We start from the raw sequence: 56,755 nt of genomic DNA, 5'->3' as shown, positions 1-56,755 counted from the left end.
TCCAATCGGCGGAGACAGGTTCAGGACGCTCGCGATATATATCAGAGCCCAACCAGACCAAAGCGCCCTCTCCCACGGGATCAAGGGTAATCAACATCTGAATCCGGTAGCCCCACTCCGACATGATTTTTGTCAAATGCGCACCGTTCCATCCCCCGAGGCTATGACCCACAACATAGACAGGGCAAGTTTTGTACGGGACAAGGCTTAAAACATGCCTCTGAATATCCTTTTTCCCTCTGACCTCGTTGTACCCCAGCCACTCCGATCTATATTTCCCCTCTTTCGCTAGTTTTTCGGTTCGTTTATCAAAGCGCTGTTGAGCCCCTTGGATATTTCTATATGGTCCAGAAAAATAGTAACGCTCCTTATCCCCAGCACCTCCCACAAAAAATACAACCGCCTTGGTACTCTCCACCGGAACAGCCTTCACACTGACGTCCTTCTTGTCCGTCAGCGTATGTTCCTTGTGCAGCTTGTAATTGTTGCCTTTCGCGCACGTAACCGTTTCCGCACACATGCCTCATTCCTCCAGAAACAGTTTGATGGATTCCGGAAGATGCGAACTGATGGTGTGGGTGAAACCGCCAGCATCGGACACGCCGTGCTCCATCCGACCGTCCGCACGCTGGATCATGTACGGATGATTCGGCATCGGCTCACCGGTGGTGTCGTTCACCAGCTGCAATTTGTCGGTGAAGTGCACCGGCATTGGCAGCAGCCCGCTGAAGGGTGCGTTCGTCACGGTATCGCCGATGATGACCGTGCCGGATCCACCAATGACCACATTCCCGTGACCACCGGTGCTGTCCAGGGTGGCGGCGTTCAGACCATTGATGAAAACCGTCGAGGAAACGCCACCGGTAATCGGGCTGCCGCACGCCGACTTGTCCGTCATACGCGCAGCGGGCAGCCCGTCGAAATTCACGTTCGGCGAACCACTGACAATCGGGTTGGTGCCATGTCCCGGTAATGGGCAGGCTGTCGGGTCGGTCACTCGGGCAGCGGGTTTTCCGCTCATGAAAAAGCCCCTTGCAGTATCGCGTCATCATCCGTGGGGCGCGCAGCATGAACAAAGTCGCGACGCTGATCAAATCTGCACGCAAAAAAAAGGCGCCTGAAAAGGCGCCTGTTTTTTATGGCCGGTGACCGATTGCGTTACCGCGACGGCGGCACCCGGATATCCCCCGCCCGGCACTGGGTTTTCACGCCCTTGCCGCACGCACCGAACTGCAGGTCCTTGCCCATGCACACCCGCACTTCCGAGAGTTCCGGGCCGTTGCAGATCACGGCGATGCCGTCTGCCGGGATGCCCGGATTGCTCTTGCGGAACAGGTCGGCGATTTCCTGCGCTTCGAAGTAATAAGAGTTGCTGAACGGTTGCAACTCTTGCGGGATTGTCACCGCCGCCACGGCTTTGTCGGCTTCGTCGAAATAGCCCATTGCCCCCAGGCCACTGCAGGTGCCGTGCTTGCTCCATTCGTGATCGAGGAGTTTTTTCGTCGGGAACAATGTCATGCCCTTGGCTGTTTCAGCGGCCGAAAGCGTGGTCAGCGGCGGGCAGGACTCCGGCCAGCCGCCCTTGGCGTATTGCGGCCACAGGCCATGCAGGACAAAACCGTAGCCCTTGCCGGTACATTGCGGGTCGTCCTTGTGGGTGAGGCAGAACGTCGGCGACCAGGACAGCGTCAGCAGGTAGTAATCGAACACCCCCGCCACCGACTCCGTTGGTGCCTTGCTGGCATGTGACTGACGCGCCGAACTCAGGCCGATGCTACCGACCGTCAGCGCAATCAGCGCCATAATTGTAAAAAGCTTTTTCATGTTCCCGTTCCTTGGGACGCGTGCGTCCGTGGTTTCTGTGGTCTGACCGTCAAATGGTCAGGGGCTGATTGAGTCATGCCAGTGTTGCAAGCGCATGACGCAAGGCAAAGCTGTACTACGTTGAAAGGTCTACGATTAATAAGCAGACACCAAAAACAGGGATCCCGAAATGAGTAAAGCAGACGAACTCGCCGCGAAGCTCAAGCAAACCCGGCACACTCACGCGGACGACATCACCTGCACCGAACTGGAAATCGATTGCTGGCCGGCGGTGGTCTACGACCTGTATCACCGCATCGAAAGCTGGTTGCAACCGGTCACCGAGGTGGGACTGAAGATTCGGCGAAATCCTACCCATGTTTGCGAAAGTTCACCGGACGGCGAGTCCCACGACTACGCCATCGACCAATTGATCATCGAGGCCAACCATCACAGCCTGACGTTCGATCCTATCGCGCGATTCACCGAAGACGGTGCCGGCCGCGTGCAGATCAACCTGCCGGGAAGGGAAACATCGCTGCTGCGCACCGTCGACGAACACGGCGAAAGTCACTGGTGGTTGCAGACCATCGAGACCGGTCAACAACTGGATGCGATTGCGCTGACAGAAAACAATCTGTTGTCGGTGGTTCAGGAAGGTCTCGGGTTGTAGGACTTTGTCGTCGCCCCGCAACTGAACCTGACGCAACTGTAATCCGCGCCTCAGCCAACTGAAAGCTGCCGCTGGTTAGCCTCCCCGTCATTGGTCAAACGGGGACTTCCAGCGCATGTTTTCCAACACCTCAAGACGCACCTTCGTCAAAGGCCTGGCCGCCGGCGGTCTGCTCGGTGGCCTCGGCCTGTGGCGCACGCCGGTGTGGGCACTCAACAGTCCCGGTCAACTCAACGAACTGAACGGCACCGACTTCGAACTGTTCATCGGCGAAACCCCGGTCAACTTCACCGGCAAGCCACGTACAGCAATGACCATCAACGGCGGCGTCCCCGGCCCGCTGCTGCGCTGGCGCGAAGGCGACACCGTGACGCTGCGGGTGCGTAACCGGCTCAAAGCCGACACCTCGATCCACTGGCACGGGATTCTGCTGCCGGCCAATATGGACGGCGTACCGGGCCTGAGTTTTCACGGCATCGAACCGGGTGGCGTGTACGTCTACCAATTCAAGGTTCGCCAGCACGGCACCTACTGGTATCACAGCCATTCCGGCTTGCAGGAACAGGCCGGCGTCTACGGGCCGCTGGTGATCGAGGCCCGGGAGCCGGAGCCGTTCCAGTACGACCGCGAGCACGTGGTGATGCTCAGCGACTGGACCGACGAAGACCCGGCCAGCCTGATGAAAACCCTGAAAAAGCAGTCCGACTACTACAACTACCACAAGCGCACCGTCGGCGATTTCATCCATGACGTCGGCGAAAAAGGCTGGGGCGCCACTGTTGCCGATCGCACGATGTGGGCGCAGATGAAGATGAATCCCACCGACATCGCCGATGTCAGCGGCGCCACGTACACCTTCCTGATGAATGGCCACGCTCCGGATAACAACTGGACCGGCCTGTTTCGCCCCGGCGAAAAGCTGCGCCTGCGGCTGATCAACGGCTCGGCCATGACTTACTTCGACGTGCGTATTCCCGGCTTGAAAATGACCGTGGTCGCCGCCGACGGCCTGCACGTCAAACCGGTCACCGTCGACGAGCTGCGCATCGCCGTGGCGGAAACCTATGACGTGATCGTCGAACCCGCCGCCGACGCCTACACCCTGTTCGCCCAGGCCATGGACCGCACTGGTTACGCCCGCGGCACCCTTGCCACCCGCGCCGGTTTGTCGGCCCCGGTGCCGGCGCTGGACCCGCGCCCGCTGGTGACCATGGACGACATGGGCATGGGCGGCATGGGCTCTGGTGGAATGAATCATGGCTCGATGGACATGAGCGCCATGGACCACGCCAGCATGAACATGGGCCCGATGCAGTCGCACCCCGACAGCGAAAAGGACAATCCATTGGTGGACATGCAAGCCATGACCACCGCCCCGAAACTCGACGATCCTGGCCTCGGCCTGCGCAACAACGGCCGCCGCGTGCTGACCTACGCCGACCTGCGCAGCACCTTCGAAGACCCCGACGGCCGCGACCCGGGCCGCACCATCGAGCTACACCTCACCGGCCACATGGAGAAATTCGTCTGGTCGTTCAACGGCATCAAATTCTCCGACGCCGAGGCCCTGCGTTTGAAATACGGCGAGCGCATCCGGCTGGTGCTGGTCAACGACACGATGATGACCCACCCCATTCACCTGCATGGCATGTGGAGCGATCTGGAAGACGAAAACGGCGACTTCCAGGTGCGCAAACACACCATCGACATGCCGCCCGGCACCCGCCGCAGCTACCGCGTGACCGCCGATGCGCTGGGTCGTTGGGCCTATCACTGCCATCTCCTGTACCACATGGAAATGGGCATGTTCCGCGAAGTGCGGGTGGAAGAATGAGGACACCGACCATGACTCGATTTGCCGTGTTTTCGTTGTCACTTATGTCGCTGTCTTCGGTGTTCGCCGCCAGCGACATGCAGGGCATGGACCACAGCCAGATGGGCGATCTGCAAAGCATGGACGACGGAATGATGCAGCCCGCCGCACCGACCGAAAGCCGCACACCGATCCCCGCGCTGACCGACGCCGACCGCACCGCCGTGTTCACCAGTCACGGTGGCCACCAGGTGCACGACAGCGTCATCAACACTTACTTCCTCGCCGACAAACTCGAATGGCAGAACGGCGAAGACGCCAGCACCCTGGCCTGGGATGTGTCCGGCTGGATCGGCGGCGACATTGATCGCCTGTGGCTGCGCTCCGAAGGCGAACGCAGCAACGGCAAGACCGAAGACGCGGAGATCCAGGCGCTCTGGGGCCACGCGATTTCGCCATGGTGGGACGTGGTCAGCGGCGTGCGCCAGGACTTCAAGCCCGGCGCCCCGCAAACCTGGGCCGCGTTCGGTCTGCAAGGCATGGCGCTGTACAACTTCGAAGCCGAAGCCACGGCGTTCCTCGGCGAAAACGGCCAGAGCGCGGTGCGGCTGGAGGGTGATTACGACATCCTGCTCACCAACCGGCTGATCCTGCAGCCCACCGCCGAACTCAACGTCTACGGCAAAAACGATCCGCAACGCGGGATCGGCTCGGGCCTCTCGAACACCGAAGCCGGATTGCGCTTGCGCTATGAAATCCGCCGCGAGTTTGCGCCGTACATCGGCGTGACCTGGAACCGCACCTACGGCAACACCGCCGATTACGCACGGGAAGAAGGCGAGGATCGCAGCGAAGCGCGACTCGTCCTCGGCGTGCGGCTGTGGTTCTGAATCCCTTCAAAAAACAACACAGAGGTCTTGCATGCGTACATTGAAAATCTCCCTGGTCCTCACCAGCGGTTTGCTCCTGAGCACCCTGGCCCAAGCCCACCCGAAATTGCTGTCGTCGACTCCGGCCGAAGGCGCGGACGGCGCGCCACCGGAGAAAATCGAACTGCGCTTTTCGGAGAACCTGATGACCCAGTTCTCCGGCGCCAAACTGGTGATGACCGAAATGCCCGGCATGGCCCACTCGCCGATGCCGATGAAGGCCAAAGTCAGCGCCGGCAGCGATCCGAAAACCATGTTCGTCACCCCGCTCTCGCCTTTGCCGGCTGGCACCTACAAGGTCGAATGGCGCGCGGTGTCATCGGACACTCATCCGATTACCGGCAACGTCACGTTCAAAGTGAAGTGACCGATGGCCGACCTGATCAACATCCTGCTGCGGATGGCGTTGTACGTGGATTTGCTGCTGTTGTTCGGGGTGGCGTTGTTCGGGTTGTACAACGTTGGCGCAACGCTGCGGTTTCGGCCGATGCTGCGCGGGATGGCGCTGTTCGGGGCATTACTGTCGGTAGCCGGTCTGGTACTGATGACCCTCGCCATGAGTGGCGAAACGGAAATCGCGGCGCTGTGGCCACACCTGCAGATGATGCTGTTTGAAACCGATGTCGGGCTGGCGTGGGCGGTGCGGATGATTGCGCTGGCCGTCGTGATGATCTGGCCGGGATTGTGGCTGGCGTCGATGGCCGGCGCACTCGCCCTCGCCTCTCTGGCCTGGAGCGGGCACGGCGCGATGGATGGCGCCTGGCACCTGCTCAGCGACATCCTGCACCTGCTCGCGGCGGGTGCGTGGATGGGCGCCATGTTGGCGCTGGTCTTGATGTCGCGGCTCGACGCTCTGTTCAGCGAAGCGCGTATTCGTTCGCTGGCCGATGCCGTCAAACGTTTCGAAAGCGTGGGCGCGGCGATTGTGATCATCCTTTCAGTGACCGGCGTGGCGAACTACCTGTTCATCGTCGGCCCGAAGTTGGGCGATGTCTTGCTCGGCACCTACGGGATACTGCTGGCAATCAAGGTTGTGCTGTTCGCCGGCATGCTGGTTTTAGCGGCGTTGAACCGCTTTCACCTAGGCCCGTTGCTGGAGCAATCGTTGTGCGACGGCCAGCATCAAGTGGCAGCCAATGCGCTACGACGCAGTGTTGCAGTGGAGCTCGGGATTGCGCTGTTGATCGTGGCGCTGGTGGCGTGGCTGGGAACGCTCGGGCCGGACGCTGGATGACACCCGGCAAACCCTTTCACTACACTGGCCCGCACTCCCACTGCACAGGCCCGATCACAATGACCATTCGAAAAAACACGATGATCTTCTGCGGTTTGCTGGCGCTGGCCTGTACCGTTCAGGCACAAGAATCAGCCTCGCACCTGGACACCATCCAGCAACAAGGCCAGTTGCGCGTCTGCACCACAGGCGACTACAAACCCTACACCTTTAAACGCGCAGACGGCGGTTTCGAAGGCATCGACATCGCCATGGCCCAGTCCCTGGCCGACAGCCTCGGCGTGAAGATCGAGTGGGTGCAGACCACCTGGAAAACCCTGATGCCCGACATGCAGGCCGGCAAATGCGACATCGGCATGGGCGGCATTTCGGTGACGCTGGAGCGGCAGAAAAAGGCCTACTTCAGCAACACCCTCGACGTCGACGGCAAGATCCCGCTGGTGCGTTGCGCCGATCAGTCCAAGTACCAGACCCTTGAGCAGATCAATCAGCCAAACGTGCGCCTGGTCGAACCCGCCGGAGGCACCAACGAGGCCTTTGTCCACGCCTTCCTGCCCCGGGCGCAATTGGCTCTGCACGACAATGTGACGATCTTCGAGCAACTGCTCGACAACAAGGCCGATGTGATGATCACCGACGCTTCCGAAGCGCGGTATCAACAGAAGCAGAAACCCGCTCTGTGCGCCGTCAACCCGGACCGATTCATGCAGTACGGGGAAAAAGCCTACCTCCTGCCACGCGATGACATGAGCTGGAAATTCTATGTCGATCAGTGGCTGCACCTGAGTAAGGCCACCGGAAAATATCAGAGCATCATCGGTAAATGGTTGGTGACACCACAGGCGCAGTGATTAAGGGACTTCTGCGTAGTGCTTCGGTTCGACAATTCAACACTCGGGTGAAAAGTTCAAAAAAAATAAACTTTTTTGTAAGCATAGCGACATATCTGGCGATATGATGGCGGCCCATGTACGAATCTTCCTACAAGATGCGGTACATGGAGACGTAGGAGCATCATTAAATCGTAGCCGCGGTGACGGCATGGAGAAGGTTTTTCGTGGAACTGAAGCACTTCGCACTTCCCAGTCTCGTTTTCATCGGTGTCTGGTTAGCCGCCCTGTTGCTGGCCGAGGTATGGAGACTGTTCTGGAACTGGATTGATGACCATGAGCATCCGATCCAACGCAATCCAGTCATGACTTGGGTGATCAATACATTTTTTCATGAAAATGCCGATGGTCTCGACGTCTGGATTCAGGTTGTACTGATCGCGTTCTGGCCTCTTTACCTGGCCGGCTCACTGGTCTACTTCCTCAGCCTGCAAATCAGAGAACTACGCCGCCGCTACAAACTGAGAAACGGCAAAGCCGTGGACGCCTGAAGCGCCAAAGTCCGTAAAGCAAACTGTAAAGTCCATATAGGCAAGTGATCCTGCAATGAGCACCCCCGAAAAGCACTGCGAGTCTCTTGAACCCCTGAACGTAACACTGTTCGGCCCTGCCCTGGCCGCACTGGCCAAGTACCGCAATGCGGCGCGCGTTTATGGCGGTACCACCGGCGCTCCACAGACGCTCGAGCAGGCCGCACGCCGCAAGGCGTACGACGAGGCTGCTCACGAAATTGCCGGTTACGTTGAAGCACTGGCCGCACTCGCAAACTTCGAATCGACCAAGACACCCCGCGCTTATAAGTGATTCGCCGCGAATCCATGCCGCGTGTCTGCTCCTGAAACAGGTTTACACTTGTTTCACTCTCAAAACGCCCGATGCATCGCATCGGGCGTTTTGCATTTCAAGAACAGGTGCGGATCAGGGAACCCGGCAGTACTGCAATGAACCCTTGCAGTGTTTCGTCCACCTCACTGCCCGGCGCGGCTGTCATACCGCCCTCGCCTACGACGCCAGCTATCACCCCACACCCGAACTCGCCAAAGAAATACGTGTTCACCAGCATCGGCGGGATCGCATCGTACTCTTCCTACGGCGACATCGACCTGTACGGCAAGGAACAGTTTTTCGGGCCGGTGGTGGAAAAATGGCGTTTTTTTCAAACAGTAACTGTACGCGACAGGCAAAACGAACAAGGCCGCCCGCGATGGGCGCCCTTTTCTATTCAATCGTCATGCAACATGCCGGAGCTGTACTGGTTGAGACTGGCACCGATACCGGTGCCGCCGAACTTCAGCGTATTGGCGTTGACGCGCCCTTCGGGCGACTGGCAGTCCGAAGAAAAACAACTGGTGGTGGTCAACCCACCGGAGCCCGAACAGGCACTCAATACCGAGACAGCTGCAGCGATCAACAGCACTTTGACGACATTGGCACTCATGGCACGGCTCCCCAGGGATGAAACGATCTTATCGCTGCATCCTAGGCGCCCCCGCGCGCCGACAACATGAAACTTTCGCCATCGACAGCGCGGGTTCAGGCAGAGCGGTGGTTTCTCTCTGCGCTTACGACTTCGGCTCGACGTGATCCAGCGCCTGATTCACCGCAAGCCCCGCGACCATCACCACTTGCGCGATGCCCAGCGCCGTTTTGCGGTGAGCGGGTTCCAGGATCGCGGCGAAGTTGCTGAGCATTTCACTGGCGGAATCGAGGGACTCGCTGGCGTTGGCCAGGAGGGATTCGCTGGTGTAGGCAGGGTTGGCCAGGAACATGGGGTCGTGTTCGGTGTGACTGCCCATGATGCGTTGTTGCGGGGTGAGGTAATGGTCGAGGGCGCGTTCGGCGGCTTCGTTCAGGGTTCTAGAATCGGGGAATTTGTAGGGGGAAACTGGATCGGTTTCTGGTGGGTTTGGGGTTGGTTTGATCATGGATGAAACTCCTAACACTCTTAGTGAAGGCTTCACCCTTTCGCTACCAAACGAAGGGTGGCGGCCATGAACAGGTTGGTAGACCGGGTGTTAGGAGCCGGCGCGCCCGAAGACGCCCTGTACATGACCACCATAAACCCCGATCGAAAGCACAACCGGAGACGGTGACGCTGTACATCTAACACGCGGGCTACCAAACCCGATCACTGGTTTTCAGTGACCCGAGAACGATAAAAGCCACGGTCTAGACGCACAAGCCGGCGGATTCTGTCTTAGGTGTAGGGGGTGGCGCAAGGTTGTGTAGGGCTTGGATGACCTCAATAGGATTCACGTAAACGATCTAGCCTTTATGTTTAAAACTAGCTCACGGAGTCGTCACTAGCCATGCACTATGGCTAGCACGGCGCCTTGATTGGACCAATGACGGACTGGACTTGTTTTTCACGAAGCACCAGAAAATAAAGAATGGGGACTGATTTATTTATCAGTGCCCCTTTTCAGGCTCCAAACCCCGTCAGCACAGCATTCAGGTCCTCCCCAAGCCCCTCTTCCCCATTCCTGATAAACTCCCCCACCTCCCAGCCACACCGATTCCGTACCCCCAATGTCCCCAATCACCGCCACACCCGCCCCACTCTCCCGCCGTTTCTCCGTCGCGCCGATGATGGATTGGACTGACCGTCACTGCCGGTACTTCCTACGCCTGCTGTCGAAAAACGCCCTGCTCTACACCGAAATGGTCACCACCGGCGCTCTGCTGAACGGCGATCACGAACGTTTCCTCCGTCACAACGAAGCCGAGCACCCGCTGGCTTTGCAGTTGGGCGGCAGCGTCCCGCTGGACCTGGCCGCTTGCGCGCGCATGGCGCAGGAGCACGGTTACGACGAGGTGAACCTGAACGTTGGCTGCCCGAGTGATCGGGTGCAGAACAACATGATTGGTGCGTGCCTGATGGGGCATCCGCAGTTGGTGGCGGATTGTGTGAAGGCGATGCGTGATGCGGTGTCGATTCCGGTGACGGTGAAGCACCGGATCGGGATCAATGGGCGGGACAGTTATGAGGAGCTGTGCGATTTCGTCGGCACGGTGCGGGATGCCGGGTGCACGAGTTTTACGGTGCATGCGCGGATTGCGATTCTGGAGGGGTTGTCGCCGAAGGAGAACCGGGACATTCCGCCCCTGCGTTATGACGTGGCGGCGCGGTTGAAGGCGGATTTTCCGGAGCTGGAGATCGTTCTGAACGGCGGGATCAAGACGATGGAGGCCTGCCATGAGCATTTGCAGACCTTTGACGGCGTGATGCTGGGCCGTGAGGCTTATCACAATCCGTATCTGCTGGCCGAGGTGGATCAGCAGTTGTTCGGTAGTTCGGCGCCGGTGATCACCCGGGCCGAGGCGTTGGCGCAACTACGGCCTTATATTGCCGAGCATCTGGCGACTGGCGGGGCGATGCATCACATCACCCGTCATGTGCTGGGCCTGGGCACCGGTTTCCCGGGGGCGCGCAAGTTTCGGCAGTTGTTGTCGGTGGATATTCACAAGGCCAAGGATCCGTTGGCGTTGCTGGATCAGGCGGCGGAGTTGCTGGCGGGTCGTTGATCGATGCGTTGATTGTGCGGGCAACGAATGAGCGTTGCCCGGTGTTTTGTTGTACTGACAGGATGTCTTTTGGTTATGCCCGCGTTCAGCCGCGTTTTATTCAAGCGTTTCACCCTCCTCGCTTTACTCTCGACTCTCTATGCAAGCGCCCATGCATCCTGTGATTTTTTGAAGGGGTGCGGTGAGGGGGGAGATGGCCCTTTTCAATCTACCCAGATGTCTGGTTTTCTGGTTTTCACGACGACAATGGTCACGGTCGACGGGATGTCGGACATTTCCGGACTGAAAAAACGTGTGTATTCGGTAGAGGAAATAGAAGCGGCACGTTATTTCCTCGCCAGCGACGGCATGCTGAAGGCTGCGTATTTCACGTCAGTCTTGCAGCGTTTTCGTCGGGAATCACCTGATACAGAGTTAAGCGACCTCGCCGTCGCCGCGCTGATCAGCAGTCAGTGATCAGGCCGCCGCTTCCGTCCAGTTCACCCAGCCAAACACCCACGTCGCCAGGATCAGCAAACCAAACGCGATCCGGTACCAGGCAAACGCGGCGTAGCTGTGGTTCGCAATGAACTTCAGCAAGCCCCGTACGGCGATCATGGCGAACACGAATGCGGTGACGAAGCCCAGGGCGAAGACCGGCAGGTCGCCTGCCTGGAACAGGTCGCGGTATTTGTAGCCGGAGTACACAGCAGCGCCGACCATGGTCGGCATCGCCAGGAAGAACGAGAACTCCGTGGCCGCTTTGCGCGACAGGCCGAACAGCAGGCCGCCGATGATGGTCGAGCCGGAGCGGGATGTGCCGGGAATCATCGCCAGGCACTGTACGCAACCGATCTTCAGCGCGTCGGACCACGCCATGTCGTCGACGTGCTCGACACTCACCACATGATTTCGTTTTTCGGCCCACAACATCACGATACCGCCCACCACCAACGCGACAGCAACGGTGATCGGGTTAAACAGATAATGGTGAATGGCGTCGGCGAATAACACGCCTAGAACTACGGCCGGGAAGAACGCGATCAGCAGATTAAGGGTGAAACGTTGAGCATTGCGCTGGGTCGGCAGACCTTTGACGATTTCAAAGATCTTCGGACGAAACTCCCAGACCACGGCAAGAATGGCGCCCAGTTGAATAATGATGTTGAACGCCATGGCGCGTTCGCCGCCGAAGTCGAGCAAGTCGGCAACGATAATCTGGTGGCCCGTACTGGAGATGGGCAAGAACTCGGTGAGACCTTCTACCGCACCTAAAACCAACACCTTGAACAAGGTCAGTAAATCCATTAATCCTCCGTCAGAACGCTCTTGAAGAGCGCCCGGTCAACTGCACTCAGGCATTGAGTATCTGAAATAAAACAATTGGCAGATCAATGCCCATTGCCCGATTCGGTGACGGAGAATAGGTCTTATCAAAAGACACACTCAAGCCATGTTAATAATCGTCTGTCTGTGAACTTGTTCACTTAGTGGCAAAAATAACCTTGCGCCCCTAAAATGTGACCCACCTCACACTCCCCCGATTCTGGCGACAAACCATACTGGCCATAGGACATAAAAATCGGTCGCCATAATTACAAAATAATGGCACCATTGCACATCGCCACCATCTAACGACGTTCGTTTCGTTAGTTCAGCAGCCCGAGAAAATCAACTAAAAGCTTGAAAAGCTTAATTATTGTTAAAAAACTCGGGAGCCACGTCTAAAAATCGCGCGAATGTTACCAATTGTCAGTCACAGATGAGAACCGGTGCTTTAACATCCCGATGTCCGCACTTTTTCGAGTCAAGGCATGATGCTTACAGGGAACTTAGCGACTAGTAGCTCGCACCAGACAAACCACGCGCCAGGTGTTCTTGCCCTGGCGCGTACCCGTGCTGTGGCCGAACACTTCAGAACGCTAATCGCCCAGCATGTGCAGACCGGTCTGACACTGGAAGCCGACTCTTTCACTAGTTCATATCAGCCAAACGAATATCACGGCACCTATCGCGCCATTTTCATCGTGATCGATACTCCGCAAGCACTGGAAGACAATCTGGCGCTGGTGGAGAACCTGCGCACCGAGAACTTGAAGCCGATCATTTGTGCGGTGATTACCGGTCGCGGCGCCCATAACAAGATCAAATACCATCTTGCCGGGGCAGACTTCTGTATCAAGCTCAATACCCTTGCCGATGAGGGTGGCGAGTTGCTGAGTGAGTTCTTCAGCAGTGAAGAATGGCTGCGTGACATTGATCTGATACTGGACCCGACCCGTATCTGCCTCTCCGACACCAGCAAGAAACTGGACATTTCCTTTGCCGAGATGAAGATCCTGGAAGCGTTCTCGCAAACCAGCAATCACATTCTCAGCCATGACGAAATTGCCGGCATCATGGGGCTCAACACGCATTTCTACGACCCTCGCGCACTGGAAAAATCCATCAGCCGCTTGCGTGGGAAAATCAAGGACGTGTACGGTACGAACGCCATACAGAGCATTCGCGGGTATGGCTACCGTCTGATGAGGGGGTTGATCTCGACCGCCTGAGTCAGGGAAATCACCATTTGCAGCATACGAGGGAACGTCTGATGCAACGCTACAACACTCCACGGTCTCACCGTTTTATTTGCAATATCCATCCAATAAAAAGCTGTCAATTGAATGAGCGCTGCAACACTTAAACATAACAATAAATCATTACTCTAAAAGCAGACCCAGTGGAACTTGTCGCGGGCCATAATTGGGCCCAGACCCTGCCTGTCGATTATTTCCGAGCGCGTTATAACTCGTCTGCCGATTACCTTTTAGCCAAATTTGGTGCGTTATTCAGGAGAGAGACATGGAAACCAGTACAACCCTCCCAAGAAAATATTTTGTTGTCGTGACCAACAACTCTGCGTCGCAACGTGAACTCGAGAGCATTCTCTCCAGTGAGCGTTTCAATTCGTTCGGTACGTCTCAGGCACAAATGTTTGTTGAAGGTGTTGCTTCGCCCTCTTCCACTCCCACGCTCATGGAGTTCACTTACCCACGCGGCACAAGGAAAAGCGTCGCTCGCAGTATTGAACATGATACACAGCGCATCTTGGCCACCCTCGAATCCGAGTGGCTGGCGGCACAATCGGTGAACTCGTTCCAGAACACGCCGGCAATAGAAGACACCGGCTCCATTGAAAGCAATGTTCCCTGCACAGAGGCCTGGCATCTGGACAATGACCAGGGCGCACTCGTCAAGGAAGGTGTCGAGATCAGCCTCACCGGCCTCGAAACCGCATTGGTCAGCAAGATGCTGCACCACGAAGAGCGTGTTGTCAGTCGCGACGATCTGATTCTCAGCATCGGTCGGGAACCGGAACAATATCGCGGTCTGGAGATGTGCCTGAGCCGTCTTCAAGACAAATTCAAAAGTGCCAGTAACGGCGAACGACTGTTTCGCGCTGTCCGCAATCGCGGTTATTGCCTGATCCAGGAAGTTGTTGCATAAGCGCAGCCTCCCCATCAACGAACAGAAGCAAGTGCAATTACAAAAATAAAAAAGCACTTTGCTTGGTTTAACCCTCCTTTGTCAGTAATGCCTCCCTCCTCACCCTTCCTACGATAGCAAACAGAACATCGATTGTTCACCCCTCAGCCATTGACCTTTTTTAACGTTTGATATTATTCAATTTAATTGGTTGGCACTTTGCCATCTTGTTAGAACTCGTCAGACAGCTTCTTCCCCAATAACTTAGTCTATTGATTGACGACAGTTCGGCCTACCGATGTTGTTACCTCAGAACATGGGCACCTAAAACAAAAACAACTCTGCTTAACAACTCGGATTTCAACTGTCGAAACCTGAATGGAAGTCTTTTGGGGATATCGCATATGGATCTCACTCTACGTATCAACCGAAACACGGGCCTCAAGGGACTTACCTTCTGGGGCCAATGGGCACTGGCACAGTGCTTTATTGTTTCACTGTTATTTATATTGGCTGAGCAGCACACGGGAACGGTCGAGTTCTATTACCGGATGTGCACCATGCTGGCCGTGCTGGCTTCGGTTCCGGCCTACACGTTCAGTGGCGCCTACCGAAAGCGCGACAACTACCTGACCGGCCTCGGACGGCTGCTGATGGGCTGGTCGATGACCATGGCCGGGCTGACGTTCATCGCGTTCATCTGCAAGGCCGATGAGCTGTTTTCGCGCCAGGTGATCCTTGACTGGGCGGTGTACGGCTTCCTCGGTCAGGCGCTGCTGTATGCGCCGCTGCACGCGTTTTCGAAGTACTACCAGCGTTCACGCAAAAGCGAGCACAAGACCCTGATCGTCGGCACCGGCGAACTGGCTCTGGGCCTGGCGAAGAAACTCAGCGAACACGAAAACCTGCCGCTGGTAGGCCTGGTCAGCAACGGCACCCTGCCCGCTCTGGATGCCGATGCTCCACGGGTCGTCGGCGATCAGGAAAATTTGCTGGAGCTGATCAAACGCCACGATATCCGCCGTCTCTACATCACGCTGTCGCTGTCCGAAGCGGCGAAGATCGAAGCGATGTATGTCGATCTGCTGGATGCCAACGTCGATGTGGTCTGGGTGCCGGACCTGAACAGCCTGACGCTGCTCAATCACTCGGTAAAAGTCGTGGACGGCCTGCCGGCGATTTACCTCAATGAAAGCCCGCTGACCAGCCGCCCGACCGCTGCCCTGAGCAAGAGCCTGATGGAGAAAAGTGTCGCGCTGCTGGCGATCATCCTGTTGAGCCCGGTGTTGCTGCTGATCTCGCTGGCAGTGAAACTCAGCTCGCCGGGCCCGGTTTTCTTCAAGCAGGATCGCCATGGCTGGAACGGCAAGGTGATTCAGGTCTGGAAGTTCCGCTCGATGCGCGTGCACGATGACCGCGACGTCAAACAGGCCAGCCGCAACGATTCGCGCATCACAGCCGTCGGGCGCTTTATCCGCCGCACTTCGCTGGATGAACTGCCGCAATTGTTCAACGTGTTGCAGGGGCACATGGCACTGGTCGGCCCGCGTCCGCACGCCGTGGCGCACAACAACTACTACTCAGGCAAGATCCTCGCCTACATGGCCCGTCACCGAATCAAACCGGGCATCACTGGCCTGGCGCAGATCAGCGGCTGCCGTGGCGAGACCGATACCCTCGACAAGATGGAAAAGCGTGTCGAGATCGACCTCAAGTACATCAACAACTGGTCGCTGTGGCTGGATCTGAAGATCCTGGTGAAGACGCCGTTTACCCTGTTGTCGAAGGATATTTACTGAGACGCAGCGCTTCGAAAGGCAACACCGCAAGGGGACGAAAGTCCCCTTTTTTGTGGGCGGGATTTGGGGGTTGGCGGGAGGCTCGCACCTGCATTGGGTCAGTTGCAGTGAGGTCGGCTGAACTGACGTCATCGCCGGCAAGCCAGCGATAGCGCCGGCTCATTCAGCACTGGGCTTGAGCTCGCCGTTCCCTCGCTTCCTCAGCAGGAGTGAAGACTCAAGAAAGACATCCACCACAAACCAGAACGGGAGCCCAAGGGCTCCCGTTCTGGCTTCCCGGTCTCCCGGACTTACTCGGTAATCTTCCCGAAGTTGCGATAGAACATGTCGTCCTCACGGCTATCGGTCATCGAGTGCAGCTGGAAGCTGCGGCTGAGCCTCGCGCCACCGTCACGGGTCAGCGGCGCCCAGACCAGGTTGGCTCGGCGCATGGTCGACATGCTCATCATCTCGTCGAACGGGATCGACAGATAGATGCCCTTGTCGAAGCTACCTTCGCCATATTCCGTACTGCCCGCCGTGGTGATGGTCGCCCAGGCACCGAAGCGCACACCGTTTGAAAACTCCCGGGAAATATCCAGCGTGCCGCCAAAGTCGCCCGCCAGATAACGCCCGACGCTGACCGCCGCCAGTGTTTCGTAGGGTAGATCCGTGTAACCGGTGATATGGCCGGTCAGTACCGAATAATCACGCAGGCCGAAACCCTGATCGAATTCACGCTGACGCACGTAGTTCAGATCCGCACCGATCGCCCAGCGCTCGCCGGTCGGACGGAACAGCACCTCGCCCCCGACCCCGGCAAACATCGACTCCAGATAACCGCCGTAGACCATGCCATACAGATCCTTGTCCAGTTGCTCGGCGTGGCTGACCTGAAATAACGGCATGGTGGTGTCGGACGTGGTCAGGTACTGACGCAAGTCCGTACGCACACGCGGCAAGCCGCTGGGTGCGTCGTATTTGAACTTGTCGAAGTTGTTCGTCAGGTTCTGGCTGAGCATGCCGCTCCACCAGGTGTTGCGGTTGAAGCGGAATTCGGCGTCGAGGTCGGCACTGAATTGATAGAGCAAGCCATCCGGGCCGCCGACGTTCTGCTTGAAGCCCAAACCGGCGCCATAACTGAAGTGCTGCAGCGGTTGGGTGTAGAGCGTCTTCTCGTTGTGCGGCATCGCTGGGTTGACCTCGGTGGTGCGGTGCAACGTTTGCAGCGGTTCCTCGTTGTTGATCACTTCGCGGAAGGTCTGGCGCGGCACGCTGGTTTCTTCCAGCGGCAGGTCGTAGCGCTTGTTCACCAGAGTGAACCAATCGATGTCATCGTTGACGCTGTTGTCCAGCACCCGGCTCGCACGCCCCACCGCTTTCGAGGAATGGAAGTAGCGCTGCTGCTCGCCGTACACGATCAACTCGGAATCACGCTGGGCGATGCGCTCGACCCGGTAGCCCGCATTCTGTTGCAGGCGCTGCGATACGTTGGCCCAGTCAACCTGATCCATCGATGTAGTCGGAGCCTTCGCCGGCAGCGGCTCCGGCGGTGGATCGAAGGTCTTGGCCGGGGCCTTGCGGCTGACGAAGTTGGTGTGAAAGGTGACGCCGAACATCGCGGTGTTGCCCCGCTCCCACGCGGCGCTCACGTCGAGGGAGTCCGTCACCTTGAACACCGCGCCAAGGTTGATCGGCGAGTCCTGCTTGATCACATTGTCCTTGGGTTCGTGTTTGTAATCGTTGCCTTCGTATTCGAGTTTCAGGCTCAGGCGATCCCAAGGGGTCTGGTAACTCACACCGCCGAAGAACGACGGCTGGCCGCGAAAGTACGAACCGGCGTTGACGTCACCGGTGCCTTCCAGGGCCGGGCGAGTCTTGAAGCGATCATCGAGATAGCCGAACGGGTTGTCGATGTCGCCGCGATTACCGATGTAGCCCCAGGCGATGCCGGCGCTGAAATCCAGGTTGTCGAAGCGCTTGTTGGCCACCAGAAATTCACTGGCGAACAAACCCGTACCGCCGACGTCTCGAAAGCCCAGAGCGACGTCGGGTGCCCAGTGGGTTTCCTCCCAGAGCCGGACTTTGACGTCGACCGCCTTGTCCTTATAGCTCTGGTTGCCGCTCATTGACTCCGGGCCGTACGGGCGGTTGGTGATGGCGGTGTAGCGAAACGAACCTTCGAGCCAGTCCAGCGGCTGCAACGAAACGCTGTAGCGGCTGTAGGGCTCGGTGCGGTTGGCGTTGACGCTCAACTCGCCGGCCGGGGACATGCGCGCGGTGGGCGTCTGCAACAGACCGGTGCCACCGAAATCGCCCTGGGTAATTCGCGGCTCGGCATGGGCCAGGCCGCACGGCAATAACAACACAGCTGCAAAACGCAAATTCAACGAACCACCTCAGCCAACTGCGTGGCAATAAATTCGGCCAACTGCTGATTCAGTTCAGGGATAGGCGGATCAAGATCATCGTTTTTCAAGGGCACCAGAATCTTGCTGCCGGCGACAGGGAACTGCCCGCTCTCGCGATTCCAGTGGGCAATGCCGACGCGCCGCGAGACGCCGTTGGGCTGAATCAACCACAGGTAATCGGCGTCGGCATCGTCCTCCAGCAACACACAACTGCTGAGGTATTCACGGGCCTCGAGCAACGGCTGATAAGGCAGCCGGCAGGTCCCGGCGACGGCGCCCAGAACTTCCACTTCATCGACTCGCTGCGGGTAGATCAGGCGATCGCCATCGTCGAGACGAATGTTGCGGGCGAAGCCGACTTCCAGCGCCACCGGGTCCAGGTCCGCGATCTGGCGCCCGGTGACCGGCATCTGCCGCACGTCCTCGGCCATGCGCACCGCGAGGGCTTTGCGGCTCGGTCGATCGAACAGATCGGCCATGCGCTGTAACACGTCCAGGTCGAACAGCACGCCAACCTTGAGTCGGGTCTGCTCTTCCAGCAATGACTGACGCAGCAGCACACCGGCCAGCCAGTAACCCTCGGCATTGGGCACAGCCTCGCTGATCACATCGGTCAATCGGCCGCCCGGCGGCAACGCCACCGGCCCGGGGTTGGCGACATCGCCGGTGACCGTGACCGCGGCCTGACTTGCGCCGGCGAGCAACATCACAACCGCCGACAGAACCCTCAAGCGCTTCATGGCAGATGCCTGCGATCAGGTGTCAGTTGCACGATCTTCACTCGCAGTTGCGAGGTCAGTTGCTGCTCGCTCTGCACAATGAAACCGTCTACCGGATCGACCCAATAACGATTGGTTGCCCGCAGGCCGATGGCCGGAACGTCGATACGCTCATCGACACGCAGCACGGCGTATTCCTTGTTCAGAATCTTCAGGGTTTCCGTGGATTTGCGGGTGAAGCGGCTGTTGACGATCAGCCCGACTTCCTGGCCCTTGTAGAGGTCGATCCAGCGCTGGCTGGTCTGGCCATCCGCAACGTGTTGCAGGCCGCGCTTGAACGGCGAGGCATCGGACAGCCGCGTGCCGTCCAGGTCGCCCTCCGCGCCCAGGCCGATGCTGCGCACCGCAAGACCGTCACGCAGCAGCAGAACCTGCTTGCCGGACGCCACCCAGAACTGCAGGTCATCGCGCTTGCGCACCAGCGCCAGCACACCGGAACCGGACGGCGTGGTGAGTTTGAGTTGCGGATAATTGACCTCGGCCACCTGGGCCGGCGTCACGTCGATATCATCCGGGCCGACCACCGCCGACTTGAGGTTGGTCATCGACGCGACCATCAACGGATTACAGCCACACAGCAACAAGGCCGCCATCAGGCAGACGCCAACATTCAGGATTTTCAAAGTCGGCGGGCCTTATTTGCTGTTGTTGGTGAATTCGCTCCAGTTCTTCGCAGCGGAAGCGCCGGTGCCGACAATCGATGCCGACGGCACCAACTGGCTGATCAGACGGTTCCAGCGAGTCACGTTGGCAGGCCCTACATAAACGACGTCCTGCGGGCGCACTTCGAAGTGCGTGGCGAGGACCATGGCGGTGGGAGATTCGGCTTCCAGTTGATAGATCTTCGCTGGCTCCACATCGAGGTTTTCAACCCCGCGAATCACGTACACAGCGTTGCCGTTGGCGGTGGTCTGGCTCAGGCCGCCGACCGAGCCGAGCACGTCGGACAGGTTCATCGTCGCCGTCTTGAAGCTCAGGGCGCGCGGCTGGTTGACCTCGCCCATCACGTAGATGCGCTTGTTGTCGTTGTACGGCAGGTACAGTTTGTCGCCACCCTGGAGGTAGACGTTCTGCAATTCGGAATCCTGTTGATTGAGGGTATCCAGATTCAGCGGATAGACCCGCCCGTTGCGCGTCAGCAACAACCCGGACAGGTCGGCATTGTTGGTGTCGATGCCCGCCGAACCGAGGGCTTCGACCACGCTCAGCGGGTTGGTGGAAATCGCTTGCGGGCCAGCCTTGGCGACAGCGCCAGTGACCACGACTTTCTGGCTGGCGAAACGCAACACGGCGACGTCCACTTGCGGCTCGGCGATGAACGCCGACAGCCGTTGTTCGATGTCGTCGCGCAATTGCTGGATGGTCCGGCCGGCGGCCTGGACTTCTTTGATGTACGGGTAATACAGCGTGCCGTCGGAGCGCACCAGACGGCCGTTGGCGTCGATCTGCTGCTGCGCACCCGACGGCGCGGTCAGCTCGGGGTGATCCCAGACCGTGATGTACAGCACGTCGTTGTTGCCGATGCGGTACTCGGCCGGCGTCGCCAGCAATTCCGTAGGCACCGACTCACGCTTCTGCGTGGCTCGGTTCATGGAGATCAGCTTGGGCGTGATCGGAATCAACTCGACCCGGCTGCTTTCACTGGCGCCCTGGCGGGTGATGCCAAAGGTGCTCAGGTGTTGACCGGGGGAAAACATGCAACCTTGCAGAGCGAGACTTGCCAGCATTAAAAGAGAAAAACTACGAGTCATAATGGCACTACGCTATTCAAGGGCGAATCCAAAACAAAGTCACCCGACTTTCGTCGGGCGACCTTGTACTGCACCAACAGTTACTTCAGTTAGTTGTGCGTGCCGGTTGTACCCGTGGTACCGGTGGTACCGGTTGTACCGCCGTTGGCACTTCCACCACTGTTGGACGCCGCTACGGCACTGGCGACCATTGCAGTACTGGCAGCGGGCGCTGTAGAAGCCGCGACACTGCCCGATACATTGGTCACCGCTGTAAGCGGCGCTTCAGCTGCGGATGCCCAGTTGCTCAACATCGTCAACAAGGCAATCGCCATCACTTTTTTCATATCAACTCCTTTCTAACATTGCACCGTTACATCAGGTGTTTCGTTAGAGGTGGTAGAGTTCAAGTCGCAAAAAGCGCGAACAAGATCCGCTGTTCTTTCACAGTCAGACTCAACTGATAAAGTCGAACGGCAGGTTATATCTACGGACTTGCAAAAGGCATTGCCAGTGTAATTTCCCGACGATATCTAACAACCTGACCGAAAATAACATCGAGTTTAAAACGCCATCATCCCGAGTAACCGTTGGGATGACTGGATTGCCAGCGCCAGGTGTCGGTCACCATGTCTTGCAAGTTGCGAGTGGCTTTCCAACCCAGTTCTTTGGCTGCCTTGGAGGCATCGGCCCAACTTTCAGCAATATCGCCCGAACGTCGCGGCATCACGCGAAATGGCACCGGTCGCCCGCACGCCTGTTCAAAGGCGCGCAGTACTTGCATCACGCTGTAGCCATCGCCAGTCCCCAGGTTCCACGTATGAATGCCGGTGCGCCCGGCAATCGCCTGCAATGCCTTGACGTGTCCGTCCGCCAGGTCCACGACGTGGATGTAATCGCGCACACCGGTGCCGTCGACCGTGGGGTAATCGTCACCGAAGATCGACAACTCCTGCAGACTGCCGACTGCCACCTGACTGATGTAGGGCACCAGGTTATTGGGAATGCCGCTCGGGTCTTCACCCATCTGGCCGCTGTCGTGGGCGCCGATCGGGTTGAAGTAGCGCAACAGCGCGATGCTCCAGCGCGGCTCGGCGTGGCTCAAGTCGCGCAGTACGTTCTCGACGATCAGCTTGGATTGGCCATAGGGATTGGTCGGAATGCCGGTGGGGAAGTCCTCGCGGATCGGCATCTGCTCGGGCTCGCCATAGACGGTGGCCGAGGAACTGAACACCAGACGGAAAACCCCTGCCGCCGCCATCGCCTGACACAGCGTGATGCTGCCACTGACGTTGGTTTCGTAATACTCAAGCGGCTTGCGCACGCTTTCGCCCACCGCCTTGAGGCCGGCAAAGTGCAGCACGGCATCAATCGCATGTTGCTGAAATATCCGATCCAGCAACGCCCGGTCGCACACATCACCGCGAATCATCAGCGCACTTTTGCCGCAAATGGCTTCTACCGCATGCAACGCCGCATCGCTGCTGTTGCAAAGATTATCCAGAACGACAACTTCATGTCCTGCTTCAAGCAATGCAAGTGTGGTGTGCGAGCCGATATATCCGGCGCCCCCCGTTACCAGAATCTTCATAGCGCGGTCCATAGTGGGAAAAGTGCCAACTAGCGTGTCAAGCCCAACTTGTTTAATGTGTGTCTTGCCTCACACAAACAGGGCGACAACAACCCAAAACAAAAACAGTTCCATCACTGGCCAAAAATATTTTTAAAGGCCAAACTGTATTGCCCGGTACTTATTATCACTCTCGCACTTTCACCACTATCGACAGATACCGACTAAAAATAACTGTTATTTATCAAGCCGACATCTAATAACATTATCCCGCTTTACACCAAGCTAACATTGCCACTTACAACCTGACTCAGGTATTAAAGTACAGCCTCATCAACTTGCAACTTTTCCTTATTGCAATGTAACCGATGGCTGTACGCCATGAATGTCCAGGAAACTTCTATGATTCGTAAATGTTTGTTCCCCGCTGCCGGCTATGGCACGCGTTTCTTGCCGGCCACCAAAGCCATGCCCAAAGAGATGCTGCCGATCGTCAACAAGCCGTTGATCGAATACGCCGTTGAAGAAGCACGGGACGCCGGCCTGCAGCACATGGCAATCGTCACCGGACGGGGCAAGCGCGCGCTGGAAGATCACTTCGACATCAGCTACGAACTCGAACACCAGATTCGCGGCACCGAGAAAGAGAAATTTCTGGCCGGCACTCGCGAGCTGATCGACACCTGCACCTTCTCCTACACCCGCCAGGTGGAAATGAAAGGCCTGGGCCACGCGATTCTCAGCGGCCGCCCGCTGATCGGCGACGAGCCCTTCGCTGTAGTCCTGGCCGACGACCTGTGCCTGAACCTCGAAGGCGACGGCGTGCTCACGCAGATGATTCAGCTCTACAAGAAATTCCGCTGCTCGATCGTCGCCATCCAGGAAGTCCCGCGCGACCAGACCCACAAGTACGGCGTGATCGCCGGCGAGGCGATTTCCGACGGTATCTACCGGGTCAATCACATGGTGGAAAAACCGGCCCCGCAAGACGCCCCGTCGAACCTGGCGATCATCGGCCGCTACATCCTGACGCCCGACATCTTCGACCTGATCGCCGACACCGAGCCCGGTAAAGGCGGGGAAATCCAGATCACCGACGCCCTGATGAAACAGGCGCAGAACGGTTGCGTGCTGGCCTACAAGTTCAAGGGTCTGCGCTTTGACTGTGGCGACGCCGAGGGTTACCTCCAGGCGACCAACTTCTGCTACGAGAACGTCTACCTCAAGGGCCGTTAAACCGCCCCCGCGCACATCCGACGAGGCAACCATGAACATTGCACAACATTCGACAGACATTGAACGGGAGGTGGACAACCTCGGGGTGATGAGCTGGTTGTCTCGTCATCAGCCGTTGCCCAGCGCCAACGAATCCTGGCTCGGGACCATCCTGCTGGTGGAGCGGATCGGCATGTTTCCTTCATCCGGGGACATTCGCCGACCAGTGCGCGATCCCTATCCCCTGCTCGCCCATCTGAAATGGATCTACGGCGAACAGGCGCTGGAGGTCGATGACCGCGACGGCCTGAAAGTGATTTTCAGCGACTGGCGATTCCGGGTGCGCATCTGCTGCAACGACCCGGCGATCATCATCACTGTGGAAACCCGTTGCGTGACGCAATTGATGCCGCAAAAGACCGCAGAGCTTCTGGGTCACGTGGACAACTTCGACCAGGGCTGAGCCCTTATTCCGAGGCGGCGCCGCAGGAACCCCCGTGGTTGCCGCCGACGATCATCCGATAGAAGTAATCGGCAATCACCTTCCCTCCCGTGGCCGGCACCGGATGTATCTTGTCCGGGCCGATCATCGCCGCAGCGTAACGCTTGACGTCCGTACCGAACGCGCATTGCAGATTGGCGTAACCCAGATGCTGCTCACGAGCCCAGGGTTCCAGCACCTGCGCGTAGGCCGACATTGGATAGACGCTGGAGCGCGTGGTGTCCTGGCGCATGATCAGATTGACGCTCGCTGAGGGCTGAATCTCGCGGATCATCCCGACCAGCCCCTGAACGTTCGTCAGGTATTGCTCGGGTTTCACCCCGAAACCCTGATCGTTGCCACCGAGCATGATCAGATAGACATCGGCCGGAATCTTCGAGACCACCGCTTTCCACTGCGCCTGCCACTGACCGTCGCCATGATAGAAATCGGCAGAGGCCGCACCCGACGCGGCCAGTTTCGACACCCGCAAACCGGCCTGTTCGTTGCTCATCCACAGGCCGAACAGGGTTGGCGCGCCCTTCACCACTTCCAGCCTGAAGGACCAGTCCGTCGCGGCGGATGTACCTGACAACGGGACTTCCTGAACACCGACACCGGTCAGCTTCAAAGGCTGCCAGGATTGCGAGGGTGCCCAGCGATAGCGCAGTTCACTGGATTCGCCGTTGCCCAGAAAAAGTAACTTTGCCTGAGTGACAGCGGTGTTTATCGCTTCACTCGGATGGGCATCGACCTGCAGCCATGCACCGAGACTTCCGGTCACGGTACGGCTGTCGGGACTAGCCACGCCGAGGTTCGACACCTTCCAGTCGCCGCCGAAGTATTTCTCGCTGCTGCGGGTGTACTTGAAATGGCTGCCGCCCAGCGCCGCGCCATGGTTGAAGCCGACATAACCGGGGCCGGCGAAACCGACCTCCCCGACCAGCCGCTGAACCAGTTTGTTCAGATAGAAATCCTGCCCGGCGCTGTAGCTGTCGCCGATCACCGAGACCGACAACACCTTTCCGGCCTTGCCTTCGCGCCACTGAGCAAAACGCTCGCGGGCGTCACCGATTTCAACCACCGACGCCGCGACCGGCGCTGCGTCATCCACTGCAACCATCAAGCACTTCCTTTAACCGAAACCGGCGTCGGAGAGCCATTCCCCGCCGTTTTTTTCGCCGCCGCACGCTCGCCCAGAAACAGCACCGAAGTGAAGTTGAACCGGCTGAAGATCGTCGACAGCAGCACCGGCCCGAGCAACCCGCAAGCCACGCCGCAGAACACCAGAATGCTTTCGTCCTTGATGCCCAGGCGCCCGAGCACCGAGCGCGAGGTGGCGGCGAACAACACATGAAACAGGAAAATCGCGTAGGAGTAACCACCAAGCCAGGTCAGCGCCTTCGAACGCATGTCACTCGAGAGCAGCGCGAAGCAGGACACGCATCCAACCGTCAGACCGATCAGGCTGCGGCGGTCGATGATCAGCTCGCGATCCAGCGACGCGATGTACAACAGCGTCAGGGAGATCAGCACAAACACCAACGGGCCAATGACTTTTAACCGTTGCTTCAACGCACTGACATTTTCCTGGCCGATCATGCCCGCCACAAAGAACGGCAACAGATAGGTCGCCCCGTTGATGCCGAACGCATCGAACTTGAACGGCGGCAACAGAAACACTGCGGCGGAAAACGCGAACAGCAGATACAGACGCGTCGCCGAGCGCAACAGCCCACGCCACTCCAGCAGGCCGACAAACATGAAAATGATGAACACCGCCTGCAGGAACCAGAAGTGGTTCACCGGCACATAGAACGACAACAGCGCGTCGATCACACCGACGTCCTTGTTGACGCCCGGCCCCACCGCCTGCAACACCGAGAACGGCACACCCACGCAAAACAGCGGCACGATCAGGCGCCGCACCTTGCCGGTGAAGAACGCCGAAAAGTCATTGCCGCGAATCTTGTAGATGGAATAGATGTAGCCCGAGATAAAGGTGAACAGCGGCATGCGCACGTACACCATCGAATCGGCGATCACCCGGAACGGCGAGCCGATGTCGATCTTCAAACCGCCACCCAACGGGCCGATCACGTGATAGAGCACCAGCAACAGGCACGCCAGGCCACGCAGGGTTTCGATCTCCAGGGACTTTTTCTTGCTCGACATAAAGCACCCGCCTCAATTCAGAATTCTTGATTCGACCCGCACCGGTTTGTTCGCCCGCAGCATCAAGCCCAGGCCCACGAACAACACCGGCACCACCATCGAGAAGTGTCGGGCGAACGAGCCGAAGTCCGGTTCGAACAAGCCTTGAACCAGCAGAAACGCCAGGGGAATCGCGATCAGTTCCTTGGGTTTGGTCTGGATCGGCACGCCTTTGTAATCGGTCGAGGTGATGACTTTGAACAGCAGCAGCGCGGTCATGATCATCAGCGCCACGAAGATCACCTGGCCCGGCCCGGAGAGCAGGATCAGCTCCACCGGGAACGACAGGCGGAAGAAGATGATCATCGAATCCAGGGCCTGCGAGACGAAGTCGCTGCCGCTGAGCCAAGAGACAATCAGCGACTTGGAACCCTCCTCGCCCGCCGTGCGCAGCTCGTTGTTGCTGGCGCGAATCGACGACACCGGAAAGCCCAGCGCCAACTGGATCGCCATGGCCACCGCCAGGTAGAACAGGAACAGCATCAGGAAGAAGGTCATGCGCGACACGTACTTCTTCATCATGCAGACGCCGACCCAGGACAGCGAAAACAGGATCCAGTAGGGCCGGATCAGCACGCCGTAGATCACCGCTGACAGGAAAAACCCGCCGCGATATTTGCGCGTCAGCGAGCTGAACAGAATGCTCAGCACCGCCACCGACACGATGATTTCCTTGGTCAGGTTCTCCAGGAAGAACGAACGCACCACGCCCCACAGGCACAGAGTGCCGAAGATCGCCAGCGGCATGCGCCGGAACACCACCACGGGAATCGCCGTGAGGAAAAAGTTGCAGAACATCCCGTAGGCCCAGGCGTTGGTCAGGTTGATCCCGGTGGGCCGCAGCAGGAACGCCGAACACTCGTAGGACGAGCGATCCGGCGAGAACGGGTTCCAGAAATTGCAGTTGTCGGCACGGGCATAGGAAGACCACAGGGTCATCGCATCCGGGCCCGGATCGCGGGGGATCAGCAACGGCATGGCCACCGACAGAAACAGGCCGGTGAACAGGATCAGGAATGACAGTGACGAATCGAGTTTCTTGCCGCGAAACTCGATGCACGGCAGTTTCAGGCCCATGACACGACAGCCTTTTTCGCACGCGTTGCACGGGTCAGCAGCGCAATCACGCCGAGCTGCACGATGATCCCGAAGACGTTGCCCCAGGCCGCGCCATAAATCGAATAGTGCTTGATCAGCACATAGCTGACCGGTACCGAAATCAGCAGGCAAAGGGCCGAACTGGCGAGGGATACCCGGCTGTTTTTCGACGCGATCAAGCCACCCCAGACGATGTCGCCGATGGCGCGTAGGGCGAAGGAAAAGATCAGCACGCCAAGGATTCCGTTGTCCGGACGCGGCACCGCTGCGCCGACGTAATCGAGCACGACATTGAAGAACAGATAGATCGCCACCGCGACTGCCGCTGAAACCAGCAGCGAACGCGCGACCCATTTGTTCACGAACAATTGCCTGACCGTGAACGCTTGTTGATCGGCCTGATAACGCTTGGCGAGCACCGGAATGCCGACCACCGCCACCACCGCGTAGGACAACGCCTGCAAGGTGTTGGCGGCCGACCAGGCGTACACGTATTTACCGAGGCTGGCGTAGGGTTCCAGATCAATGATCAGAAAGCGCTCGGCGTACTGACTCACTGCGATCAGGCCGGTGCCCAGGTAGAACGGCAGCCCGGCTTTCCACACGGTCGCCGTCGCCAGCGTCCCCTCTTCGCGTCCACGATGGACGTTCACCACAATCAGGTAACCGGCGACGATCACCAGCACGTTGGCGATGACCCACAGCCATAGCACGCTGGCGATTCCGGACACCCAGCCGAGCATCATGCCGCCCACGGCCAGCAGTGCCCAGAGGCCGGTCTTGATGAAGAACAGCAGCGCCCCCGCCGTGGCTTTCTGCGCGGAAAACACGAACGAGTTGATCTCAAAGGACAGGTGCTCGGTCAGCAGAACCAGGGTCACACAGGCAATCAATGCCGCCGTCGCCTCGACCTGCTGGAACAGCGAATAGATCAGCACCGTCAGCACCGACAACAGCAACCCCACGGCCAGGTACAGCAGCAGAACCTTGTCGACGACTCGCTTCGAACTGCCGCCGACACTGATCAGCCGATTGATCTCGGAGCTGAAGCCGACACTGTAGAACTTCGAAGCGATCAACGACGCCGCGACCACCACGCCGTAAAACCCCAGCGCCTCGTAACCGAGGTAATGGGTGATGGCGAGCACCAGCAGGAACTTCGCGCCCAGCGCTCCGCCGCGCAGCAACAAGCGGAATATCATCGAATGACGCCCTTGATGATGTCGTCCATGGCCACGGTTTTGGCTTCGATTTCACGGCAGGTGTCGGTCAGGCGCTTGCCGAAATCCGACAGCGCGTTCGGCGCAAAAACCGTGTCGATGATGGTGTCGACATTGATGTCGCCACCGTTGATGACCCAGTCCTCGACGCCCATGTCCTGATAGGCACCGAAGCCTTTGCGCTCGTAGCTGATGTGGTACGCCGGCACGCCGGAGAGCAGCGATTCGATCGCACCGTGCAGGCGCACGGAAATCACCAGGTCCGGCTGATATTTGGCAATCGTGGCCTTCAACGGCAGCAGGTCTTCGGTGATGCCCAGTTCGCGATAGAACGCTCCGTCATCGTTACCCCGCACAGCGCTCTGCACCGCGCAGACCACTTTGCTTTTGTTCTTCAGACGCTGCAGCAGCACCTTCAGATTGGCCACGTAGGCGAGCTTCTTTTCCTTGCTCCAGGCCGGCGGTTTGCGCAGCACTACGCACACGGTGGCCGGCGTCGAGGCGCAACGGGTGAACTTGGGTTGCTGCAGGATTTTGCCGGCCAGGGCCTGCACCGCGAGATCCGGTGCGCGGTAGACATTTTCGCAGGCATCGAACAACGCCGAGGAGCGGTTATCGCGCACGAACACCGCATCGGCGCTGGCGTAGTGGCCGACGATCTTGTCGCTGTCACCGTGGAACGGCCCGATGCTCTGCGGCAGGTACACCGACGGCACTTTGCTGAGGATCGCGGTCTCCAGTTGCTTGGCGTGGCCCAGTTTCAGCTTGATGTGTTCGAAGGCGCTTTTGGAGCGCATGTAGCCGCCACCGACGCCAACGATCAGATCGGTTTTCTTCAACAGATCCGCCAACCCGGCGTAGGACTGATTGAGGAATACCGCCTGCTTGACCCGGCCCAGGCCCTTGGCGGCCATGACCGGCGCATCGAAACGCGGGTGCGGCAGGTATTTGAAGGAATCCGGATCGGAGGCCACGACGCTGATCGAAGTGTCTTCGCCAAAGTTGCGCTGCACCAGCGCAATGGCCAGATCGACCAGCAGACCATCGCCGGAATTGGAGGCACTGTAGCCATGCAAAATCGTTACGTTCATGAGCGAAGTTCTACTTAATAAGAGGGAGCGGAATACACGTCGTAGGTCTGGCGGATCATCAACGCGGCGCTGAAGCGCTCGCGGACGATGCGCCGACCTTCGAGGCCAAGGACCGACAACGCGGGTTTCTGGATCTGCTTCAGGCGATCGGCCAATGCGTGGTGGTCACCGGTGGGGAACACGTAGCCGGACACTCCATGGGTGACCAGTTCAGGCAGCGAGGTGCAGTCGCTGGCGATCACCGGCAAGCCCAGCGCCATGCCTTCCAGAGGCACCATGGCGAAACCTTCCCAGCGACTCGGAACAATCAGCGCATCGGCCTGTTGATACAGCGCGTTGACCTCGGCGGGCGTGACCCACGGCAAGTACTGAACACCGTCCATTGGCGGGCACTCGACCGTCGCCTCGTTGACCGCACTGCCGACCACCGTCAGTTTCAGGTCGTTGCGTCCGGCCTTGGCGTAGGCCTTGAGCAGCACGTCGAAGCCTTTTTGATAGTCGAGCCGGCCGACGAAGAGCAGATGAATCGGCTGTGGATCCTCGGCTTTGCGCGCGTCATCCTTGGGGTGTATGCCGTTGTAGATCAGGCGCATGCGCTTGCGCTCGATGCCAAACGCTGCGGCTTTGTCCAACTCGTACTGGCTGACGCAAATGATCGTATCGGTGACCTTCTGCAGCACGCGCTCGATCCACGCATAGACTTTCTGCTTGATCGGCGAGCTTTCCATCAGGAACGAAAAGGCGTGCGGGCAATAGACGATTTTCGGTTTGCGCCACGGCCGCAGAAGCACGCACACGCAACGGCCGATCACCCCGGAAAACGTGCTGTGCAGGTGCACCACATCAGGTTTTTCCTTGAGCATCACTTGCATCAGTCGCCAGGCAAAACGAAGCAACGACGGCACATTGCGCCCGGTTCGCTCGAAGGTGCGGATCTGCTGCGGGGCGATGCCGTGCAGTTCCTTTTCCTGATCCTGCGGCACCAGATACACCAGCTCGTAGTTGGCTTGCTCATCGTCCGGGGACGCCGAAATCGTGCGGATCACCGTCGCGACGCCACCTTTTATCGTTTCAGCCACGTGCAGTATTTTTTTCACAACCCACCCACTTTCTTGCCTGTAAGAACAATCGCTGAAACTCAGGATTTGTCGGACGCATATTCGTAGTTGTAATAGCCGTAGCTGCCGTTGCCGTAGTAACTGGCCGCACGCTTCTCGACGCCGTTGAACACCGCGCCTTTCAACTCGATGCCGTTCTGGGCGAAGCGACGAATCGTCAGTTCGATCTCTTTGGCCGGGTTCACCCCGAATCGCGCGACGATCAGGCTGATGCCTGCTTCGCGACCGACAATCGCCGCATCCGTCACCGCCAGCAGCGGCGGTGTGTCGATGATCACCACGTCGTAGCGCTTGCTGAGTTCCGCCAGCAGGTCGCGGAAATTGGCGTGCATCAGCAGTTCGGAAGGATTGGGCGGCACCTGGCCACGGCTGATGAAGTGCAGGTTGTCGACTTCGACCTTGTTGATCGCCTGTTCGAGGGTGCAGCGCTTGACCAGCAAATCCGACAAACCGTTGGTGATCGGTGTGTTCAGCGTCTTGTGCAGATGCCCCTTGCGCATGTCGGCATCGATCAGCACCACGCGCTGGCCGCTCTGGGCCATGACCGCCGCGAGGTTGGAAGACACGAACGTCTTGCCGACCTGCGGGCTCGGGCCGGAAATCATGATGCGGTTGTTGGTAGAGTCCAGCGCCGCGAAATGCAGACAGGTACGCAGGCTGCGGATCGACTCGATGGACAGGTCCGTCGGATTGCGCAGGGCCAGCAAATACGCCGGTGTGTCCGCCGTGACTTTGGCGCGGACTTTCTTGGTGTCCTCTTCTTTTTGCAGGGCGCTGTAAGGGATCGATGCGTAGACCGGCAAGCCGAGTTGCTCGATGGCTTCCGGCCCCTCCAGGCCCTTGCTCAGGGACTTGCGCAACAGCACCAGGGCCACACCGACAAAGGCGCCGAGGAAGGTCGCAATCAGCACGATCAGGGCTTTTTTCGGTTTGACCGGACTGGTCAGGTCTACATCCGCCGAATCCACCAGACGCACGTTGCCCACGGCGCCGGCGCGGATGATGTCCAGTTCCTGGGACTTGTTCAGCAACTGGGTATAGATCTGCGAAGCCACTTCAACATCGCGGGTCAGGTTGAGCAGTTCCTGTTGCGTAGCCGGCAGGTCGCCAACCTTGCCTTCCAGCGACTTCTGTTGCTGGGTCAATTCACCGATCTGGGTCATCAGTGCACGATAGGCCGGATGCTGTCTGGTGAACTTGCGATCCATTTCCGCCTGCTGCATTTTCAGCTCGGAAATCCGCGTTTCAAGGGCGACGGACTGGCCGAGCACCGATTGGGTTTCCAGGGAGATGTTCACGGTCTTGCCGCGCGTCTGGTAGGCATTGAGCGCATCGCTGGCCTTGGCCAGGTCGCGTTTGACCTGCGGCAACTGGCTTTGCAGGAAGGCCAGGCTCTGCGCCGCTTCGGCCGAGGTGCGGCGTACGTTCTGGTCCACGTACAGCGAGGCGATCTTGTTGAGGATCTTCACTGCTTCAGCAGCGTCGGTGCTGGCCAGGGCCAGGCGGATGATCCCCGACTCCTTGCCCTGTTCGGAAATATCCAGCGCGTCCTGATACCCCTGAATAGTCACGATCCGTGGGTAGCGCACCACTTCAAACCGGGTGCCGGGGTTGGCCAACAGCTGCGTGATCTGCCCTTCTACGCCATCCTGTGCGAAGGCTTCACCAGCGGTGCCTTCTGCCAGCAGATTGTCGTTGTCGTCGAACAACTGAAAGCGATGCTGCTCGCCGGCGATCAGGCTGAGTTTCTTGCCCAGCAGCTCCTTGGGCAGTTCGAGCCGGGCGAACTCCAGCCGTTCACCGCCCCAAGCGTAGCTGCTCAGCCCGAAACGTGGCGGCGCGACGCTGAGTTCGGTTTCACCGCGATAGCGGCGGGAGAGAAAACCGCCAATCACCGGGAAAGTATTGGGGGTGACGTCGATGTCCAGGCGCAGATCGTCGACGGTCTTGCCGATCACCGCGCGGGATTTGATGATGCCGATCTCGGTCACGGACGGCGACTGACCACCCAGCATGCTGTTGAGGTCGGAGAAGCCGAGCATGTCATTCTTCTTCGGCTCGACCTGTACCAGCGCGTTGGCCAGATACACCGGCGTGGCCAGAATCGCATAGGCGACGCCGGTCATCATGAACGCGCCGGTGATAGCGCCGATCAACCATTTCTGATCGAGCAAACTGCCAAATATGCCGAGTAGATCAATACTGTCTTGATCGTTGTCACGGGTGCCGACTACTGACGGTAACTGCATAAGTCTTTCTTACCATTCACTGTTCTGAAGAATATTCATCAATGCCCGAGGCGTTGTGCCCATGAGCCAACAGCATCTTCAATCAATGCATGGGCATGAATAAAAGCGGCCTGCCCTTGACGATACGGATCCTGTATTTCTCGTTCGTTCTGCCACTTGCCGAGAAGAAACACTTTGCCCCTGGCGTGAGAGGCAATCTTCAGTACTTGTTTTACATGCTCTTTTTCCATCACCAGAATCAGGTCTGATTCATTGACGATGTCCGCTGTCAGTTGCCGCGCCTTGAAGCCTTCGGCGCACTGCCCACGGTCTTCCAGCACCTTGCGGGCTGTTGCCTCCATGGACTCACCAACCCTTGCGGACAAGCCTGCGGAGGTGACGGTGATCGTCGAGGGCGCCAGTGCGTTGCGCAGCAACAGTTCTGCTGTGGGACTTCGGCAAATATTGCCGACGCAGACGACAAGGATCTTTCTGAACAAGGTTTACTTTCCCGTGTAATGTCAATCGGCCAACATTCCGTGTGGATTGAAATAAACCCACCAGACTTTCCCGCACTCGGAAATAGATTCGCCTGTTAGTACCGGTGCATTAAGTACCACGGGGTCCAAAAGTCACCCAACCAGAATTACCGGACTAAAAATAACTGTGATTTTCGGAGCTTTTTAGACTCATGGTTTTCCGACAAAAAATAACATTCGCGCACTTTTCGGACTTTTCGGCATCGCATGAAAGTAACGAGATAAACATTGGCTAGATGTCATTTCTCATCAGGAGAGCAGACATGAAAGCAGCACATCTCAAACGTCTCGGCGCCCTTTCCCTTTTGTTGTTTGGCACAACGGCTCAGGTTGATGCCAGCGAGTTGTTCCCCGCACTGCCCCACCGAACGGTCGGCATCCAGGTCAAGGTTCAGAACTTTTCCGCTGCCGATGCCGCGCAGATCAAGGCAGCGGGTTTCAGCTTCGTGCGCCTGGGCGCGTGGAGCGACAGCCTGGGCGACAAGACCTATCAGAAACAGCTCGGCGATGCGTTTGCCGCCGCCGGATCCGCCGGCTTGCCAGTGCTGATGACGGTACGCGCCATCAAACCGCTGTCGGCAGACCCGGCCACCGCCGGCACGGCGTTTGCCAGCGCGGTCACCCGCCTTGAGCAGACCTACGGCTCTCAACTGGTCGCGATTGAAATCTGGAATGAACCGGATCTGAACACGTACTGGCCCACGGGCAATTTCAGCACCACGTTTGCGCCTTTCATGAGCGCGATGTGCAAGGCGCTGCAAGACAATCCCACCACCACTCCCGTGATCGGTTTCGGCTTCGCCCGGCCACCAAGCGCCGGTTCGGCCTCGACCGTAGCGCTGAACAGCATTCTCGGTACGTATCCCAAGTGTTTGAGCGCCATTTCCTACCACCCCTATGGCATGACGGCGACGCAGATCAGCAATGCGCAGACCTTCATCCAGCAGAACTTCCACCTGCCTGGCGTCATCAGTGAATGGGGGATTTCAGCACTTGCCTCCAACGGTGGTCCCGACGGACAGGCCACCAAGATCGCAGCGTTCATTGCCGATGTGAAACGACTGCAGATTCCGCTGACTTCGATCTACGAATGGAAAAACAGTGATTCGGGGAGCAATGACCGAGAGAAGAATTTCGGCTTGCAGACCTCGAACGGGCAACCGAAGCCCGCAGAAGCGGCCGTCAGAACGCAGCTGGAGTCCGAATAGGTCGCACATTCATCAGTCAGTTGCTTTGAACCTGTGCCGCGATTTGGCATCGTATCTATCGATACCGCGCCTCGCCCTTTCAAACAGCCGTTTTCAGGTTGTTGCCTGCGGGGCTATCGATACATCCACATGCCCTTGAGTGGCTGTCAGCGCTCGGGTAATGTCGTCAGACCCATAGGACAGAGCACACTCATGACTTCCAAGCTGGAACAACTCAAACAGTTCACCACCGTGGTTGCCGACACCGGCGACTTCGAAGCGATTTCCCGGGTCAAGCCGGTCGACGCCACCACCAACCCTTCCCTGCTGCTCAAGGCGGCGGCCATTCCGACCTATGCCGAGCTGCTGAACGCCGCCGTTCGCGACTGCAAGGGCGATGTCGGCCTGGCCAGTGACCGCTTTGGCGTCGCGGTGGGTCAGGAAATCCTCAAAGTGATTCCGGGCCGCATTTCCACCGAAGTGGATGCGCGCCTGTCGTTCGACAAGGACGCGATGCTCAAGCGTGCGCATCGCCTGATCGAGCTGTACGACAAGGCCGGCGTCGGCCGCGACCGCGTACTGATCAAGATCGCTTCGACCTGGGAAGGCATCCGGGCCGCCGAAGTACTGGAGAAGGAAGGCATCCAGACCAACCTGACCCTGCTGTTCTCCTTCGCTCAGGCCGCTGCTTGCGCCGATGCCGGCGTGTTCCTGATTTCGCCGTTCGTGGGTCGCATCTACGACTGGTACAAGAAGGCCAACGGCAACGACTACACCGGCGCCGATGATCCGGGCGTACAGTCCGTGACGCGCATCTACAACTACTACAAGGCCAATGACTACAAGACCGTGGTCATGGGCGCGAGCTTCCGCAACCTCAACCAGATCGAGCAACTGGCCGGCTGCGACCGCCTGACCATCAGCCCGGACCTGATCGACAAGCTGGCAGCAGACACCGGCAAACTGGAGCGCAAACTGGCCCCCGGTCACGCCGGCGAAGCACGTCTGAGCCTCAACGAATCGCAATTTCGCTGGTTGTCCAACGAAGATGCGATGGCCACCGAGAAACTGGCCGAAGGCATTCGTCAGTTTGCCCGCGACCAGGAAAAACTCGAGGCGCTGCTGCAAGCCAAGCTGTAACGGGCTGACGGCAAATGCAAAAAGGGCGAACCCTTACAGGTTCGCCCTTTTTTGTGCCTGATGGCTGGGGAATCAATGCCTTTCGAGGGCATTCACCAGATCATGGAAGGCTTCGCGGTTGGAGTCGTTCAGGCCCATGAGGATCTTGTGCGCTTCGAGCACCTTGATCCGCACGACTTCCTCAGACTGATCCTGATCCGGCAGGTCATCGAGGCATTCCGGGCAAGGCACGGGATGGTTGACGATATTGAACACCTGCTCGAAACCCATCGATTGCAGCAGACGGGTGATGTCGTCGTGGGTGGTGACCACGGTCGGCAGCAGGCCGACCTTTTGCCGCGACAGGATCGACAGCTTGGCCAGCAGACCCAGCGTGGTGCTGTCGATGCTCCGGGTTTCGGTCAGATCGATCACGATCGCGTTGAAATTCAGCGCGGTGAAGATCTTTTCAATAGTCGCATCCAACGCCGAACACAGGGTCAGGCGAACTTCACCGACGAACTTCAGGACGAAGGTGCCGTCCTGCTCGGCGAACTGGATTCTACCGGTACTCATTAAAGATTCCTGCTCAACACCAACAAGGCGATATCATCCGGCATCTCCCCTAGCGTGGCCAATCCAAAAACCTGCCGCAGGCCATCCAGGCTGCCGCCCGCCGACTTGACCCGTTGGGGCAAGGCAGCTTCTTTCTCTTTGAGTGTGGGTTCTGGCAAAAGATCCAGAATGCCATCAGACATCAGCGTCAGGCTGAATGTCGGTGGCAGCTCGAGCACGTGGTCTTCGTAGGTGGCTTCGTTGAAAAGCCCCACGGGCAGGCCGCGCCCTTCGAGGTAGCGAACACTGTCAGGCGTGTACAACACAGGCAACGGCAGATGGCCGCCGATGCTATAGGTCAACAAACCGGTCTCCTCGTCGATGACTCCACCGACCATTGTGACGTGTTTACCCAGCTTACAACTGATCAGCCCCCGGTTGATATGACCAAGGACTTCCGAAGGCTTGAATTCCGGCAAGGTGCCGTTGCGCTTGGACTCGAACAACAGGCGCGTGGTCATGAACTTCAGCAGTACGGTGACGAACGCCGAAGAGGCGCCATGGCCCGACACATCCGCCAGATAGAACGCGACCCGACGCTCGTCCACCCGGAAATAATCGACAAAATCACCCGACAGGTACAACGACGGGATGATCTGGTGGGCGAATTTGAACGCGTCGATGGTCCAGGGGCTTTCCGGCAGCATGTTCATCTGCACCTGGCGACCGGCGTTCTGGTCTTCCTGAAGCAGATTCAGGCTGGCTTCGAGCTCACGGTTGGCCTTTTCCAGCTTCTCGCGGTAGCGCTGGTTTTCCAGCAGCAGACGCGCACGATCCAGAGCCCGGCGCACGGAGTGCTCGAGCACGGCCAGATCTTCGAGAGGCTTGATCAGGTAATCCGCCGCGCCCAGGCGTAGGGCCTCGACCGCGTCGTTCATCACGCCGGCACCCGAAACCACGATCACAGGCGTCTGTGGTGACCGCTCGGTGACCTGACGAATGAGTTCGAGACCGCCCATCTGCGGCATGCGCAGATCGCAGATGACCAAGTCGGGCTTGTCTTGCTCGAATACCTGAAGACCCTGCTGGCCGTTACTGGCCTGCAAGACGCTGAAACCACTGTCTTCCAAATAGGCCGCGAGGCTCGCGCGCACTACTTCGTCATCATCGATTATCAGCAGCGTGGCACTGGTTTTTGGCATGTGGGCAAACGGCGCCAGAATTAGGTTGGCGTAGCAGGCGGGGCAAAGGCCCGGCGCAGACTACTGGATTCGCTTTCTAGCCTCTCTGCTGCACCGTTTCAGAGCGTTTGCCCTGTACACGGTTGCACCAGAGGTGCCCTTCTAAGGCGCAGACGGTACTCCCATCCTTCGAGCGTTTCAAGCATGCGCCGATGGTCGCTTGGAGACTTTGTTTGTCAAATCACTCGCAGTTATAAGAACGGCTTCAACCGTAACCCAATCATTGGATGCGCCCACAAAAAAGGCGACCTCGCGGTCGCCCCTTCATGTCGATCAATCGAGATCAAAAATCGTCTTCGACGTGGCCGTCCTTGACCTTGAACTCGCGGTTCTGCAGGTAGGCATTGCGGATGAAAGTGTACTTGTCGCCGCTGATCAGCTTCTCGCTGGACAGCAGGCTGGCGCGGGTGTCGACGATGTTCAGGCCGTAGATGGTGTTGCGCGCCGGGATGTCGTTCATGTAGCGGTACGGTGCGGTGTAGGTGTCTACGTACTTGGACGGCGCATCACGCAGGGTGCTCGGGCCGAGCAACGGCAGCATCACGTACGGACCGCTGCTGACGCCCCAGTAGCCGAGGGTCTGGCCGAAGTCTTCATCACTACGCTGCAGGCCCATCTTGGTGCCCACATCGAAGAAGCCCAGCAGGCCGAAGGTGGTGTTGAAGATCAAGCGCGCGGTGTCGACACCGGCGGCGGCCGGTTTGGCCTGCAGGATGTTGTTCGCCAGGTTGGTGATATCGCCGACGTTGCGGAACATGTTGTGGATGCCGTCTTCCAGGAATTGCGGCGTTACATATTCATAGCCCTGCGCCAGAGGTTTCAGCGCGTAAGTGTCGACGAAGTCGTTGAACTGGAAGATCGGACGGTTGACGCTTTCCCAAGGGTCTTCTTCCGTTGCCGCCTGGGCAACGAACGGAACCAGCATCACGCTGGCGCATACACAAAGCTGAGCGAGAGGGTTGCTCCAGCGCATAGAAAAACTCCTTGGATTGTACATACGCGGCATGCGGGCCACGGTCATAAGAGGTGCAGTATAAGACGGAAACAAGGTTTTAGGCATTTCCGGCGTGAACACCTCTGTAGGACGCATCGTCACGCACTTGTCATCCAACTGTCACCGGCAATGCTTAGCCTGACTTCTATTTCAGGGATGTTTTCCATGCCTCAAGCCGAAGCCTTGCCCCTGTCCGCCCCCAACCTGACGGCCGTGCTGTTCGGGCTCAGCGGTTGCCTGGTGGACTTCGGCGCCCGTGCCCGCGATCACGCCAGCCCCGGCACAGAGCACGCCGACGCCACGCCAGGCGCGCTCGACAGCCTGCGCAGCCTGCAGCGCCAACTGATCCCCTGCGCCTGGCTCGATGACTTGCCCCCTGCCCTCTCCCAAGTACTTGCATCCGGGTTGCCTGACTGGATCAAACCTTCGCAACATTCGGCAACACACAATCCATGGCCGGCACCGAATGCCTGCTGGCAAGCCCTGATGACGTTGAATGTCGATCGCCTGGACGGCTGCGTGTTGGTCAGTGGCGAACCGCGTTTACTGCAATCGGGCCTGAATGCCGGGCTGTGGACCATTGGCCTGGCGTCCTGCGGCTCACTCTGCGGCCTGACCCCGAGCGAATGGCAAGACCTCAGTCAGAAAGAACGCGAACAACTGCGCGGCAAGGCCACGGTGCAACTATTCGGCCTGGGCGTGCACTCGGTGATCGATCATCTGGGCGAACTCGACACCTGCCTGGCGGACATCAGTCTGCGCCGCCTCAAAGGCGAAAAGCCCTGACCGGGATCATGCAGGTTCATCGAGAGTGGATTAGTCTTAAGGAGAGCCATAGACCTTTGGCGCACGGCTGCGGTCTATGCCAGTGCCTCTCGATAAAAGGAAAACACCATGCCCGCCCGCGAACTGCAAGAACAGCTCAACACCCTGCGCGAGCAACTGGATCAGAATCCGCCGCTGTCGGAAGCCGAGCGCGCAGACCTGCACGCACTGATGCAACAGATCGAACTGGAACTTGAACTGGAAACCAAAACCCAGGATTCCAATCTCGCCGATGGCGTGAACCTGGCCGTCGAACGCTTCGAACTCGAACACCCCACCATCGCCGGCACCCTGCGCAACATCGTGAATTCCCTGGTCAGCATGGGAATCTGAAGCTCGCGAATACAAAAAAGCCCTGCCAGTGATGGCAGGGCTTTTTCATGTGCGCGTTGCGGGTTACTGACGAACCAGGCGATGGTTCGGCAACTGCACACTTTCCGTGCTGCGGTACGGGTTGATATCCAGCCCGCCCCGGCGCACGTAACGTGCGAACACCGTCAGTTTTTCCGGTTTCAGCAAACGCTGCAGGTCGAGGAAAATCCGCTCAACGCATTGCTCATGGAAGTCCGAGTGCTGGCGGAAGCTGACGATGTATTCCAACAGACTGGCGTGATCCAGCGCCGCGCCCCGATATTCCACCACCACACTGCCCCAGTCCGGCTGGCTGGTCACCGGGCAGTTGGATTTGAGCAGATGGCTGTGCACGCTCTCCTCCACCACGCGCGAATCGTCGCAGCGCAGCAGTTCGGGACGCGGATGTTCGTAGTTGCTGACGCTGATATCCAGGTCATCAATGCACACACCCGGCAGCGCGACCACGCCTTCGGCTTCGACCTCTTTCAGGCTGCGGACCCGCACACCCACCGGCTTGCCGGCAGCGGCGGACAAGTCCTTGACCAGCGTTGCCTCCAGGCTCTCTGTATCAGCGAACGGGGTCTGGTTCAACGAGTTCAGGTACAGCTTGAAGGACTTGGATTCGATGATGTTCGGCGAGTCCGCCGGAATGCTGAATTCGCCGATCGCCACCACCGGTTTTCCCGACTGCAGCAACCACGACAGTTCGAAGCAGTTCCAGAAATCCACACCTTTATAGGGCAGGGTCTCGGCGGTCAGGCCCAGCTCGGCCCACTTCGCGGTGCGCGGGATCGGAAAGAGCAAGGACGGTGTGTAAGTGGCGATGTATTCGCTGGACTTGCCCAGCGGCGAATGTTCGGCTGCGGGATGCATGGCGGAAACCTGACTGAAGAATCAGCGGATTCTATCAGCCTTTGCTCCCGCCTTTGAGTGCTTACTGACTGACAGTCAGTTTGCCGACCATTCCGGCCTGGTAGTGCCCGGGAATATTGCAGGCAAACTCCAGGCTGGTCGCCTTGTTGAAGGTCCAGGTCAACTCGGCGGTCTTGCCGGGCTCGACCAGCACGCTGTTAGGGTCGTCGTGCTTCATGACGTGCCCCATCGAACCATGATCCATGCCCGCCATATCGTGGGACATTTCCTTCATGCCGGTCGGCGTCAGCATGCCGCTTTGCTGCATCTGCAACATTTCCTGCTGATGTTTGGCATGCATCGCTGCATCGCCGAGGTTGAATTCGTGCAGCAACTGGCCTTTATTCACCAAAACAAAACGAATGGTCTCACCGGCCTTGATGTCGATGGCCTTCGGATCGAACGACATGTCGCCCATCACCACTTTAATGCTACGACTGGCCTTGGCGGCCGGCGCCGACTGGCCGAAGTCATACGTGTGCGCAGGGTCGGCCCAGACGGATGAACTCAGCGCCAGCAAACAGGCGGCGACGGCCAGAGGGTTGCGCAAAAACATAGTCATACTCCAACAAGAAAAGGTTCAGCCTGTGGGAAACTTTAGTCCGCCCGCGCTGGCAGCTACCTGACAGGCAGATTACAACTTTGTCAGCTTGGCGCTTGTGACAACGTCCCACGGTATAAAGCTTTCGATCCTACAACCCCGAGTTGCCCATGAAACTGCTGATCGTCGAAGACCAACCGAAAACCGGCCACTACCTGCGCCAGGGACTGACCGAGGCCGGTTTCAACACTGAACTGGTGGCCGACGGCAACACCGGGCAACAACTGGCGTTGAGCGGTGACTACGCCCTGCTGATCCTCGACGTGATGCTGCCCGGGCGCAATGGCTGGCAGATTCTGCAAGCGGTACGCAGTGCCGGGCTGGAAACGCCGATCCTGTTTCTGACGGCCAAGGACACCGTGGAAGACCGGGTTCACGGCCTGGAACTCGGTGCCGACGATTATCTGGTCAAACCCTTCGCCTTCTCCGAACTGTTGGCCCGGGTGCGCAGCCTATTAAGACGTGGCAGCGCCACACCGCAGGAAACCTGCCTGCAACTGGCCGATCTGCGCCTGGACCTGATTCGCCGCCGGGTCGAACGCGGTGGTCAACGCATCGATCTGACGGCGAAAGAGTTTGCCCTGCTGGAAATGCTCCTGCGACGCCAAGGCGAAGTGCTGCCCAAATCCCTGATCGCCTCCCAGGTCTGGGACATGAACTTCGACAGCGACACCAACGTGATCGAAGTGGCGATTCGCCGTCTGCGCCTGAAGATCGATGATGACTTTCCCGACAAACTGATCCACACCGTGCGCGGCATGGGGTACGTGCTTGAAGAGCGTGCTGTCTGATGCGCCGCCTGTCACTCGGCAGTCGGCTGGCGTTGCTGTTCGCCGCGTGCACCGCGACGGTTTCGCTGGTGGCGGGCGTGGTCTTCAATCGGGCCAGCGAGGCGCACTTCATTGAACTCGACCGGCAAATGCTCGAAAGCAAGCTGATCAATGTGCGTCAGACGTTGCTGAGTGGCAGCGACGCCGCACATATCACCGATGAGTTGAGCCAACAGGGCGATGTCACCCTGCGCATCAGCGGCCCCGAGGGGCAGCGCTGGTTCGGCCGTTCCCTGCAAATGCCGGCGAACCTGCCACAGCAGCACGGCCTGGCCACCGTCAACGATAGCGGCACGGATTACCGTCTGCTCAATGCTCCGCTTTACCCGGAACAACCCGACTCGCCACAGTTGACCCTGCTGCTGGACATCACCCACCACCAGCACTTCCTGCAACGCATGCAGCATCTGATCTGGCTGACCGTCGGTCTTTCGGCGCTGGCGACCGCGCTGCTCGGCGCCTGGGCAGCCCGTAGCGGTCTTCGTCCATTACGTCGAATGAGCGCAGTCGCTCGTGGGATTTCGGCCCAATCGCTGAATGCACGACTCCCGGAAGCGCAAATGCCTGCAGAACTCACGGAACTGGCCCACAGCTTCAACGCCATGCTCGGACGTCTCGATGATTCTTTTCAGCGACTTTCGGCGTTCTCCGCCGACATCGCCCATGAACTGCGCACCCCGCTGTCGAACCTGCTGACCCACACACAGGTCACCCTCACCCGCCCTCGTCCACTCGAAGATTATCGCGAGGCCCTGCACAGCAACCTCGAAGAGCTGCAATGGATGGCGCAACTGGTCAACGACATGCTTTATCTGGCCAAGGCTGACCACGGATTGCTGGTGCCCAAGCGTGAACCCCTGGAGCTGGCGGAAGAAACCGATGCGTTGCTGGAGTTTTTTGCGCCGCTGGCCGAAGACGCTCAGGTAAGCCTGAGCCGTGAAGGTAAGGGTCGGTTTGAAGGTGACCGCGCGATGCTGCGCCGGGCGCTGTCGAATCTGCTGGATAACGCATTGCGCTTCACGCCGTCAGCAGGCGATGTGCGCGTGCGCATCGCTGAACAGGCGAAATCCTTGAGAGTGACCGTGGAGAACAGTGGCGAGGGGATTTCTTCGGAGTTGTTGCCGCGTTTGTTCGACCGCTTTTACCGGGCTGATCCGGCGCGCCAGGAAGGCAGCAGCGAACACGCCGGATTGGGACTGGCGATCACTCAGTCGATCATCCGGGCCCATCGCGGGCAGATTCATTGCGAATCCGCTCAGGGCTGGACGCGGTTTGTGATTGAGTTGCCGCAAAACGATTGAGGCCGGCAATGCCGGCCTCAATGGGGGAGCTTACGAGTAACGCAACGCGTGCGCCGGCTCGATCTTCGCCGCCCGCCACGCCGGGTAGACGGTGGCCAGGAAGCTGAGAATGAAGCCCGCCGAGCAGATCAGTAGCACGTCGCCGCCCTGCAATTCCGAGGGCAGGTTGCTGACGAAATACACGTCGGAACTGAAGATGTGCTGCCCGGTCACTCGCTCGACCCAGCCCACCATCTCACTGACATTCAGCGCGGCAATCACGCCCAACACGCCACCAATGATGGTGCCGACGATGCCGATCACCGTGCCCTGCACCATGAAGATCGCCATGATCTGCCGTGGCGTGGCGCCGATGGTGCGCAGGATCGCAATGTCCGCGCCCTTGTCGTTCACCACCATGATCAAAGTCGCGATGATGTTGAACGCCGCCACCGCGACGATCATCAACAGCAACAGACCGATCATGGTCTTTTCCATTTTCATTGCGCTGAACAGGCTACCCTGGGTGTGGGTCCAGTCGTCAGCCTTGAAATCAGTGCCAAGGCCGGTGGCGATGTCGGACGAAACCTTCGGCGCGGCATACAAGTCCTTCACCGCCAGACGCACGCTCTGCACCTGATTCGGCTCCCAGTGCTGCATGGTCGCTGCATCGGCCACATGGATCAGCCCCATGGAACCGTCCAGCTCGGCGCCGACCTTGAAGATGCCGACCACATTCAGACGCTGCATACGCGGGGTGATGCCGCCGGGTGCAGTGCTGACTTCCGGCACAATCAGGGTGATCTTGTCGCCGACGTTCAGGCGGAAACGCCGGGCCGTGATTTCACCCAGCACCACACCGAATTCGCCCGGCTTCAAGGCATCGAGACGGCCCTGAACGATATGCTGGGCCACGATCGATACCTTGCCTTCCTGGGCCGGGTCGACGCCACTGATCTGGATCGGCTGCATCATGCCCTTGTAGGACAGCATACCTTCCATCTCGGTGAACGGCACGGCGGCCGTGACTTCAGGATTCTTCAGGGCAGCAGCAGCCACCGGCTGCCAGTCGTCAATCGGCTTGACGCCGACGATGGTCGCGTGAGGCACCATGCCGAGAATGCGCGAGCTCATTTCACGCTGGAAGCCGTTCATCACCGACAGCACTACGATCATCGCCAGCACGCCGAGGGCGAGACCGATCATCGAGGTCATCGAAATGAATGAAACAAAGCGATTGCGGCGCTTGGCGCGGGTATAGCGCGTGCCGATAAAGATCGATAACGGTCTGAACATTCGCTGGGGCACCGTATAAAAATAAAAGACCCGACGCCTTTTCAGGCATCGGGTTTCAAGCCGTCAGATGGGGGTCAGGCAACCTTCCTGCAACTGCAGGACGCGGTCCATCTGGCGAGCCAGGTTCATGTCGTGAGTCACCACCAGGAACGCCGTGCGCATCGAAGTGCTGAGCTCCAGCATCAGGTCCTGAATGCCTTCGGCGGTGTGGGAGTCGAGGTTGCCGGTCGGCTCGTCGAGCATCACCAGGCCCGGGTTGTTCACCAGCGCACGGGCAATGGCCACGCGCTGTCGTTCGCCACCGGACAACTCGGCCGGTTTGTGTTCCAGGCGATGGCCCAGACCCACTCGTTCCAGCAACGCCGTGGCCCGCTGACGCGCTTCCGGGATCGCAGTCTTGCCGATCAGCAGCGGCATGCAGACGTTTTCCAGCGCGGTGAACTCCGGCAGCAGGTGGTGGAACTGGTACACGAAGCCGAGGGCACGGTTACGCAGCAGGCCACGCTTCTTCTCGCTCAGCGCCGAGAGCTCTTCACCGTCGAGCCAGACACTGCCCTTGGTCGGCGTATCGAGACCGCCAAGAAGGTTGAGCAAGGTACTTTTGCCCGAACCGGACTTGCCGACGATCGCCACTCGCTCGCCCGGGTGCAACTCCAGTTGCAGGTTGGCCAGTACTTCCACCGACTCCGGGCCTTCCTCGTAGGACTTGCCCAGGTTGCGGCAGCTCAGGATTGCTTTTTCACTCATGCCCGACTCACTCATAACGTAGCGCCTCCGCCGGCTGGGTGCGCGCGGCACGCCAGGCTGGATACAGGGTGGCGAGGAAACTCAGGACCAATGCAGCAGCGCAGACCATGATCACGTCCTGGCTCTGCACCTGCGATGGCAGGTAATCGATGAAATACACGTCGGCGTTGAGGAACTTGTGCCCGATCAAGCCTTCGAGTGCCGAAATCGCGGCGCTGACGTTGAGCGCCGCCAGGATTCCGACCACGGCGCCGATGGCCGTACCGACCACGCCGATCACCGTGCCCTGCACCATGAACGTGCGCATGATCGTGCCCGGCGTGGCGCCCAGCGTGCGCAGGATGGCGATGTCGCCTTTCTTGTCGTTCACCACCATCACCAGCGTTGAAATGATATTGAACGCGGCAACCGCGACAATCAGCAGCAACAGCAGGCCGATCATGGCTTTTTCCATGCGGATCGCCTGATACAGGTTGCCGTGGGTTCGGGTCCAGTCGCGAGCGTAGTAATGGTCTTCGCCGAGGCGCTGGGCGATGTTCCACGCCTCGCGCGGTGCCTGGAACAGATCGTCGAATTTCAGGCGCAGGCCCTGCACCTGATCCGGCTTCCAGCGGTGCATCTTCGCCAGATCCTGCAGGTTGGTGACGCCCAGGTAACCGTCCAGCTCGCCGGCGCCGACATGGAAGATGCCGACCACGGTGAAGCGTTTCATGCGCGGGAACATCCCGGCCGGGGTCACGCTGACCTCCGGCGCGACGAAGGTGATCTTGTCACCGAGGCCCACGCCGAGCTTGGTCGCGGCCTTGTCGCCGATCACGATGCCGAAACTGCCGGGCGTCAAATCGTCGAGTTTGCCCTGCTTCATGAAGTTGTCGATGATCGAGACGTTGCGCTCCAGCGCCGGATCGATGGCATTGAGCAACACCTTGGACACCTGGCCGTTGTTGGTCAGCAGGCCCTGCATCTGGGTGAACGGCGCGACGGCCGCCACCTGCGGGTTCTGCTTGACCTTGGCGGCCAGGCTCGGCCAGTCGCTGATGGCTTCACCGGATTCGATGGTCGCGTGGGGCACCATGCCCAGCACGCGGGTGCGCATCTCATGATCGAAGCCGTTCATCACTGACAACACCACGATCATCACGACCACGCCAAGGGCGAGCCCGATCATCGAAGTCAGGGAAATAAACGACACAAAATGATTGCGACGCTTTGCACGGGTGTAACGCGTGCCGATAAATACGAAGAGAGGTCTGAACATGTCGGGGCTTGTTCGGAGGGAAAAGGAACGTCCTTGTGGCGGGGGTCGATAACCAGCTTTACACTCAGACCACCGCCGCTACCATGGGTTCGCCATGTCGACATTAGATGAAGAAGATCGCCGCGAATACTACCGTATCGAGGATTCGATCGCACTGGAAATTCGGCCCCTGTCCGCTGCTGAAGCCGCAGGCCAGGAAGTGTTGCAGGATGCTTCCCCGTTATTCAACGTGCTCAGTGAACTGCACCTGAGCGAATTCGAATCACAACACCTGTTGCGACAGATCAACGAACGCGACCGTGCCATCGCGGCATTCCTGAAATCCCAGAACAAGCGCATCGACCTGCTCAGTCAGGTCATCGCCCTGACCGCACTGGGGCAGATCGGCGAGCCGCAACCGGTGATCATTTCCGAGGGCGGTGTCGACTTCCAGAACCCGACCCCGATAGCCGCCGGCTCACGCCTGTCGGTAAAAATGGTGTTGATGCCACAGGCCCACGGCCTGCTGCTGCGCGCCCGGGTCACCCATTGCGACCGCAAGGGTGACGGTTACGACATCGGCACCGAGTTCGAACACTTGACCGACGCCCAGCGCCAGTTGCTCGCCCGCTATATTTTGCAAAAGCAGGCACAGGAAAGACGTCTGGCCCGCGAACAGAACGAATCAGGCATTTAATTAAGGAAGAACCGTGACCCTTATCTACGGCCACCGCGGCGCCAAGGGCGAAGCACCGGAAAACACCCTGACCAGTTTTCAGGAATGTCTCAAGCACGGCGTACGCCGTTGCGAACTGGACCTGCACCTGTCCAAGGACTGCGAGTTGATGGTCATCCACGACCCGACCCTCAAGCGCACTACCGAGCGCCGTGGCAAGGTGGTCGAGCACTCCGCCGCCGATCTGGTGACCTACGACGCCCGCAAGGGTGGCCCAGGCTGGATCAAGCCGTGCCCGATTCCGACGCTGGAAGAACTGTTCGAGAAATGTGATTTCGATCACTGGCAGCTCGAAGTCAAAAGCGCCTCGCGCACCCGCGCCGCCACCACCGTTCTGGCCATTCGTGAAATGGCGGTCAGGCACGGGCTGCTCGACAAGGTGACGATCACTTCGAGTTCGCGGGAAGTATTGAAAGCGGCGCTGGATCTGGTACCGGACGTGTCACGGGGCCTGGTGGCCGAGTATGCCTGGCTCGATCCGCTGAAGGTCGCCGCAAGCTACGGCTGTGAAATTCTGGCCTTGAACTGGACGCTGTGTACGCCGGAACGCCTGCAGAAGGCGCAGCGTCAGGGGCTGCATGTGTCGGTGTGGACCGTCAACGAGCCTGCGCTGATGCGCAGACTCGCCGACTTCGGCGTTGACAGCCTGATTACAGACTTTCCCGGTTTGGCCACTGCCACCCTTGGGAATAGCTGAAATCGGTCTCCCCGGCCGGCTCAGGCCACCGGCCGGAGCCCGTCAAAAAAGCCGATTGAGGCCATCGTACGCCGCTACCCGATAGGCTTCGGCCATGGTCGGGTAGTTGAACGTGGTGTTGACGAAGTACTTCAAGGTATTGAGCTCGCCCGGCTGGTTCATGATCGCCTGACCGATGTGCACGATCTCCGACGCCTGATAACCGAAGCAGTGAACGCCCAGCACCTGCAGGGTTTCACGGTGGAACAGGATCTTCAGCATGCCTTGCGGCTCGCCGGCGATCTGCGCCCGCGCCATGCTCTTGAAGAACGCCTTGCCCACTTCGTACGGCACCTTGGCCTGGGTCAGTTCCTGCTCGTTCTTGCCGATCGAGCTGATCTCCGGAATGGTGTAGATGCCGGTCGGCACGTCATTCACGAAACGCCAGCTGCCATTGTCGACGATGCTGCCGGCTGCCGAACGACCCTGGTCGTGGGCGGCGCTGGCCAGGCTTGGCCAGCCGATCACATCACCGGCGCCATAGATGTTCTGCACGCAGGTGCGGTAATTCTCGTCGACTTCGATCTGGCCACGGCTGTTGACTTTGACACCGATGTTTTCCAGCCCCAACTGATCGGTGTTGCCGGTACGGCCGTTGCACCAGAGCAAGGCGTCGGCCTTGATCTTCTTGCCGGACTTCAGATGCAGGATCACACCGTTGTCCACGCCTTCAACGCGGTCATACTCTTCGTTATGACGCACGGTGATGTTGTTGTTGCTGAAGTGATAGCTCAACGCCTGGGAGATTTCCGAGTCGAGGAAGCTCAGCAATTGCCCGCGGTTGTCCACCAGTTCGACCAGCACGCCCAGACCACTGAAGATCGAAGCATATTCGCAACCGATCACGCCGGCGCCGTAAACGATCAGTTTGCGCGGGGTGTGGCCGAGGCTGAGGATGGTGTCGCTATCGTAGATGCGCGGGTGGTGGAAATCGATGTCCGCCGGGCGATAAGGACGCGAACCGGTGGCGATGATGATGTGCTTGGCCACCAGCTTCTCGACCACGCCGTTGGCGCAGACCACTTCGATGGTCTGCTCGTCGGCGAAGCTGCCGGTGCCGAAGAACACGTCGACGCGGTTACGGGCGTAGTAGCCGGTACGCGAAGCGACTTGTTTGGAGATGACTTTCTCGGCGCTTTTCAACACGTCCGGGAAGGAGAACCAGCGCGGCTCACCGATCGCACGGAACATCGGGTTGGTGTTGAACTGCATGATCTGCCGCACCGAATGACGCAGGGCCTTGGACGGGATGGTGCCCAGGTGGGTGCAGTTACCGCCGACCTGGCGACGGCTGTCGACCATCGCCACCTTGCGCCCTGCTTTGGCGGCGTTCATTGCCGCGCCTTCTCCCGCCGGGCCGGAACCCAGCACCACCACGTCGTAGTTGTAGACAGCCATGCGTACTCCTCAGAACAGGCCGCGGTGCCAGCAGCACCGGCGGCTAAATCACGCCGAACAACGGCGCGAAGGAACAATTGGGGGCCAGTTGAAAACCCGGACATAGTCTATAGAAGCGTCAACGCCGCGCACATTAACCCTTGGTCGCGTCGTAGGCTACTTTTGCCTGCACTACAACACCAGCTTTCGCATTGCCCCGGGTCAATTTTTTGCGCCACTGAGGCGTTCGAACGCCGGACTGGTGCGGGTGACGAAACCTGTATCGGCACGAATCACAAAGAATGCACCAATGTCGTGTTTTTCGGCATAGTCCCAGGCCTTTTCCGGACCGAGAATCAGCAACAGTGTCGATAGTCCATCGGCCATCAAGGCTGAAGGATGTATCACCGTGACTGACGCCAGGTCATGTAGGACGGGCGACCCGGTGCGGGCATCGAAGGTGTGGGAATAGCGCCGGCCATCCTGCTGAAAATAGTTGCGGTAGTCACCGGACGTGGAAAGGCCATAACCATCGACGTTAATGACGCGCTCCGCCACCTGCTGATCGTCACGGGGCTCTTCCAGCGCGATGCGCCATGGCGAGCCATCGAGTTTCTTGCCGGACGCCTTGAGCTCGCCCGTCGCTTCGGCGAGGTAATCATGAATGCCCATGGCGTCGAGCCGCGCGGCAATGGTGTCGACCGCGTAACCGGCAGCGATGCTGTTGAAATCGACTTCGACCGCCGCGTCCTTGCATAACTGGTCGCCATCGACACGTAAATGCCGGTAGCCCACCCGTTTCTCCACCTCGGCCAGCGCATCGGCGCTCGGTACTTTTTCTTCACGCCCCTGGGGACCGAAACCCCAGAGATTGAGCAGCGGCTCTACGGTCAGGTCGTAGGAACCTTCGCTTTGTTGTGACAGCTGCTCGCCAACCCGCACCAGTTCGAGGATCGGTGCGGACATGGTCTGACAGCGATCGGCGGGTAATGCGTTGAAACGCGAAATATCGGAGTCGGCGCGGTAGGTGGACATTTGTTGATCCACGTCGGCGAGAATCTTCTCCACTTCGATGCGGACATCCTGCGGTGCAGGCAGATTGGCCCGGCGTACGTACTTGATCGAATAAGTGCTGCCCATGGTCGGGCCGCCGAAGCTCTCCAAGGAGTCGCCGTTGCCGCATCCGGACAAAATGCCGAGCAGACCCACGAAAACCACAAACCGTCCAGTTAACAATTCTTCATCTCCGAGCAAAACCGCGCCGGCCATTATGGCCACAGAGCCCGCTCGCTCCCAAACGGCTGCACCGCTTTCATACAAAATCAAAAAAGTGAGTACCTGAACATGTCCTCCTCCACGGGCAAAGGCAAAGCGATTTTTCGCGTTGTCAGCGGCAACTTTCTCGAGATGTTCGACTTCATGGTCTACGGCTTCTACGCCACGGCCATCGCCAAGACCTTCTTCCCTACCGATAGCGCTTTCGCCTCCCTGATGCTTTCGCTCGCCACCTTCGGCGCAGGCTTTTTGATGCGTCCTTTGGGCGCGATCTTCCTTGGAGCCTACATTGACCGACACGGGCGACGTCAGGGCCTGATCATTACCCTCGCACTGATGGCGGCCGGTACCGTGCTGATTGCCTGCGTGCCGGGCTATGCCACGCTCGGTGTCGCCGCGCCGCTGATCGTACTGTTCGGCCGGTTGCTGCAAGGCTTCTCGGCCGGCGTGGAACTGGGCGGCGTGTCGGTGTATCTGGCGGAAATCGCCACACCAGGGCGCAAGGGCTTCTTTGTCAGCTGGCAGTCCGCCAGCCAGCAAGCAGCTGTGGTGTTCGCCGGACTGTTGGGCGTTGGCCTCAACCACTGGCTGAGCCCGGACCAGATGGGCGAATGGGGCTGGCGCGTGCCGTTCCTGATCGGCTGCATGATCGTTCCGGTGATCTTCGTCATTCGTCGCTCGCTGGAGGAAACCCCGGAGTTCCAGGCGCGTAAACATCGCCCTACCTTGCAGGAAATCGTCCGCTCGATCGGTCAGAACTTCGGCATTGTCCTTGCCGGCATGGCACTGGTGGTGATGACCACCGTGTCGTTCTACCTGATCACCGCCTACACCCCGACCTTCGGCAAGGCGGAACTGCACCTGTCGGACTTCGATGCATTGCTGGTAACGGTGTGCATCGGCCTGTCGAACTTCTTCTGGCTGCCGGTAATGGGTGCACTTTCCGACAAGATCGGACGTAAACCCCTGCTGCTGGGGGCGACGATCCTGGCGATCCTGACCGCCTATCCGGCGCTTTCGTGGCTGGTGGCAAACCCGAGCTTCAGCCATCTGCTGATCGTCGAGTTGTGGCTGTCGTTCCTGTACGGTTCGTACAACGGCGCGATGGTGGTGGCGCTGACCGAAATCATGCCGGTGGAAGTGCGTACAACCGGTTTCTCGCTGGCCTACAGCCTGGCCACAGCGACCTTCGGTGGCTTCACGCCAGCTGCCTGCACTTACCTGATCCATGTGCTGGACAACAAGGCGGCACCGGGGATCTGGCTCAGTGGCGCAGCCGTATTGGGCCTGGTCGCAACCCTGGTGCTGTTCCGGGGCAACAAGCACGAACTGCGCACGGCACAAGCAGCCATCCCCCGCTGACACAAATCGCGCACAAACAAAAACGCCCCGACAATGTCGGGGCGTTTTCATTTGCAGCTAAGGCTTAGCGCGGGAATGCTGGCGGGTTTACACCGGCCATGTCTTCCATCACGCGAACCACCTGGCAGCTGTAACCGAACTCGTTGTCATACCAGACGTACAGAACAACGCGGTTGTCCTGAGTGATGGTTGCCTCGGCATCCACGACACCAGCGTGACGCGAGCCCACGAAGTCAGTGGAAACCACTTCCTGCGAGCTGACGTAATCGATCTGCTTGTGCAGATCCGAGTGCATGGCCATCTGGCGCAGGTACTCGTTGATTTCTTCGCGAGTGGTGGCCTTTTCCAGGTTCAGGTTCAAAATGGCCATCGACACGTTCGGCGTAGGTACGCGAATCGCGTTGCCGGTCAGCTTGCCCTTGAGCACTGGCAGCGCCTTGGCAGCGGCAGTGGCGGCACCGGTCTCGGTGATAACCATGTTCAGCGGCGCGGCGCGGCCACGACGGCTGCCCTTGTGGAAGTTGTCGATCAGGTTCTGGTCGTTGGTGAACGAGTGAACGGTTTCGACATGGCCATTGACGATGCCGTACTGATCGTTGACGGCCTTGAGCACCGGTACGATGGCGTTGGTGGTGCAGGACGCCGCCGAGATGATCTTGTCGTCAGCGGTGATGTCGCCGTGGTTGATGCCGTGAACGATGTTCTTCAGCGCGCCCTTACCCGGTGCGGTGAGAATCACGCGGGCAGCGCCCGGGCAGGCCAGGTGCTGACCCAGACCGTCGGCATCACGCCATACACCGGTATTGTCTACGATCAGCGCGTTTTCGATGCCGTACTGGGTGTAGTCGACTTCGCTCGGGCTCTTGGCGTAGATCACCTGAATCAGGTTGCCGTTGGCGGTGATGGTGTTGTTTTCTTCGTCGATGGTGATAGTGCCATCGAACGGGCCGTGTACCGAGTCACGACGCAGCAGGCTGGCACGCTTGACCAGATCGTTCTCGGCGCCTTTGCGCACGACGATGGCACGCAGACGCAAGCCGTCGCCACCACCGGTTTTTTCGATCAGGATGCGCGCCAGCAGACGGCCGATACGACCGAAGCCGTACAGCACGACATCAGTGCCTTTACGCGCGGAGGCGTTTTGCTGACCCACAACATCGGCCAACTCTTCGCGAACGAATTGTTCGGCCGTGCGGCCATTGCCTTCAGCGCGGAATTTGAATGCCAACTTGCCCAGATCCACCGAAGCCGCGCCGAGCTTGAGCTCGCTCATGGCCTTCAGCAGAGGGAATGTTTCGTGGACGGAGAGTTCGCTATCGTCGGAAGAACGATGGCGAGCAAAGCGATGAGCTTTGAGAATCGCGATGACAGACTGGTTGATCAGGCTGCGGCCATAGATCGAGCTCACCACGTTGTTATTGCGGTAGAGCTGACCGATAAGCGGAATCATCGCTTCTGCGAGTGCTTCACGGTCGATCCATTCACCAAGACACTGGTCGGGCTTCTGAGTCACGGGAACCTTCCACATGTAGGGGCAGAAAAAAGGGGCTACATTATGCCGCCGAGAACCTCTCGTAGCAATGCGCGCTTGTCGCGCAAACGGTAACAAAATTCCGTCCAAAAAAATAACGCCCTCCGCAAGCCCAGTAAAACCGGGGCTTTCAGCGCAGTCAGTTTTTCGACGACTGTTAGACGATGTCTGTAACCCTCCGTAACACCACCCACTTTCGGCACTACATAATCGTCAAAAAAGTGCTGGTTTTTATGGTTACCACTACATTTCGCTGAAACAGCGCAGATAGACGCAGTCTGCAACTGACAGGCGGCACCGGACGCCGCTACAATTACCGACTTTGTCGCAACGCCTGGAGCTCAACCTTCCGTGCCTGTTCTGCGTCTACCGCTTCTCCCTGCCGCGGCAGGTAAACAGCACTGGGGCAATCTCCCCGGTGCCGCCCTGAGCCTGGCGATTGCCGAGGCTGCCAGCGCTGCCAAGCGCTTCACGTTACTGCTGACCGCCGACAGCCAGAGCGCCGAACGGCTGGAGCAGGAGCTGAGTTTCTTCGCCCCGGATTTGCCGGTGTTGCATTTCCCCGACTGGGAAACCCTGCCCTACGACCTGTTCTCACCGCACCAGGACATCATCTCCCAGCGCATCGCCAGCCTTTATAGACTGCCGGAGCTGGAGCATGGCGTGCTGGTGGTGCCGATCACTACCGCCCTGCATCGCCTGGCGCCGACCAAGTTCCTTCTCGGCAGCAGCCTGGTGCTGGATGTCGGTCAGAAGCTCGACGTCGAGCAAATGCGCTCGCGGCTCGAAGCCAGCGGCTATCGCTACGTCGACACGGTTTATGAACACGGCGAGTTCACGGTGCGTGGCGCGTTGATCGACCTGTTCCCGATGGGCAGCAAACTTCCCTATCGCATCGATCTGTTCGACGACGAAATCGAAACCCTGCGCACCTTCGACCCGGAAAACCAGCGTTCCATCGACAAGGTCGATTCGGTCAAGCTGCTGCCGGCCAAGGAGTTCCCGCTACAAAAGGATGCGGTGACCCGCTTCAAGGCGCGCTTTCGCGAGCGCTTCGACGTCGATTTCCGCCGCTGCCCGATCTTCCAGGACCTGAGCAGCGGTATCACCCCGGCCGGCATCGAGTACTACCTGCCGCTGTTCTTCGAAGAAACTTCGACCCTGTTCGACTATCTGCCCCAGGACACTCAGGTGTTCTCGCTGCCGGGCATCGAGCAAGCGGCGGAAAACTTCTGGAACGATGTGCGCAATCGTTATGAAGAACGCCGCGTCGATCCATCGCGTCCTTTACTGCCGCCGACCGAACTGTTCTTGCCGGTGGAGGACTGTTTCGCCCGCCTGAAGAACTGGCCCCGAGTGGTCGCCAGTCAACAGGACGTGGAAACCGGTGCCGGCCGCGAACGCTTCCCGGCACAGGCATTACCGAATCTGGCAATCGAAGCCAAGGCCACGCAACCGCTGGCCGCGCTTTCCGCCTTCCTCGACGAATTCCCGGGGCGCGTGCTGTTCACCGCCGAATCCGCCGGCCGTCGCGAAGTGCTGCTGGAATTGCTGGAACGCCTGAAGCTGCGGCCGAAAACCGTCGACAGTTGGCCTGACTTCGTCGCGAGCAAGGATCGCCTGGCGATTACCATCGCCCCGCTCGACGAAGGCTTGATGCTGGATGACCCGGCGCTGGCACTGGTCGCGGAAAGTCCGCTGTTCGGCCAACGGGTGATGCAGCGTCGCCGTCGCGAAAAACGCGCCGATGCCAACAACGATGCCGTGATCAAGAACCTCACCGAGCTGCGCGAAGGCGCGCCAGTGGTGCATATCGACCACGGCGTCGGTCGTTATCTTGGTCTGACGATTCTGGAAATCGACAATCAGGCTGCCGAATTCCTGACCCTCGAATACGCCGAGAACGCCAAGCTCTACGTGCCCGTAGCCAACCTGCACCTGATCGCCCGTTACACCGGTAGCGACGATGCGCTGGCCCCACTGCACCGCCTCGGCTCCGAAACCTGGCAGAAAGCCAAGCGCAAGGCTGCCGAACAGGTGCGCGACGTGGCTGCCGAACTGCTCGACATCTATGCCCGTCGCGCCGCCCGCGAAGGTTATGCGTTTGCCGATCCGAAGGCCGATTACGCAACGTTCAGCGCCGGCTTCCCGTTTGAGGAAACCCCGGATCAGCAATCCACCATCGAAGCCGTGCGCGAAGACATGCTCGCGCCGAAACCGATGGATCGCCTTGTCTGCGGCGACGTGGGTTTTGGCAAGACCGAGGTGGCCATGCGTGCCGCGTTCATTGCCGTGCACGGCGGCAAGCAAGTGGCGATCCTGGTGCCGACCACCCTGCTCGCCCAGCAGCACTACAACAGCTTCCGTGACCGCTTCGCCGACTGGCCGGTGACCGTGGAAGTCATGAGCCGCTTCAAGTCGGCCAAGGAAGTAAATGCAGCGGTGGCCGAACTGGCCGAAGGCAACATCGACATCGTCATCGGCACCCACAAGCTGCTGCAGGACGACGTCAAGATCAAAAACCTCGGACTGGTGATCATCGACGAAGAGCACCGTTTCGGTGTCCGTCAGAAGGAGCAGCTCAAGGCCCTGCGCAGCGAGGTCGACATTCTGACGCTGACCGCCACGCCAATTCCGCGCACGCTGAACATGGCGGTGTCGGGTATGCGCGATCTGTCGATCATCGCCACGCCGCCGGCGCGACGCCTGTCGGTGCGCACTTTCGTCATGGAGCAGAACAAGAGCACGGTCAAAGAGGCCTTGCTGCGTGA

At 59.0% G+C, this 56,755-nt stretch carries 56 protein-coding genes (2 of these 56 only partly in view); 25 read left to right on the top strand and 31 right to left on the bottom strand.

Translation table 11 applies throughout. The features are described 5' to 3' along the window. The 3 genes from CAF87_RS24970 to CAF87_RS24960 all read right to left on the bottom strand — a co-directional run. A protein-coding gene (locus CAF87_RS24970) for an alpha/beta hydrolase (protein WP_085733531.1) crosses the window boundary here: on the bottom strand, positions 1-520 show its 5' portion. The gene continues 209 nt to the left of window position 1, outside the view; only the first 520 of its 729 coding nucleotides appear in the window; its start codon is at positions 518-520; its stop codon lies beyond the left edge, outside the window. Positions 521-523: 3 nt separating this feature from the next. Continuing rightward, the gene (locus CAF87_RS24965; protein ID WP_085712569.1) at positions 524-1,021 is read right to left on the bottom strand and encodes a PAAR domain-containing protein; all 498 of its coding nucleotides are present in this window, start codon (positions 1,019-1,021) and stop codon (positions 524-526) included. Positions 1,022-1,158: 137 nt separating this feature from the next. Next, positions 1,159-1,824 (bottom strand): ribonuclease T2, encoded by a 666-nt coding sequence (locus CAF87_RS24960; RefSeq protein WP_085733530.1) that lies wholly within the window; start codon positions 1,822-1,824, stop codon positions 1,159-1,161. 169 nt (positions 1,825-1,993) lie between these two features. Here CAF87_RS24960 and CAF87_RS24955 point away from each other — a divergent pair, with 169 nt between their 5' ends. From CAF87_RS24955 to CAF87_RS24920, 8 genes are all read left to right on the top strand, one after another. Then, on the top strand, positions 1,994-2,476 hold the full coding sequence (locus CAF87_RS24955) for a hypothetical protein (protein WP_085733529.1): 483 nt from the start codon (positions 1,994-1,996) through the stop codon (positions 2,474-2,476). Between the two features lie 115 nt (positions 2,477-2,591). Then, positions 2,592-4,310 (top strand): copper resistance system multicopper oxidase, encoded by a 1,719-nt coding sequence (locus CAF87_RS24950; RefSeq protein ID WP_085733528.1) that lies wholly within the window; start codon positions 2,592-2,594, stop codon positions 4,308-4,310. Between the two features lie 11 nt (positions 4,311-4,321). Next, entirely contained in the window at positions 4,322-5,179 is an 858-nt protein-coding gene (locus CAF87_RS24945; protein WP_085733527.1) for a copper resistance protein B, read from the top strand. A gap of 31 nt (positions 5,180-5,210) precedes the next feature. After that, entirely contained in the window at positions 5,211-5,585 is a 375-nt protein-coding gene (gene copC / locus CAF87_RS24940) for a copper homeostasis periplasmic binding protein CopC (protein WP_085733526.1), read from the top strand. A 3-nt stretch (positions 5,586-5,588) separates the two neighbouring features. Further along, complete coding sequence (gene copD / locus CAF87_RS24935; protein WP_085733525.1) at positions 5,589-6,452, top strand: copper homeostasis membrane protein CopD; 864 nt, start codon at positions 5,589-5,591, stop codon at positions 6,450-6,452. Positions 6,453-6,511: 59 nt separating this feature from the next. Beyond that, positions 6,512-7,303 (top strand): transporter substrate-binding domain-containing protein, encoded by a 792-nt coding sequence (locus tag CAF87_RS24930; RefSeq protein WP_256576055.1) that lies wholly within the window; start codon positions 6,512-6,514, stop codon positions 7,301-7,303. Between the two features lie 206 nt (positions 7,304-7,509). Next, positions 7,510-7,833, top strand: coding sequence for a hypothetical protein (locus CAF87_RS24925; RefSeq protein ID WP_085733523.1), 324 nt, complete (start codon positions 7,510-7,512; stop codon positions 7,831-7,833). Between the two features lie 55 nt (positions 7,834-7,888). Further along, positions 7,889-8,146, top strand: coding sequence for a hypothetical protein (locus tag CAF87_RS24920; RefSeq protein ID WP_085733522.1), 258 nt, complete (start codon positions 7,889-7,891; stop codon positions 8,144-8,146). Between the two features lie 418 nt (positions 8,147-8,564). Here the strand turns inward: CAF87_RS24920 and CAF87_RS24915 are convergent, their stop codons facing one another. Then, complete coding sequence (locus tag CAF87_RS24915; RefSeq protein ID WP_085733521.1) at positions 8,565-8,780, bottom strand: hypothetical protein; 216 nt, start codon at positions 8,778-8,780, stop codon at positions 8,565-8,567. Between the two features lie 124 nt (positions 8,781-8,904). Then, a complete protein-coding gene (locus tag CAF87_RS24910) occupies positions 8,905-9,267 on the bottom strand; it encodes a DUF6124 family protein (RefSeq protein ID WP_085733520.1) in 363 nt (120 codons plus the stop codon). A gap of 604 nt (positions 9,268-9,871) precedes the next feature. On the opposite strand from CAF87_RS24910, the gene dusA reads away from it, so the two are divergent. After that, complete coding sequence (dusA, locus tag CAF87_RS24905; protein ID WP_085733519.1) at positions 9,872-10,867, top strand: tRNA dihydrouridine(20/20a) synthase DusA; 996 nt, start codon at positions 9,872-9,874, stop codon at positions 10,865-10,867. Positions 10,868-10,942: 75 nt separating this feature from the next. Beyond that, positions 10,943-11,323, top strand: a complete 381-nt coding sequence (locus CAF87_RS24900; protein ID WP_256576053.1) for a DUF2388 domain-containing protein — start codon at positions 10,943-10,945, stop codon at positions 11,321-11,323. On the opposite strand, the gene CAF87_RS24895 is transcribed toward CAF87_RS24900, so the two are convergent. Further along, positions 11,324-12,154, bottom strand: a complete 831-nt coding sequence (locus CAF87_RS24895) for an undecaprenyl-diphosphate phosphatase (protein WP_085733517.1) — start codon at positions 12,152-12,154, stop codon at positions 11,324-11,326. Positions 12,155-12,660: 506 nt separating this feature from the next. Between CAF87_RS24895 and CAF87_RS24890 the strand changes: the two genes are divergently transcribed. From CAF87_RS24890 to CAF87_RS24880, 3 genes are all read left to right on the top strand, one after another. After that, entirely contained in the window at positions 12,661-13,401 is a 741-nt protein-coding gene (locus CAF87_RS24890; RefSeq protein WP_085733516.1) for a winged helix-turn-helix domain-containing protein, read from the top strand. A 292-nt stretch (positions 13,402-13,693) separates the two neighbouring features. Then, complete coding sequence (locus CAF87_RS24885; protein WP_085733515.1) at positions 13,694-14,338, top strand: helix-turn-helix domain-containing protein; 645 nt, start codon at positions 13,694-13,696, stop codon at positions 14,336-14,338. A gap of 383 nt (positions 14,339-14,721) precedes the next feature. Next, positions 14,722-16,116: an undecaprenyl-phosphate glucose phosphotransferase gene (locus tag CAF87_RS24880; protein ID WP_085733514.1), complete on the top strand. Its 1,395-nt coding sequence runs from the start codon at positions 14,722-14,724 to the stop codon at positions 16,114-16,116. Between the two features lie 290 nt (positions 16,117-16,406). On the opposite strand, the gene CAF87_RS24875 is transcribed toward CAF87_RS24880, so the two are convergent. From CAF87_RS24875 to galE, 6 genes are all read right to left on the bottom strand, one after another. Then, complete coding sequence (locus tag CAF87_RS24875; RefSeq protein ID WP_085733513.1) at positions 16,407-18,485, bottom strand: YjbH domain-containing protein; 2,079 nt, start codon at positions 18,483-18,485, stop codon at positions 16,407-16,409. Further along, the gene (locus tag CAF87_RS24870) at positions 18,482-19,246 is read right to left on the bottom strand and encodes a capsule biosynthesis GfcC family protein (protein WP_085733512.1); all 765 of its coding nucleotides are present in this window, start codon (positions 19,244-19,246) and stop codon (positions 18,482-18,484) included. Before CAF87_RS24870 ends, CAF87_RS24875 begins: the two co-directional genes overlap by 4 nt. Then, positions 19,243-19,908 (bottom strand): YjbF family lipoprotein, encoded by a 666-nt coding sequence (locus CAF87_RS24865; RefSeq protein ID WP_085733511.1) that lies wholly within the window; start codon positions 19,906-19,908, stop codon positions 19,243-19,245. The genes CAF87_RS24870 and CAF87_RS24865 overlap by 4 nt, the downstream gene beginning before the upstream one ends. Positions 19,909-19,920: 12 nt before the next feature. Next, positions 19,921-21,036, bottom strand: a complete 1,116-nt coding sequence (locus CAF87_RS24860) for a polysaccharide export protein (RefSeq protein ID WP_114884344.1) — start codon at positions 21,034-21,036, stop codon at positions 19,921-19,923. 89 nt (positions 21,037-21,125) lie between these two features. Next, the gene (locus CAF87_RS24855) at positions 21,126-21,362 is read right to left on the bottom strand and encodes a hypothetical protein (protein WP_003226528.1); all 237 of its coding nucleotides are present in this window, start codon (positions 21,360-21,362) and stop codon (positions 21,126-21,128) included. Between the two features lie 227 nt (positions 21,363-21,589). Next, entirely contained in the window at positions 21,590-22,606 is a 1,017-nt protein-coding gene (gene galE / locus CAF87_RS24850) for a UDP-glucose 4-epimerase GalE (RefSeq protein ID WP_085733510.1), read from the bottom strand. 381 nt (positions 22,607-22,987) lie between these two features. Here galE and galU point away from each other — a divergent pair, with 381 nt between their 5' ends. Together galU and CAF87_RS24840 are read left to right on the top strand one after the other, a co-directional pair. Then, positions 22,988-23,821, top strand: a complete 834-nt coding sequence (gene galU, locus CAF87_RS24845; protein WP_085733509.1) for a UTP--glucose-1-phosphate uridylyltransferase GalU — start codon at positions 22,988-22,990, stop codon at positions 23,819-23,821. 31 nt (positions 23,822-23,852) lie between these two features. Next, on the top strand, positions 23,853-24,263 hold the full coding sequence (locus tag CAF87_RS24840) for a mannose-1-phosphate guanylyltransferase (protein WP_085733508.1): 411 nt from the start codon (positions 23,853-23,855) through the stop codon (positions 24,261-24,263). A gap of 4 nt (positions 24,264-24,267) precedes the next feature. Here the strand turns inward: CAF87_RS24840 and CAF87_RS24835 are convergent, their stop codons facing one another. The 8 genes from CAF87_RS24835 to CAF87_RS24800 are packed head-to-tail and all read right to left on the bottom strand — an operon-like array spanning position 24,268 to position 33,750. Then, positions 24,268-25,404, bottom strand: coding sequence for an SGNH/GDSL hydrolase family protein (locus CAF87_RS24835; RefSeq protein ID WP_085733507.1), 1,137 nt, complete (start codon positions 25,402-25,404; stop codon positions 24,268-24,270). After that, positions 25,404-26,456 carry an acyltransferase family protein gene (locus tag CAF87_RS24830; RefSeq protein WP_085733506.1) on the bottom strand — a complete coding sequence of 351 codons (1,053 nt, stop codon included), beginning with the start codon at positions 26,454-26,456 and terminating at the stop codon, positions 25,404-25,406. The genes CAF87_RS24835 and CAF87_RS24830 overlap by 1 nt, the downstream gene beginning before the upstream one ends. 12 nt (positions 26,457-26,468) lie before the next feature. After that, entirely contained in the window at positions 26,469-27,572 is a 1,104-nt protein-coding gene (locus CAF87_RS24825) for a hypothetical protein (RefSeq protein ID WP_085733505.1), read from the bottom strand. Further along, the gene (locus tag CAF87_RS24820) at positions 27,563-28,795 is read right to left on the bottom strand and encodes a phosphoribosylaminoimidazole carboxylase (protein WP_085733504.1); all 1,233 of its coding nucleotides are present in this window, start codon (positions 28,793-28,795) and stop codon (positions 27,563-27,565) included. The genes CAF87_RS24825 and CAF87_RS24820 overlap by 10 nt, the downstream gene beginning before the upstream one ends. Beyond that, the gene (locus tag CAF87_RS24815) at positions 28,792-29,904 is read right to left on the bottom strand and encodes a polysaccharide pyruvyl transferase family protein (RefSeq protein WP_085733503.1); all 1,113 of its coding nucleotides are present in this window, start codon (positions 29,902-29,904) and stop codon (positions 28,792-28,794) included. The genes CAF87_RS24820 and CAF87_RS24815 overlap by 4 nt, the downstream gene beginning before the upstream one ends. 14 nt (positions 29,905-29,918) lie before the next feature. Beyond that, complete coding sequence (locus CAF87_RS24810) at positions 29,919-31,001, bottom strand: glycosyltransferase (protein ID WP_085733502.1); 1,083 nt, start codon at positions 30,999-31,001, stop codon at positions 29,919-29,921. Between the two features lie 41 nt (positions 31,002-31,042). Next, entirely contained in the window at positions 31,043-33,271 is a 2,229-nt protein-coding gene (locus tag CAF87_RS24805; protein ID WP_085733501.1) for a polysaccharide biosynthesis tyrosine autokinase, read from the bottom strand. A gap of 38 nt (positions 33,272-33,309) precedes the next feature. Next, on the bottom strand, positions 33,310-33,750 hold the full coding sequence (locus CAF87_RS24800) for a low molecular weight protein-tyrosine-phosphatase (protein WP_085733500.1): 441 nt from the start codon (positions 33,748-33,750) through the stop codon (positions 33,310-33,312). A gap of 302 nt (positions 33,751-34,052) precedes the next feature. Between CAF87_RS24800 and CAF87_RS24795 the strand changes: the two genes are divergently transcribed. Together CAF87_RS24795 and tal are read left to right on the top strand one after the other, a co-directional pair. Then, entirely contained in the window at positions 34,053-34,997 is a 945-nt protein-coding gene (locus tag CAF87_RS24795; protein ID WP_085733499.1) for a glycosyl hydrolase family 5, read from the top strand. A gap of 192 nt (positions 34,998-35,189) precedes the next feature. Then, positions 35,190-36,116: a transaldolase gene (tal, locus tag CAF87_RS24790; protein WP_085733498.1), complete on the top strand. Its 927-nt coding sequence runs from the start codon at positions 35,190-35,192 to the stop codon at positions 36,114-36,116. Positions 36,117-36,188: 72 nt separating this feature from the next. On the opposite strand, the gene rssC is transcribed toward tal, so the two are convergent. From rssC to CAF87_RS24775, 3 genes are all read right to left on the bottom strand, one after another. Then, complete coding sequence (gene rssC / locus CAF87_RS24785) at positions 36,189-36,671, bottom strand: anti-sigma factor antagonist RssC (RefSeq protein WP_042560140.1); 483 nt, start codon at positions 36,669-36,671, stop codon at positions 36,189-36,191. Further along, positions 36,671-37,852 carry a two-component system response regulator RssB gene (gene rssB, locus CAF87_RS24780; RefSeq protein WP_085713163.1) on the bottom strand — a complete coding sequence of 394 codons (1,182 nt, stop codon included), beginning with the start codon at positions 37,850-37,852 and terminating at the stop codon, positions 36,671-36,673. Before rssB ends, rssC begins: the two co-directional genes overlap by 1 nt. A 322-nt stretch (positions 37,853-38,174) precedes the next feature. Continuing rightward, positions 38,175-38,864, bottom strand: a complete 690-nt coding sequence (locus tag CAF87_RS24775; RefSeq protein ID WP_085713162.1) for a VacJ family lipoprotein — start codon at positions 38,862-38,864, stop codon at positions 38,175-38,177. Between the two features lie 186 nt (positions 38,865-39,050). Here CAF87_RS24775 and CAF87_RS24770 point away from each other — a divergent pair, with 186 nt between their 5' ends. Together CAF87_RS24770 and CAF87_RS24765 are read left to right on the top strand one after the other, a co-directional pair. Then, positions 39,051-39,671 (top strand): phosphatase, encoded by a 621-nt coding sequence (locus CAF87_RS24770; protein WP_085733497.1) that lies wholly within the window; start codon positions 39,051-39,053, stop codon positions 39,669-39,671. A 108-nt stretch (positions 39,672-39,779) separates the two neighbouring features. Continuing rightward, the gene (locus CAF87_RS24765; RefSeq protein WP_085713160.1) at positions 39,780-40,043 is read left to right on the top strand and encodes a DUF4404 family protein; all 264 of its coding nucleotides are present in this window, start codon (positions 39,780-39,782) and stop codon (positions 40,041-40,043) included. Positions 40,044-40,106: 63 nt separating this feature from the next. On the opposite strand, the gene queF is transcribed toward CAF87_RS24765, so the two are convergent. Both queF and CAF87_RS24755 read right to left on the bottom strand, forming a co-directional pair. Beyond that, positions 40,107-40,937, bottom strand: coding sequence for an NADPH-dependent 7-cyano-7-deazaguanine reductase QueF (queF, locus tag CAF87_RS24760; protein WP_085733496.1), 831 nt, complete (start codon positions 40,935-40,937; stop codon positions 40,107-40,109). A 61-nt stretch (positions 40,938-40,998) separates the two neighbouring features. Beyond that, entirely contained in the window at positions 40,999-41,532 is a 534-nt protein-coding gene (locus CAF87_RS24755; RefSeq protein ID WP_085733495.1) for a plastocyanin/azurin family copper-binding protein, read from the bottom strand. A 155-nt stretch (positions 41,533-41,687) separates the two neighbouring features. Between CAF87_RS24755 and CAF87_RS24750 the strand changes: the two genes are divergently transcribed. Both CAF87_RS24750 and CAF87_RS24745 read left to right on the top strand, forming a co-directional pair. Beyond that, positions 41,688-42,368, top strand: coding sequence for a heavy metal response regulator transcription factor (locus CAF87_RS24750; RefSeq protein ID WP_085733494.1), 681 nt, complete (start codon positions 41,688-41,690; stop codon positions 42,366-42,368). Beyond that, the gene (locus CAF87_RS24745) at positions 42,368-43,708 is read left to right on the top strand and encodes a heavy metal sensor histidine kinase (protein WP_085733493.1); all 1,341 of its coding nucleotides are present in this window, start codon (positions 42,368-42,370) and stop codon (positions 43,706-43,708) included. The genes CAF87_RS24750 and CAF87_RS24745 overlap by 1 nt, the downstream gene beginning before the upstream one ends. A 30-nt stretch (positions 43,709-43,738) precedes the next feature. Here CAF87_RS24745 and CAF87_RS24740 read toward each other — a convergent pair whose 3' ends face one another. The 3 genes from CAF87_RS24740 to CAF87_RS24730 form a co-directional block, all read right to left on the bottom strand. Continuing rightward, complete coding sequence (locus CAF87_RS24740; RefSeq protein WP_085713155.1) at positions 43,739-44,983, bottom strand: lipoprotein-releasing ABC transporter permease subunit; 1,245 nt, start codon at positions 44,981-44,983, stop codon at positions 43,739-43,741. A 63-nt stretch (positions 44,984-45,046) separates the two neighbouring features. Further along, positions 45,047-45,730: a lipoprotein-releasing ABC transporter ATP-binding protein LolD gene (gene lolD / locus CAF87_RS24735; protein WP_167443782.1), complete on the bottom strand. Its 684-nt coding sequence runs from the start codon at positions 45,728-45,730 to the stop codon at positions 45,047-45,049. A gap of 7 nt (positions 45,731-45,737) precedes the next feature. Continuing rightward, positions 45,738-46,988, bottom strand: a complete 1,251-nt coding sequence (locus tag CAF87_RS24730; RefSeq protein ID WP_085733492.1) for a lipoprotein-releasing ABC transporter permease subunit — start codon at positions 46,986-46,988, stop codon at positions 45,738-45,740. A gap of 94 nt (positions 46,989-47,082) precedes the next feature. On the opposite strand from CAF87_RS24730, the gene CAF87_RS24725 reads away from it, so the two are divergent. Together CAF87_RS24725 and CAF87_RS24720 are read left to right on the top strand one after the other, a co-directional pair. Continuing rightward, entirely contained in the window at positions 47,083-47,664 is a 582-nt protein-coding gene (locus CAF87_RS24725; protein WP_085713152.1) for a PilZ domain-containing protein, read from the top strand. A 13-nt stretch (positions 47,665-47,677) separates the two neighbouring features. After that, complete coding sequence (locus tag CAF87_RS24720) at positions 47,678-48,400, top strand: glycerophosphodiester phosphodiesterase (protein WP_085733491.1); 723 nt, start codon at positions 47,678-47,680, stop codon at positions 48,398-48,400. A gap of 42 nt (positions 48,401-48,442) precedes the next feature. Here CAF87_RS24720 and sthA read toward each other — a convergent pair whose 3' ends face one another. Next, positions 48,443-49,837, bottom strand: a complete 1,395-nt coding sequence (gene sthA, locus CAF87_RS24715) for a Si-specific NAD(P)(+) transhydrogenase (RefSeq protein ID WP_065260713.1) — start codon at positions 49,835-49,837, stop codon at positions 48,443-48,445. Positions 49,838-50,038: 201 nt separating this feature from the next. Continuing rightward, on the bottom strand, positions 50,039-51,085 hold the full coding sequence (locus tag CAF87_RS24710) for an FAD:protein FMN transferase (RefSeq protein ID WP_139831750.1): 1,047 nt from the start codon (positions 51,083-51,085) through the stop codon (positions 50,039-50,041). 75 nt (positions 51,086-51,160) lie between these two features. Between CAF87_RS24710 and CAF87_RS24705 the strand changes: the two genes are divergently transcribed. After that, entirely contained in the window at positions 51,161-52,453 is a 1,293-nt protein-coding gene (locus CAF87_RS24705) for an MFS transporter (protein WP_085733490.1), read from the top strand. Positions 52,454-52,517: 64 nt separating this feature from the next. Here the strand turns inward: CAF87_RS24705 and CAF87_RS24700 are convergent, their stop codons facing one another. Then, positions 52,518-53,981 carry a glyceraldehyde-3-phosphate dehydrogenase gene (locus CAF87_RS24700; protein ID WP_085713147.1) on the bottom strand — a complete coding sequence of 488 codons (1,464 nt, stop codon included), beginning with the start codon at positions 53,979-53,981 and terminating at the stop codon, positions 52,518-52,520. Positions 53,982-54,335: 354 nt separating this feature from the next. Between CAF87_RS24700 and mfd the strand changes: the two genes are divergently transcribed. Further along, positions 54,336-56,755: the 5' portion of a transcription-repair coupling factor gene (mfd, locus tag CAF87_RS24695; protein WP_085733489.1), read on the top strand. It continues 1,030 nt past the right edge of the window; only the first 2,420 of its 3,450 coding nucleotides appear in the window; its start codon is at positions 54,336-54,338; its stop codon lies off the right edge, out of view.

The organism is Pseudomonas sp. R38(2017) (assembly GCF_002112395.1).
Lineage (GTDB): Bacteria > Pseudomonadota > Gammaproteobacteria > Pseudomonadales > Pseudomonadaceae > Aquipseudomonas.
Note: the sequence above shows the minus strand (reverse complement) of the source record. Positions and strands in the feature narration are given on the sequence as shown.

Bases quoted from the DNA above. Each gene is read 5' to 3' on its own strand.
- CAF87_RS24965 (WP_085712569.1), bottom strand. From the start codon at position 1,021: ATGAGCGGAAAACCCGCTGCCCGAGTGACCGACCCGACAGCCTGCCCA.
- CAF87_RS24960 (WP_085733530.1), bottom strand. From the start codon at position 1,824: ATGAAAAAGCTTTTTACAATTATGGCGCTGATTGCGCTGACGGTCGGT.
- CAF87_RS24955 (WP_085733529.1), top strand. From the start codon at position 1,994: ATGAGTAAAGCAGACGAACTCGCCGCGAAGCTCAAGCAAACCCGGCAC.
- CAF87_RS24950 (WP_085733528.1), top strand. From the start codon at position 2,592: ATGTTTTCCAACACCTCAAGACGCACCTTCGTCAAAGGCCTGGCCGCC.
- CAF87_RS24945 (WP_085733527.1), top strand. From the start codon at position 4,322: ATGACTCGATTTGCCGTGTTTTCGTTGTCACTTATGTCGCTGTCTTCG.
- copC (WP_085733526.1), top strand. From the start codon at position 5,211: ATGCGTACATTGAAAATCTCCCTGGTCCTCACCAGCGGTTTGCTCCTG.
- copD (WP_085733525.1), top strand. From the start codon at position 5,589: ATGGCCGACCTGATCAACATCCTGCTGCGGATGGCGTTGTACGTGGAT.
- CAF87_RS24930 (WP_256576055.1), top strand. From the start codon at position 6,512: ATGACCATTCGAAAAAACACGATGATCTTCTGCGGTTTGCTGGCGCTG.
- CAF87_RS24920 (WP_085733522.1), top strand. From the start codon at position 7,889: ATGAGCACCCCCGAAAAGCACTGCGAGTCTCTTGAACCCCTGAACGTA.
- CAF87_RS24915 (WP_085733521.1), bottom strand. From the start codon at position 8,780: ATGAGTGCCAATGTCGTCAAAGTGCTGTTGATCGCTGCAGCTGTCTCG.
- CAF87_RS24910 (WP_085733520.1), bottom strand. From the start codon at position 9,267: ATGATCAAACCAACCCCAAACCCACCAGAAACCGATCCAGTTTCCCCC.
- dusA (WP_085733519.1), top strand. From the start codon at position 9,872: ATGTCCCCAATCACCGCCACACCCGCCCCACTCTCCCGCCGTTTCTCC.
- CAF87_RS24900 (WP_256576053.1), top strand. From the start codon at position 10,943: ATGCCCGCGTTCAGCCGCGTTTTATTCAAGCGTTTCACCCTCCTCGCT.
- CAF87_RS24895 (WP_085733517.1), bottom strand. From the start codon at position 12,154: ATGGATTTACTGACCTTGTTCAAGGTGTTGGTTTTAGGTGCGGTAGAA.
- CAF87_RS24890 (WP_085733516.1), top strand. From the start codon at position 12,661: ATGATGCTTACAGGGAACTTAGCGACTAGTAGCTCGCACCAGACAAAC.
- CAF87_RS24885 (WP_085733515.1), top strand. From the start codon at position 13,694: ATGGAAACCAGTACAACCCTCCCAAGAAAATATTTTGTTGTCGTGACC.
- CAF87_RS24880 (WP_085733514.1), top strand. From the start codon at position 14,722: ATGGATCTCACTCTACGTATCAACCGAAACACGGGCCTCAAGGGACTT.
- CAF87_RS24870 (WP_085733512.1), bottom strand. From the start codon at position 19,246: ATGAAGCGCTTGAGGGTTCTGTCGGCGGTTGTGATGTTGCTCGCCGGC.
- CAF87_RS24860 (WP_114884344.1), bottom strand. From the start codon at position 21,036: ATGACTCGTAGTTTTTCTCTTTTAATGCTGGCAAGTCTCGCTCTGCAA.
- CAF87_RS24855 (WP_003226528.1), bottom strand. From the start codon at position 21,362: ATGAAAAAAGTGATGGCGATTGCCTTGTTGACGATGTTGAGCAACTGG.
- galE (WP_085733510.1), bottom strand. From the start codon at position 22,606: ATGAAGATTCTGGTAACGGGGGGCGCCGGATATATCGGCTCGCACACC.
- galU (WP_085733509.1), top strand. From the start codon at position 22,988: ATGATTCGTAAATGTTTGTTCCCCGCTGCCGGCTATGGCACGCGTTTC.
- CAF87_RS24840 (WP_085733508.1), top strand. From the start codon at position 23,853: ATGAACATTGCACAACATTCGACAGACATTGAACGGGAGGTGGACAAC.
- CAF87_RS24835 (WP_085733507.1), bottom strand. From the start codon at position 25,404: ATGGTTGCAGTGGATGACGCAGCGCCGGTCGCGGCGTCGGTGGTTGAA.
- CAF87_RS24830 (WP_085733506.1), bottom strand. From the start codon at position 26,456: ATGTCGAGCAAGAAAAAGTCCCTGGAGATCGAAACCCTGCGTGGCCTG.
- CAF87_RS24825 (WP_085733505.1), bottom strand. From the start codon at position 27,572: ATGGGCCTGAAACTGCCGTGCATCGAGTTTCGCGGCAAGAAACTCGAT.
- CAF87_RS24820 (WP_085733504.1), bottom strand. From the start codon at position 28,795: ATGATATTCCGCTTGTTGCTGCGCGGCGGAGCGCTGGGCGCGAAGTTC.
- CAF87_RS24815 (WP_085733503.1), bottom strand. From the start codon at position 29,904: ATGAACGTAACGATTTTGCATGGCTACAGTGCCTCCAATTCCGGCGAT.
- CAF87_RS24805 (WP_085733501.1), bottom strand. From the start codon at position 33,271: ATGCAGTTACCGTCAGTAGTCGGCACCCGTGACAACGATCAAGACAGT.
- CAF87_RS24795 (WP_085733499.1), top strand. From the start codon at position 34,053: ATGAAAGCAGCACATCTCAAACGTCTCGGCGCCCTTTCCCTTTTGTTG.
- tal (WP_085733498.1), top strand. From the start codon at position 35,190: ATGACTTCCAAGCTGGAACAACTCAAACAGTTCACCACCGTGGTTGCC.
- rssC (WP_042560140.1), bottom strand. From the start codon at position 36,671: ATGAGTACCGGTAGAATCCAGTTCGCCGAGCAGGACGGCACCTTCGTC.
- rssB (WP_085713163.1), bottom strand. From the start codon at position 37,852: ATGCCAAAAACCAGTGCCACGCTGCTGATAATCGATGATGACGAAGTA.
- CAF87_RS24775 (WP_085713162.1), bottom strand. From the start codon at position 38,864: ATGCGCTGGAGCAACCCTCTCGCTCAGCTTTGTGTATGCGCCAGCGTG.
- CAF87_RS24770 (WP_085733497.1), top strand. From the start codon at position 39,051: ATGCCTCAAGCCGAAGCCTTGCCCCTGTCCGCCCCCAACCTGACGGCC.
- CAF87_RS24765 (WP_085713160.1), top strand. From the start codon at position 39,780: ATGCCCGCCCGCGAACTGCAAGAACAGCTCAACACCCTGCGCGAGCAA.
- queF (WP_085733496.1), bottom strand. From the start codon at position 40,937: ATGCATCCCGCAGCCGAACATTCGCCGCTGGGCAAGTCCAGCGAATAC.
- CAF87_RS24755 (WP_085733495.1), bottom strand. From the start codon at position 41,532: ATGTTTTTGCGCAACCCTCTGGCCGTCGCCGCCTGTTTGCTGGCGCTG.
- CAF87_RS24750 (WP_085733494.1), top strand. From the start codon at position 41,688: ATGAAACTGCTGATCGTCGAAGACCAACCGAAAACCGGCCACTACCTG.
- CAF87_RS24745 (WP_085733493.1), top strand. From the start codon at position 42,368: ATGCGCCGCCTGTCACTCGGCAGTCGGCTGGCGTTGCTGTTCGCCGCG.
- CAF87_RS24740 (WP_085713155.1), bottom strand. From the start codon at position 44,983: ATGTTCAGACCGTTATCGATCTTTATCGGCACGCGCTATACCCGCGCC.
- lolD (WP_167443782.1), bottom strand. From the start codon at position 45,730: ATGAGTGAAAAAGCAATCCTGAGCTGCCGCAACCTGGGCAAGTCCTAC.
- CAF87_RS24730 (WP_085733492.1), bottom strand. From the start codon at position 46,988: ATGTTCAGACCTCTCTTCGTATTTATCGGCACGCGTTACACCCGTGCA.
- CAF87_RS24725 (WP_085713152.1), top strand. From the start codon at position 47,083: ATGTCGACATTAGATGAAGAAGATCGCCGCGAATACTACCGTATCGAG.
- sthA (WP_065260713.1), bottom strand. From the start codon at position 49,837: ATGGCTGTCTACAACTACGACGTGGTGGTGCTGGGTTCCGGCCCGGCG.
- CAF87_RS24710 (WP_139831750.1), bottom strand. From the start codon at position 51,085: ATGGCCGGCGCGGTTTTGCTCGGAGATGAAGAATTGTTAACTGGACGG.
- CAF87_RS24705 (WP_085733490.1), top strand. From the start codon at position 51,161: ATGTCCTCCTCCACGGGCAAAGGCAAAGCGATTTTTCGCGTTGTCAGC.
- CAF87_RS24700 (WP_085713147.1), bottom strand. From the start codon at position 53,981: ATGTGGAAGGTTCCCGTGACTCAGAAGCCCGACCAGTGTCTTGGTGAA.